At 49.8% G+C, this 45,949-nt stretch carries 37 protein-coding genes, 19 tRNA genes and 1 rRNA gene (1 of these 57 cut by a window edge); 4 read left to right on the forward strand and 53 right to left on the reverse strand.

The genetic code is table 11. The features are described from left to right. The 8 genes from DFQ01_RS22850 to DFQ01_RS22885 all read right to left on the reverse strand — a co-directional run. Positions 1-813, reverse strand: the 5' portion of a protein-coding gene (locus tag DFQ01_RS22850; protein ID WP_110046239.1) for a YEATS-associated helix-containing protein. Its footprint begins 12 nt before the window's first position; the window shows 813 of its 825 coding nt (coding positions 1-813); its start codon is at positions 811-813; its stop codon lies beyond the left edge, outside the window. 157 nt (positions 814-970) lie between these two features. Beyond that, a complete protein-coding gene (locus DFQ01_RS22855; protein ID WP_110046240.1) occupies positions 971-1,921 on the reverse strand; it encodes a CapA family protein in 951 nt (316 codons plus the stop codon). 110 nt (positions 1,922-2,031) lie between these two features. Beyond that, positions 2,032-3,204 (reverse strand): acyltransferase, encoded by a 1,173-nt coding sequence (locus DFQ01_RS22860; protein WP_174812860.1) that lies wholly within the window; start codon positions 3,202-3,204, stop codon positions 2,032-2,034. A gap of 675 nt (positions 3,205-3,879) precedes the next feature. Then, positions 3,880-4,605, reverse strand: coding sequence for an ankyrin repeat domain-containing protein (locus DFQ01_RS22865; protein WP_146216916.1), 726 nt, complete (start codon positions 4,603-4,605; stop codon positions 3,880-3,882). 128 nt (positions 4,606-4,733) lie between these two features. Then, positions 4,734-5,492, reverse strand: a complete 759-nt coding sequence (locus DFQ01_RS22870; protein ID WP_174812861.1) for an MOSC domain-containing protein — start codon at positions 5,490-5,492, stop codon at positions 4,734-4,736. A gap of 128 nt (positions 5,493-5,620) precedes the next feature. Then, a complete protein-coding gene (locus DFQ01_RS22875; RefSeq protein ID WP_110046244.1) occupies positions 5,621-5,860 on the reverse strand; it encodes a hypothetical protein in 240 nt (79 codons plus the stop codon). Between the two features lie 16 nt (positions 5,861-5,876). Beyond that, a complete protein-coding gene (locus DFQ01_RS22880) occupies positions 5,877-6,293 on the reverse strand; it encodes a VOC family protein (protein ID WP_110046272.1) in 417 nt (138 codons plus the stop codon). 85 nt (positions 6,294-6,378) lie between these two features. Continuing rightward, positions 6,379-7,743, reverse strand: a complete 1,365-nt coding sequence (locus DFQ01_RS22885; RefSeq protein ID WP_110046245.1) for an AraC family transcriptional regulator — start codon at positions 7,741-7,743, stop codon at positions 6,379-6,381. 206 nt (positions 7,744-7,949) lie between these two features. Between DFQ01_RS22885 and DFQ01_RS22890 the strand changes: the two genes are divergently transcribed. Then, on the forward strand, positions 7,950-8,756 hold the full coding sequence (locus tag DFQ01_RS22890; protein ID WP_174812862.1) for a CAP domain-containing protein: 807 nt from the start codon (positions 7,950-7,952) through the stop codon (positions 8,754-8,756). 66 nt (positions 8,757-8,822) lie between these two features. Here the strand turns inward: DFQ01_RS22890 and DFQ01_RS22895 are convergent, their stop codons facing one another. Then, positions 8,823-10,922 carry a methyl-accepting chemotaxis protein gene (locus DFQ01_RS22895; RefSeq protein ID WP_110046246.1) on the reverse strand — a complete coding sequence of 700 codons (2,100 nt, stop codon included), beginning with the start codon at positions 10,920-10,922 and terminating at the stop codon, positions 8,823-8,825. 320 nt (positions 10,923-11,242) lie between these two features. Between DFQ01_RS22895 and DFQ01_RS22900 the strand changes: the two genes are divergently transcribed. Further along, complete coding sequence (locus tag DFQ01_RS22900; RefSeq protein ID WP_110046247.1) at positions 11,243-12,202, forward strand: acetylxylan esterase; 960 nt, start codon at positions 11,243-11,245, stop codon at positions 12,200-12,202. Positions 12,203-12,268: 66 nt separating this feature from the next. On the opposite strand, the gene ilvD is transcribed toward DFQ01_RS22900, so the two are convergent. The 10 genes from ilvD to DFQ01_RS22950 all read right to left on the reverse strand — a co-directional run bounded on the left by ilvD (position 12,269) and on the right by DFQ01_RS22950 (position 22,660). Then, a complete protein-coding gene (gene ilvD, locus DFQ01_RS22905; RefSeq protein WP_110046248.1) occupies positions 12,269-13,960 on the reverse strand; it encodes a dihydroxy-acid dehydratase in 1,692 nt (563 codons plus the stop codon). A 19-nt stretch (positions 13,961-13,979) separates the two neighbouring features. Beyond that, positions 13,980-14,645 carry a GntR family transcriptional regulator gene (locus tag DFQ01_RS22910; RefSeq protein WP_110046249.1) on the reverse strand — a complete coding sequence of 222 codons (666 nt, stop codon included), beginning with the start codon at positions 14,643-14,645 and terminating at the stop codon, positions 13,980-13,982. 154 nt (positions 14,646-14,799) lie between these two features. Next, on the reverse strand, positions 14,800-15,921 hold the full coding sequence (locus tag DFQ01_RS22915) for a GNAT family N-acetyltransferase (RefSeq protein WP_110046250.1): 1,122 nt from the start codon (positions 15,919-15,921) through the stop codon (positions 14,800-14,802). Between the two features lie 86 nt (positions 15,922-16,007). Beyond that, positions 16,008-17,231 (reverse strand): MFS transporter, encoded by a 1,224-nt coding sequence (locus DFQ01_RS22920; protein WP_110046251.1) that lies wholly within the window; start codon positions 17,229-17,231, stop codon positions 16,008-16,010. Positions 17,232-17,259: 28 nt separating this feature from the next. After that, a complete protein-coding gene (locus tag DFQ01_RS22925; RefSeq protein ID WP_110046252.1) occupies positions 17,260-17,733 on the reverse strand; it encodes a hypothetical protein in 474 nt (157 codons plus the stop codon). A gap of 18 nt (positions 17,734-17,751) precedes the next feature. After that, on the reverse strand, positions 17,752-18,513 hold the full coding sequence (locus tag DFQ01_RS22930; protein ID WP_146216917.1) for a hypothetical protein: 762 nt from the start codon (positions 18,511-18,513) through the stop codon (positions 17,752-17,754). A gap of 33 nt (positions 18,514-18,546) precedes the next feature. Further along, a complete protein-coding gene (locus tag DFQ01_RS22935) occupies positions 18,547-19,668 on the reverse strand; it encodes a GerAB/ArcD/ProY family transporter (protein ID WP_110046254.1) in 1,122 nt (373 codons plus the stop codon). Positions 19,669-19,684: 16 nt separating this feature from the next. Next, on the reverse strand, positions 19,685-19,915 hold the full coding sequence (locus DFQ01_RS22940) for a hypothetical protein (protein ID WP_245946835.1): 231 nt from the start codon (positions 19,913-19,915) through the stop codon (positions 19,685-19,687). Between the two features lie 13 nt (positions 19,916-19,928). After that, entirely contained in the window at positions 19,929-21,137 is a 1,209-nt protein-coding gene (locus DFQ01_RS22945; RefSeq protein ID WP_110046255.1) for a Ger(x)C family spore germination protein, read from the reverse strand. Beyond that, positions 21,134-22,660, reverse strand: coding sequence for a spore germination protein (locus DFQ01_RS22950; RefSeq protein WP_245946836.1), 1,527 nt, complete (start codon positions 22,658-22,660; stop codon positions 21,134-21,136). The genes DFQ01_RS22945 and DFQ01_RS22950 overlap by 4 nt, the downstream gene beginning before the upstream one ends. Before the next feature lie 206 nt (positions 22,661-22,866). Between DFQ01_RS22950 and DFQ01_RS22955 the strand changes: the two genes are divergently transcribed. Continuing rightward, complete coding sequence (locus DFQ01_RS22955; protein ID WP_146216918.1) at positions 22,867-23,709, forward strand: hypothetical protein; 843 nt, start codon at positions 22,867-22,869, stop codon at positions 23,707-23,709. 64 nt (positions 23,710-23,773) lie between these two features. Here DFQ01_RS22955 and ilvN read toward each other — a convergent pair whose 3' ends face one another. From ilvN to DFQ01_RS22970, 3 genes are all read right to left on the reverse strand, one after another. Then, complete coding sequence (gene ilvN / locus DFQ01_RS22960) at positions 23,774-24,262, reverse strand: acetolactate synthase small subunit (RefSeq protein WP_110046257.1); 489 nt, start codon at positions 24,260-24,262, stop codon at positions 23,774-23,776. Then, positions 24,259-25,959, reverse strand: a complete 1,701-nt coding sequence (gene ilvB / locus DFQ01_RS22965) for a biosynthetic-type acetolactate synthase large subunit (protein WP_110046258.1) — start codon at positions 25,957-25,959, stop codon at positions 24,259-24,261. Before ilvB ends, ilvN begins: the two co-directional genes overlap by 4 nt. 1,083 nt (positions 25,960-27,042) lie before the next feature. Further along, entirely contained in the window at positions 27,043-27,849 is an 807-nt protein-coding gene (locus DFQ01_RS22970; protein WP_110046259.1) for a hypothetical protein, read from the reverse strand. A 315-nt stretch (positions 27,850-28,164) separates the two neighbouring features. Here DFQ01_RS22970 and DFQ01_RS22975 point away from each other — a divergent pair, with 315 nt between their 5' ends. After that, positions 28,165-29,238 carry a Gfo/Idh/MocA family protein gene (locus tag DFQ01_RS22975; RefSeq protein ID WP_174812863.1) on the forward strand — a complete coding sequence of 358 codons (1,074 nt, stop codon included), beginning with the start codon at positions 28,165-28,167 and terminating at the stop codon, positions 29,236-29,238. Here DFQ01_RS22975 and DFQ01_RS22980 read toward each other — a convergent pair. The 31 genes from DFQ01_RS22980 to DFQ01_RS23130 form a co-directional block, all read right to left on the reverse strand. Continuing rightward, on the reverse strand, positions 29,220-29,972 hold the full coding sequence (locus tag DFQ01_RS22980; RefSeq protein ID WP_245946837.1) for an ABC transporter ATP-binding protein: 753 nt from the start codon (positions 29,970-29,972) through the stop codon (positions 29,220-29,222). The genes DFQ01_RS22975 and DFQ01_RS22980 overlap by 19 nt on opposite strands. Positions 29,973-29,992: 20 nt before the next feature. Continuing rightward, positions 29,993-30,742 (reverse strand): ABC transporter permease, encoded by a 750-nt coding sequence (locus DFQ01_RS22985; RefSeq protein WP_110046276.1) that lies wholly within the window; start codon positions 30,740-30,742, stop codon positions 29,993-29,995. Between the two features lie 59 nt (positions 30,743-30,801). Further along, positions 30,802-31,905: an ABC transporter substrate-binding protein gene (locus tag DFQ01_RS22990; RefSeq protein WP_245946838.1), complete on the reverse strand. Its 1,104-nt coding sequence runs from the start codon at positions 31,903-31,905 to the stop codon at positions 30,802-30,804. Next, positions 31,898-32,977, reverse strand: a complete 1,080-nt coding sequence (locus DFQ01_RS22995; protein WP_110046262.1) for a glycoside hydrolase family 53 protein — start codon at positions 32,975-32,977, stop codon at positions 31,898-31,900. Before DFQ01_RS22995 ends, DFQ01_RS22990 begins: the two co-directional genes overlap by 8 nt. 61 nt (positions 32,978-33,038) lie before the next feature. Then, complete coding sequence (locus DFQ01_RS23000; protein ID WP_110046278.1) at positions 33,039-34,331, reverse strand: galactokinase; 1,293 nt, start codon at positions 34,329-34,331, stop codon at positions 33,039-33,041. Between the two features lie 13 nt (positions 34,332-34,344). Next, positions 34,345-36,237 (reverse strand): alpha-galactosidase, encoded by a 1,893-nt coding sequence (locus tag DFQ01_RS23005; RefSeq protein ID WP_110046263.1) that lies wholly within the window; start codon positions 36,235-36,237, stop codon positions 34,345-34,347. 31 nt (positions 36,238-36,268) lie between these two features. Beyond that, positions 36,269-38,065, reverse strand: a complete 1,797-nt coding sequence (locus DFQ01_RS23010; protein ID WP_245946839.1) for an ABC transporter ATP-binding protein — start codon at positions 38,063-38,065, stop codon at positions 36,269-36,271. Then, entirely contained in the window at positions 38,062-39,843 is a 1,782-nt protein-coding gene (locus DFQ01_RS23015; protein WP_110046264.1) for an ABC transporter ATP-binding protein, read from the reverse strand. Before DFQ01_RS23015 ends, DFQ01_RS23010 begins: the two co-directional genes overlap by 4 nt. 531 nt (positions 39,844-40,374) lie before the next feature. Then, positions 40,375-41,223 (reverse strand): carbohydrate ABC transporter permease, encoded by an 849-nt coding sequence (locus DFQ01_RS23020; RefSeq protein ID WP_110046265.1) that lies wholly within the window; start codon positions 41,221-41,223, stop codon positions 40,375-40,377. A gap of 3 nt (positions 41,224-41,226) precedes the next feature. Next, entirely contained in the window at positions 41,227-42,204 is a 978-nt protein-coding gene (locus DFQ01_RS23025; RefSeq protein ID WP_110046266.1) for a carbohydrate ABC transporter permease, read from the reverse strand. A gap of 63 nt (positions 42,205-42,267) precedes the next feature. Beyond that, a complete protein-coding gene (locus tag DFQ01_RS23030; protein ID WP_110046267.1) occupies positions 42,268-43,674 on the reverse strand; it encodes an ABC transporter substrate-binding protein in 1,407 nt (468 codons plus the stop codon). A gap of 338 nt (positions 43,675-44,012) precedes the next feature. After that, positions 44,013-44,086, reverse strand: a tRNA-Pro gene (locus tag DFQ01_RS23035). A gap of 5 nt (positions 44,087-44,091) precedes the next feature. Then, positions 44,092-44,168: transfer RNA gene (locus DFQ01_RS23040), tRNA-Arg, on the reverse strand. A 12-nt stretch (positions 44,169-44,180) separates the two neighbouring features. Then, positions 44,181-44,254, reverse strand: a tRNA-Cys gene (locus tag DFQ01_RS23045). Between the two features lie 4 nt (positions 44,255-44,258). Continuing rightward, positions 44,259-44,333, reverse strand: a tRNA-Gly gene (locus DFQ01_RS23050). A gap of 22 nt (positions 44,334-44,355) precedes the next feature. Next, positions 44,356-44,442, reverse strand: a tRNA-Leu gene (locus DFQ01_RS23055). A gap of 15 nt (positions 44,443-44,457) precedes the next feature. Then, positions 44,458-44,530, reverse strand: a tRNA-Lys gene (locus DFQ01_RS23060). A gap of 10 nt (positions 44,531-44,540) precedes the next feature. Then, positions 44,541-44,615: transfer RNA gene (locus DFQ01_RS23065), tRNA-Gln, on the reverse strand. An 8-nt stretch (positions 44,616-44,623) separates the two neighbouring features. Beyond that, positions 44,624-44,699 (reverse strand) — tRNA-His (locus tag DFQ01_RS23070). A 17-nt stretch (positions 44,700-44,716) separates the two neighbouring features. Further along, a tRNA-Trp gene (locus tag DFQ01_RS23075) sits at positions 44,717-44,790 on the reverse strand. A gap of 6 nt (positions 44,791-44,796) precedes the next feature. After that, positions 44,797-44,881: transfer RNA gene (locus tag DFQ01_RS23080), tRNA-Tyr, on the reverse strand. A gap of 8 nt (positions 44,882-44,889) precedes the next feature. Next, positions 44,890-44,965, reverse strand: a tRNA-Thr gene (locus DFQ01_RS23085). Between the two features lie 17 nt (positions 44,966-44,982). Beyond that, positions 44,983-45,058 (reverse strand) — tRNA-Phe (locus DFQ01_RS23090). A 20-nt stretch (positions 45,059-45,078) separates the two neighbouring features. Next, a tRNA-Asp gene (locus DFQ01_RS23095) sits at positions 45,079-45,155 on the reverse strand. A 13-nt stretch (positions 45,156-45,168) separates the two neighbouring features. Beyond that, positions 45,169-45,244 (reverse strand) — tRNA-Val (locus tag DFQ01_RS23100). 4 nt (positions 45,245-45,248) lie between these two features. Continuing rightward, positions 45,249-45,323 (reverse strand) — tRNA-Glu (locus DFQ01_RS23105). Between the two features lie 9 nt (positions 45,324-45,332). Continuing rightward, positions 45,333-45,423: transfer RNA gene (locus DFQ01_RS23110), tRNA-Ser, on the reverse strand. A 5-nt stretch (positions 45,424-45,428) separates the two neighbouring features. Then, a tRNA-Asn gene (locus DFQ01_RS23115) sits at positions 45,429-45,504 on the reverse strand. A gap of 15 nt (positions 45,505-45,519) precedes the next feature. After that, a tRNA-Ala gene (locus DFQ01_RS23120) sits at positions 45,520-45,595 on the reverse strand. 9 nt (positions 45,596-45,604) lie between these two features. Further along, positions 45,605-45,681 (reverse strand) — tRNA-Ile (locus tag DFQ01_RS23125). A 174-nt stretch (positions 45,682-45,855) separates the two neighbouring features. Then, positions 45,856-45,949, reverse strand: a 23S ribosomal RNA gene (locus tag DFQ01_RS23130); the annotation flags it as partial.

Raw genomic sequence — 45,949 nt, forward strand, 5'->3', positions numbered from 1 at the left:
CTGTGCAAGACGCTCCCTGCCAGACGGCGTAATGTTAAATCGTATGCCCTGCGTGCTGAAGCTCTGCGATGCAAGCTTCTCATCCAGCAGCTGGCGGAGCGTCTCGTTCACAGTCGATTCGGGCAGTCCCGCATCGGTCCGAATGCCATCCATTGACCGGAACATGTAAGCGGACTTGGTCAGCGCCTTCAATACCCGATATCGAGCATGATCGGCAGGACTTAATTGCGGCCCCTTGGTGGTTGAAGCTTGCGGGGACCCGATGATTGTAGGCGTACCTGTGCTCATCGCTTGCAGGGAGTCCGTCGTTGCCGAATCGCTGCCGTTCGTTCCATTTGCTCTGTTTGTTTCCCCCGCATCGCTCTCCGACGCTGAAGCCTTCAACGTTTCATCGGTTGAATCATCAGGCTCTACACTGTCCTCTTCCGTATGCGCATCCTTGATCGTCGCCACATCACCGCTAAGGGCATCAACCTTCGTGTTCAGCTTGTCGAGCGTAGAGTTCGTAATCATCTCGATGAATTTGCGGGATGAAATCGCGACGATAAGGCAATAGCTGCCTAGAATCAATAAGTTGTTGAAATCGAGCTTGTCATCTGCCAGCGTGTTATCGATAAGATTGCTTGAGATCAATTGAAGGAAGAGCGGCACGAGAAAAGAAGCTACGAGTCCAATAAACACCGTTCGGTAGAACACTCTGTCTCGGAATACAGGCGTATGATCATTTTGTGAAGAAGAGAGCAAATAGCTCGCTGCCCCTCCGACGATGCCGGCAAGTGCCATCGTTGCCACAAACACGATGTGATCCCACACCTTAATCACTCCTTCCGCCTATGTACATGCATGCTATAACTTATTGGATTGCCGTCCAATTGATTCTTCTTGTCGGCAAAATTACGCCGTTGCACGCCATGCCAAACAATCCGCCAGAGCCGTCTGCCGGATTGTTGCTGTTTCATGATCACGCCGGTTACATCGGCACAACCCGATACGTGCGGCTGCCGATCTCGCCGTGGCTGTCCACCTTCGTATGGATCTTGGACACGCCGACTAAGCGGGTCCGTCCCTTCTCATCCTTCTCCACCTTCATCTTCAAAATCAGACCTCGCTGCGTATGGACGTTCTTACGCAGGCGTGTCGATATAAAGTTGCCCAGTGAATAGGCGACAACACGCTTCTTCACTACGCCCCTGCCATCCTTCACCCTCGACACCTTCACCGGCTGCAGCACATGCGGATGTGCGCCAAGTATCGCATCCGCGCCATACTTCAATACGGCGCTCACGATGCTCTTCTGACGTGCATTCGGAGAACGATGGAATTCAAGACCGAAGTGAAGGCAGACGATAACGAAATCAGCCCGCCGTTTCATCGCCTTGATGTCGGCCGCGATGCGTCCAAGACGGATTTTGTTGACGAGATAAGCTCGCGGGAACGGAATCGAATTCGTACCGGTCGTGTACGATAGAATGCCGACCTTAATGCCCTTCACGTCCATCACCAAGTAGCGGCGGGCCTCCCGAGAGGAGCGCGCCGTCCCCGTATGCTTCAGCTTATGCCGGTCAAGCACATTCAGCGTTCGCTTGAGACCTGAAGTTCCGCCGTCCATACAATGGTTGTTCGCCGTCGTCAGCACGTCGAAGCTAAGCCGTTTCAACGTACCGGCCAGCTCATCCGGGCAGTTGAATGCCGGATAGCCGGTGCGCGGAGCCCGCGTCTCATATTTACCAGCTTTGCGCGGCTTGCCAGAGAACGTCGTCTCTAGATTGCCGATCAGCAGGTTCGCATTGTGCAGCTCCGACTTTACGCCCTCGAACATCGGGTCAAAATCATATTGCCCATTGCCGTCGAGACGCGCCGATGCAATAATCGGTGCTTTCATCAACAAATCGCCGACAGCAGCAATCGTGATCGTCGTCACTAAGGGGCCTCCTTCGGGTATGATGGTCTGTATACCCTATTCAGCAGGAGCCCCCCTTGCTTGCAAGATGGGCGTATGACCCGAGGTCACACGCCCATCTTCCTTGGCTGTTATAGTGCAGCCGACTTCTCGTTTGCTTGCTGCGTTTTGATCTGCCTTATCCGCTTGAGTGAACGAGCCGCTAGTCGCAATGCATAAGCGATGAGCGCCGCTCCTGCTGCGCTGAAGATGAAGGCGGCAAGCGTCCGCGCCGACGCCGACCCGTCCATGCCGAACAGACTATCTGCGACGCGCTCCATATATTTCAGCACATACGCATGCGCCAAGTAGGCGACGTAGGAGTAGGCGCCGAGCCAGGCCATTATTTTGCGAAGCCAGCCAGGAGCCCCTTGCTCCCATTGCATCGCCACGATATAAATAGTCAGCACCGACAGCGTCAAGAACACCGCCATGCGCGGATTCAGCAGTCCGAGATCATGGTAACGAATGACGACCTGCGGCGTGAGTTGAAAATGCGCCACGACAACGTACAGCAAATAGATCGCCATTCCAGCGAAAGCAGTCAGGATCGCATACCGCAGTCGGATGAGCCACGCCCGCCACTGCTCCACGTAGAACGCTGCCACAGCTCCCATTGCGAAATAGAAGAAATACATGAGTGCGTTGCGATCGAGATATTTGGCAAAATACGGACCGAGCACCGGCACATCCCATGCCACAGCCGTACGATAGATGGCCCCGCCCTGCTCCATCAGAATGAGGTATAGACCAAACAACAGTGCGAGAACGCCCATCGTCGCTGCGAAGGACCGCGGACGCACCCGCTTCACGAGCCGCTGCAGCGGCGGGAAGATGAGATAAAGCTGGAATACCATGACGACATACCATAGATGATAGGATGCCTTGCCGGTGAACAGCATAAGGCCAAGCTTCTGCCACCCCGATGAATCTAGCAGCTGCACATGCTGGAACTCAATCGCGTAAAGCAGCGCCCATGGCAAATACGGCAGCGCAATATCCTTCAGCCGCTTGCGTATGAAATTCAAGTATGGAACTTCGCCATCGTAGCTGTAGAACAGCGACATCCCGGTCATGAACACGAACAGCGGGACCGCGAACTTGCTCGCAATGAGCAGTACTCCTAGCAGAACACCGTCGCCAAGCCCTGTCGCGGGCAGTGGAAAATAGTGTGCAATCGCATGCTGCAGCACAACGGCAAGGAAGGCAGCGCCGCGCAGCGTATCGAGCTCAGAGATGCGTGGCTTGCGTGTTTTATTTTTCAATTTGATAGATTCCTTTCAATGAAAATAACCCACCCCACCAGTGATCCACCCCACCCAAACCCTCCCCTCCTAAGGGGAGGGCCCCAGGGGCGGTGCCCCTTGGACCCCCTGAGGACTGGTCTAGATACGTCGGATGGAATGGGATTGTGCGACTGTGACTAGGTACCTTAGCACATCCGCCTACTGTTCGATGCGCCTGGGTGAATGTGTGCTGGTGCTCGCTTTCGTCCCTGCGGGACACGCTCTACGGTGGCGCTCCTACGGATTGATCCCTGCGGGATCTAAGAACCGCTATTGGAAAAGACGAATATAAAAGACAAAAGTCAAAATAAAAAAGTCGAAAGATGAAAGATGAAAGATGAAAAATTCATTATACCTCAGTCGGTGAGAGATTTGGAGAGAACGAAAGGACATCCAAATGTTGTGCTATAATAATGGCCAGCCGTCCCGCGGGACGAAAGCGAGCCCTCGCACACAGCAACTCAGGCGCACCGAACCGTGTGCCGGACGTGGGGACTCATCTAGACACAACTCAATGTGCCCCGCTCAATCGAACGTACCTAGACCAGTCCTTGATGGAGCCGATGCGGTTGATTTATGGCGGAATCGATCTAATTGCACAAATAAACCGTTCCACGGCTCAGCCGCAGAACGGTTTATTAGTGTTCATCCGAGCTATTCGTACCGCTGAACCAGCAGCATCATCGCTGGCAGCTTGTTCAGCTTGGCGAGGTCGTACGCATTTTGGCCAAAATCATTGTACAGCGCCGGGTTCGCTCCTAGTTCGAGCAAATACGCAGCCGTCTCCTCATGACCATACATGACCGCCTGATGCAGCGGCGTATACGAGCGATCGGCATCGCCGACCGTTCGCGCGTCGCAATGCACGCCGCGTTCGATGATCAGCTTCACGATCGCCAGATGGCCGATTGACGCTGCCAACTGAAGCGCCTGCTCTCCATGCCGATCCAGCTTAAGTCCTGCCTCAATCAGCCACTGGACTTCCTTAGCGCATTCTCCGTATACCGCATGCCAGAGCGCCGAATGTCCCGCTTCATCTACCGCATTCACATCGGCACCCCGCTCGACGACATAAGCCAACTCATCAAGCTTACCACGTCCCGCAGCACAAATAATTGCTGGGTAAGTAGCATCGTTAAGCGCTGCGCCATGCGCGATAAGCCGCTTCACAATATCAAAATCATAGCTGCCGAACTTACCCCATGCCCAGCTCAAATAAGTCCCTTCCATCGAGGGCGGATTAAGATCGATGCCACTGTCCAGCAAGGGATACAGCGCTTCCAAATCCTTATGTTTGATGGCCATTAGCAGGTCCATCCGCAAGCCCACGGTGTACATGTTCGGCAGCTCTCCTCTATTGGTTACCATTCTCAATTTCAATTGACCCCATCCATCATATCCTTTTTATGCCGGTTTGACGATATGAAAAATTATACAATTGCGCATCGATTCTCAATTAAAAAGCAGCTCGCTGGATCCCCAGACTGCTGCTGATGTTCGATGGTCGTTTATATAGAGACCGTCTCTATTTTCTCGATATACAGCTTATCGCCTACCGCGGCTTCGCCTGTACGGATGACCGATGCATAGACGCCGAAGTTCAGGCTCATCACATCTCTCACCGCTAGCAGTACCTCTTTGTTCCGTTCACGCGTATCAGGATCAATCGTCACGAGAATGCATCGCTCGCACGGCTCGACAACCTCTAGCACAGTGCCGTCCTCAAGATGAAGACGCGAACCCACCCATTCATATTCGTCTTCGACAGCATCTTCAGACAGCGCAATCATCATGTTCGCTCGGAAACGGCGCGGATCTACCGGACCACCTAGTCGCTCTTCGATCTTCCGCAGCGAACGATCCGTAATGAGCAGCAGTCCGCCAGCATCGACAGACAGCAGCTCTTTGCTGTCTGGACGATGACGCTTTAATGAAATCGAGCGGTTCGGGAATCCGCCAAGCTCCTCTAACAAGTCATCTGTCCAATGAAGCATGCGTCCATCCGGCGCTGTAATTTGTACCTCTGGAAAAGCCGCCTCCGTTCCGCCGCCGTCTGGCAGTGAAGCGGTATAGCTGAGCATATGCGGATACTGACGTGCTGTAATGAAGCTGTCCCAGCCTTCCTTATCATTATCGATCAACGCGTGGCTCCGATCGCCGTACATGCCATAAGCTGCAATCGGTGCGCGCTGCAGCGTCTCGCCTGCCATCGACTTGACCGGATAACGCGTCAAATGCGTAATTTGTCCGATGTATGTATGCGTCACTTTGCTGCTCCTCTCCATTGGATCAAGTTGAAGCTTACGAACCTCGATGCTCTATGGAATCAGTATGTCTGTTCCCATGAGAGATCATAACCTATTCCAGCTGTACCTGTACAATAAGAAAAGCCGCGCTAATGCGCGGCGGATGAATCCCCATCGATACTGCTTATGCTTTCAACTGTACGACCTTCGTCATCGATCTTGGGGTTCAACGTAATCGCTCGGATGCTTGCCTCTGGACGCTTGCTCCGAACTTGTCTTTCCGCATCGCCAATGCTGCTTGCCAGCACCTCGTCATAATAGGTAATGCCGTACAAATCTTGATATTCCACGGTATAAGCGTTCGTTTGTTGAGAATTCATAGCGATCACCGTTGGCCTTCCATGATTACTCGCGAGTAATCATCAGCTTATTGCCGTCCGGGTCTTTCACTACAAACCAATGATTATGCTCGATCTCGGTAACAAGCTCAACTCCAAGGCTCTTCATATAGGCCAACGAGCCTTCCAGATCGGCTGTCATGAACATAAAGGCCGGCGTCTGAACGGGCGGCGCGCCACCAGGCTGATCGCCTCCCCACATTGGCATCGTATCCAAGATAACACCTGTACCTTCCATCGGCAGCGGACATAGGTGCCCAGCGATAATTTCGCAGTCATCCGAATTCAAGCCAAGCACACGGCAGTACCAAGAACGGGAACGCTCTATATCCGTAACCGGAACGAAAATGCTGCCCACCTTGTTTTTAATCGGGCTCGTTTCTGGCATAACTTGCTGATTCTCACACATTTGAATGCCTCCCATTATCATCTTCAGCGCTCTTGGCGCTGTAAAAGGTTTATAGCCCTCCGGTGAATCATGGTGTTGTGGTATGGAGTTCGTCATGCGTCTATGCCTCCGATTTCGCTTGAGTCGATTGTACAGGTACGTAACATACAGCAATGATGCTTCCATCGCTGGCATAACCGTTTCCGTAGCTGGCGTACCAATCTCGCTCCACGTCCAGCTCATAATTAACCGATGCTCCCAGCCAGCGGTAAATCCGTTCAAGCACGCCTGTCATGAAGCCGTATGCCTCGCATTTCAAGCATGCATACAGCCCGCCGGCCAGCTCCTTTATTTGTGGATCACCCTTCCGTAATGGGAGATTATCCCATACATCTGTCGGTGCGAAGCAGACTTCATAGGCTTCCTCTTCCGCAATCGCCTCACAGCTGCCCGTCATATAAACAAGAAGATTCCGATTCGAATCTGCGCCGCTGCGCCGCAGCCATTCGATTGAAGCCTCGTCAGCCTGTTTGACCCGATCACTGCCGACGGCTCGGAAGGACGCAACACGAATGGGATGCCGCCAGACCACCTCGATATGGTCGGTCTCTTGGCTGCGTCTGACGGGAAGATACAGCTTCATCCGGGCGATGTTCCCATTCAGCTGGACGTATTCTTCCAACATGCCATGCCCTCCAAGCGCAAATGTACTGCGCGGCAGCCATTCCGATAACAGTCGGTTCCATGCTGCAACAATCGTCTGCGCAGATCCATACGGTGTTCGGGTCATCGCGTACAAGCCGCCAGGGAGATTCATTGGAGCCAATTCGAGTCGCTCCCGCTCGGCTTCCTCAACCGCATGCCGAGTACCGCCATCGCTCACCGCGATTAACTGATATCCAAAGCCTTGTTCTTCTGAATCGACGTTCCAGCCGAATATTCGCAATCGGCCTGCTTCGAAGCCAGCCTTCACTAAGCGTATACGGAACGTTTCAAGTGCCGCCTCTTCGATTCCTTCTTCCTGCTCAGCCGAGTACAGGAAACCGATCCCCTGTTCCGCGCTCAATCGAATGACGCTGACATCGGGATACCGTTCCGATACATCTCGCTGCTCCAAGTACGCAACACGTTCATTCAGGCGAATACGTTCGAAGCTATAGATCATCTCCGACTGCCTATACATGCCGGGGGTCAAGCCGGTCGTGCGTTTGAATGCTTTGAGGAAGGTCTGATACGAATCGAACCCGCATTGAAAACCGACATCGATAACCGCCATATCGGTCTGTCGCAATAAGCATCCTGCTTCGTTCGTCCGCCGCTTGCGGATATATTCCTTAATGGGATGTCCCGTCATCGCGTAGAACATCCTATATAAATGCGGCACAGACAATGCAGACGCTTCCGCAATCTGTTCAAGCGTCAGCGGCTCATCAAGCCGCTCTTCAATAAAGTCGATGGCGCGCTGCACAAGCTCAGCTGTCCGCATGGCTCCTCCCTTCTGCCGCCAAGGCTGCAGTCCATGAAGTTCATGAGCAAATCATAACAAATTATTCCTGATTTGAAGTATCATTTTTTATCACATTGGCACAGGTAGCGATGATGTGCTTTAACACCAGAAAACCTACAGCATAGCCCCATCTCGGGCAGGAGACATTAAGCGTACCACAACAGAAATGAGGTGCTTTACTCAAGATGAAAAAGCAAATCGCGAGTGCAATTATTATTTTATCGCTGGCATCTGGCTGTACGACACATAATGGAACTACGACGATTAAATCACGAGATGGAGCAACACCGATCCGTACAGGGATGAATACGAGCTCTGTGACACCTGCACGCCATCTTTCGCAATCATCGTCGATCTCAACGCATGGCACTAGCTCCGGCTACCGCTCGATGTCGACATCGTCGCCGCAGCAGCGCTGGATCGTCATCGGTGGCGGCGGTAATTTAAACAATTGGAACCCGAACTTCCAGTTCCCAACGACAGGTACGGGTAACAACTACGGAACAGGCAACAATTACGGTACAGGTAACAACTACAATTATCCATCTACTCCATCGACTCCAACAACACCGTCCACGCCGACGAAGACGCCAGCTACGCCGTCAGCACCATCCAACACGACGGCTTCAACTCAGGCGCAGCAGGTGCTGTCACTGGTCAACACGCAGCGTAAAAACGCCGGTCTCGGCGCGCTAACAATGGACAGTGCACTCTCGAATGTGGCGCTCGTGAAGGCGAAGGATATGATCAACAACAACTACTTCTCCCATACTTCGCCGACTTATGGTTCGCCGTTTGATATGATGAAGCAGTTCGGTATCTCGTACCGTACGGCAGGCGAGAATATCGCGAAAGGGCAATCCAGTGCAGATCAAGTTATGAATGACTGGATGAATAGCCCTGGTCACCGTGCGAACATTCTGAACAGCAGCTACACGAAGATCGGCATCGGCTACTACAATGGCGCTTGGGTGCAAGAATTTACGGGCTGATTAGGATTAATGCAGCGAATGATTAGCCACAATAAAGGGACGAAGCAGCCGCTTCGTCCCTAATGTTTATACCGTGAATCTCGCCAATGATTGATGCAGGCTCTCCGATACTTGCTCCAACTGCTCTGCCAGATCAACGAGTCCGTTGCTGACGCCGGATTGCTCGACGCTGTGCGAGGCCACTTCTTCGGATGTCGCCGACGATTGCTGGGACACGGAGCTGACTGTGCTCATAAGCTCAGATAATGTAACCTGCGACTGATCCAACTGCTGAATCGACGCCGTGACGCCGCCAAGCCGATTCATGAAAGCAGTCATCTGCTGATGTACCTGTGTGAAAATCATGTCCGCCTCTTTCACTGACGCAATCTGTTCTTGGAAAATCGGCCGTGCCTCGTCCAGTGCATCAACGGTCGAAAGAATGTCTGCTTGAATCGAGTCGGTAATTTCATTCACCATCTCAATGGACCGCTTCGACTGCTCCGCTAACTTGCGGAATTCGCTAGCAACAACCATGAAGCCTTTGCCGCCGTTCGCGCCGGAACGTACCGCCTCAATCGTCGCGTTCAGAGACAGGATGTTCGTCTGCTTCGTCAATTGTTCAAGCGCAACGAGCATGGAACGGATCGAAGACGTGCTTTCCTGTAATTGATTTACTTTATTAATCATTAACGATATACTTTGTTCGGTTTGCTTCGTGTTCGCGCGCAGCGAGTTCATATAGACCGCTCCCTGTTCACTCACTTGGCGAACCTCTTGTGCGAGTTCATACATTGCTTCATTGGATGTAATGACCTCTTGCAGCTGCTGACCGATCTGCACGGTCAGGCCCGTGCCTTGCTCCGCCTGCACAGCAAGCATCGCCGCCCCGCTTGCAATCTCCTCCGTCGCCAGCGAAATTTCTTTCGCCGCGTCAGCTGTTTTGCGCGATGAATCCAGCAGCACTCTCGAGTTGCCGACCACCTGGTTCGCGGATTGATTCGTCTGGACGACGAGAGCCGCGATATTTTCCATCATCTCATTAAAGCTGCTTCCGAGCTCACCAATCTCGTCTGACCTTTTTTGGAACGATGCTCGAACTTGCAAATCGCCCTGCGCTCCCTGCTTCATGAGCTTGCTCATCTTCGCCAACGGCTGTCCAACCATTCGAACCATGCCAAGGCCAATGAAGACGGACAGGATCGCAGCCAGAATCGCAATGCCGCCTGTCAGGTTCAGAATCGTACGCGTATCCTTCACGAGAATGTCGGTCGGATACATATTGATCAGATTCCATCCCGTCGTCGTCGACTCGAAATAAACGACAAGCGATTGCTCGCCGCGTTGGTCCGCGCCCTCGAACGATCCCGTATGCGCCTTCGGCGGCAGTTGAACGACGGAAGCTTGTCCAAGCCACCCAGAGCTGTCACCCGAGCCATCGGCGTACATAATTGTATTTGAAACCGGGTTAATGATGATCACGCTATTGCCATCCTGCACATTGGAGGACAAGTCAGACAGCAGATTCGCCAGCATCTCGTATTTCAGCTCAAGGACGAGCACTCCAATCTCTTCACCCGACGGGCTTGTTACGAATCTAGCAATACCAAACGTCGGCCCCGCTCCGTCGCGCGCGATAACGCCCTTCTGCTCGGTTGCGATCCACTGCGGTTCACCGCGTGCGCTTGATGCTGCCTTGAACCACTCCGTCTCTCTCAAGCTGGCCACTGACTCCGCATTGCTATCTGTACTAATATTCGTGCCATTGGTTAATAACATGCTTAAAGACTTGATCGCTGAATCGGTATAAATCATTTCTTCGAATTTGGTTTGCAGCTTGTTCGTCGCATTCAGTTTTGCAAGCGCTTCCGATTTCGGATTCACGAGTGCCTCCAATGACTCCGTCATCGAGAAATCCGCAACGAACTGCTTCGTCTCAAGCGCATAGTTGCTAAGGACAATGTCCAGCTTGCTCCCCGCTTGCGAGATTGCCGAAACGGAGCTGTCGACCACTTTGTCCTTAATGGTGGATTTCGCCATCTGATAAGAGACGACGCCTACCGCCATAACAAACACTACAATGCCAATAAAGAAGATCAAAAACAGCTTCATACCGATGGACTGCATTGGATTAGACATCCCATTCCCGAATAACCGCTTTCTCGAACTCGCCTGCATTGTGTTCATCGCGATCTCATCATCCCCGGAATATTTATAGTCTATTAGGCGGATAAATTATATCATTCTTCCAAAATATTGTATACTACACAACACAATAATTTAGTCGAATCACAAAATATTACCTGTTTTTTATTAAAAATTACCTTCTTTTTATAGTTGCTAATTAATTGGGTTAAATGTTAAGCACAAAAAGGACCAACATTAGATCTGATCGCTGTTACTAACTAGGCTTTTCTAGAAAAAGCCCGGTACCCAAATGGACGCTCTCAACCTATAATACGAAATAGAGTCAGACCTACCCTAGCAAACCGAGAGGAATGTTGTAAATGCCAACGATCGATATGCCCCTAGAGCAGTTGAAAACGTACGAAGGAAGAAACCCTCGTCCAGCGGATTTCGATGCTTACTGGGACCGGGCATTGGACGAGCTTCGTGCCGTTGACCCGCAAGTCGAGCTCATTCCGAGTTCGTTCCAGACGCCGCAGGCGGATTGCTTCGATCTTTATTTCACGGGCGTCCGAGGCGCTCGTATTCATGCCAAATATGTTCGTCCGAGGAACGTAGAAGGCCGTCATCCGGCTGTCCTTCAATTCCACGGTTACACTGGCAACGCTGGCGATTGGAACGAGAAGCTGGCTTACGCATCTCTCGGATTCTCCGTGCTGGCATTAGATTGCCGCGGCCAAGGCGGCTACTCGGAGGATGTTGGCGGTGTCCGAGGCACTACGCACAACGGCCACATTATCCGCGGTCTGAATGACCATCCCGACAACCTGCTGTTCCGCCATATCTTCCTCGATACGGCACAGCTGGCGCAGATCGCGCTCGCACTGCCAGAGGTGGATCCCGATCGCGTCTATGCGATGGGCGGCTCGCAAGGGGGCGCCTTAACGATTGCCTGTGCGGCGCTTGAGCCTCGTGTGAAGAAGCTTGCACCTGTATTCCCGTTCCTCTGCGACTACAAACGCGTATGGGAAATGGATCTCGACAAGGACGCATACGGAGAGCTGCGCACATTCTTCCGCCATTTCGATCCGCTGCATGAGAAGGAAGATGAGATTTTCGAGAAGCTCGGCTATATCGACCTTCAGTATCTAGCAGAACGCATTCGCGGCGAAGTACTCATGTTCGTCGGCCTGATGGACACGATCTGCCCGCCATCCACGCAGTTCGCTGCGTATAACAAGATGACGGCGCCAAAGCAGTACGTCATCTATCCCGACTTCGGCCACGAGCATCTGCCAGGCTGCGGCGACCGGACGATGCAGTTCTTCTTGGAGAAATAGAAATAAAAGAAACTCGGAGAGAGCATGCCACCATGCTTCTCCGAGTTTTTTTGCCGCTGATACGCATTATTCGATCAAATCCGTTACCGCTCCCTTGGAGGCAGATGCAACCAACCGCGAATACTTGGCGAGCACGCCTGTCTTGAACTTGAGCGGCGGCTGTACCCACGCGCTTGCACGTTCCGTCAGCTCCTCGTCTGTTACGTCGAAGCTGATCTGCTGCGTCTCGCTGTCGATCACGACCGTGTCCCCGGTCTTCAGCAGCGCGATTGGTCCGCCTACCTGCGCTTCTGGCGAGACGTGGCCGACCACGAAGCCATGTGAACCGCCCGAGAAACGGCCATCGGTCATGAGCGCGACTTCGCCGCCTAGCCCTTTGCCCACGATAAGTGCCGTAACCGACAGCATCTCCGGCATGCCCGGTCCGCCCTTTGGTCCGCAGTAGCGGATAACGAGTACGTCCCCTGCTTGAATCTCATCTCGCAGAATGGCCTGCGTCGCATCGTCCTCGCTATCGTAAACTTTCGCTGGTCCGACGAAACGCGTCTTCTTCATGCCGGACATTTTGGCTACAGCCCCATCTGGAGCGAGGTTGCCCCTTAGCACGACAAGCGGACCGTTTGACTTAAGCGGTTGATCCATCGGTCGGATGATCGCTTGCTCCGCTTGCAGCGGCTCGGCATCCGCCAGGTTCTCCGCCAGCGTCTTGCCCGTTACCGTCAGACAATCCCCATGGAGCAGTCCTTCTGCGAGCAGCATCTTCATGACCCCTTGCACGCCGCCGATATCGTTCAAGTCCTGCATCACATATTTGCCGCTTGGCTTCAGATCGGCCAGATGCGGTACGCGAACGCGAATCCGTTCAAAATCGTCCAGCGTCAGATCGACCCCAACCGAATGCGCGATCGCAAGCAGATGCAAGAACGCATTCGTCGAGCCGCCAAGCGCCATGACGACCGTAATGGCGTTCTCGAACGCTTCCTTCGTCATGATGTCCTTCGGATAAATATCCTTCTCCAGCAGCGCCAGCACCTGCTTGCCCGCTTCGGCACATTCAACCGCCTTGTTCGGCGAAATCGCCGGTGTCGAGGAAGAGCCAGGCAGGCTCATTCCCATCGCTTCCGCCGCTGCCGCCATCGTGTTAGCCGTGTACATACCGCCGCAGGAGCCTGGACCCGGGCAGACGCTGCACTCGATTTTATGCAGCTGCTCATCGTTCATTCGGCCATCGTGGTAGCTGCCAACCGCTTCGAATGCCGTAACGATATCCACGTCCTTGCCGTCCAGCTTCCCTGGCTGGATCGTTCCCCCGTACACATAAACAGCCGGAATGTTCATTCGGCCAATCGCCATTAGGCAGGCCGGCGTGTTCTTATCACATCCGCCAATTGCGACCAGCGCATCGAACCGCTCAGCACCCGTTACAATCTCGATCGAATCCGCAATCGCTTCCCGGCTTGGCAGCGAGAAGAACATTCCTTCATGCCCCATCGAGATGCCGTCCGATACGGTGATCGTGTTGAAAATAAGCGGTGCCCCGCCGTTCTCCCGTACCCCGCGTTTGGCTTGAACCGCTAGGTCATGAATGTGCATGTTGCATGGCGTGACCTCACTCCATGTACTCGCAACGCCGATCATCGGCTTCTTGAAATCATCATCGTTGAACCCGACAGCCCGCAGCATGGCGCGGTTCGGCACCCGATTGACACCTTCGCTGATCACTTTACTGCGCGTACGCAAATCTTTGTGCTCTCCCATTGTCCTCGCTCCTATCTCATTAGAGTAATCCGTGAAGCTCCTGCATCGGACGGATAAAATTCTGTTTCATCAGTGCATGCGCCCGCTCACTATCCTTCTGCTCGAAGGCTTCAATAATGGCAGCATGCTCTTCAACGGAAGCGCCGGTTGCCGTCATCGATTGCTGCAGGAACACATACTTGAACCGGCGGATATGAATTTGGAGCGAAGCGCTGAACGATGCAGCGTACGGATTGTCCGATAGCTCCATGATCAGGTTGTGAAACTGCTCATCCGTCTCCATTGCTTGGTACGCCTGCCCGCTCTTGATCGCAGCCGCGAACTCTTCATTGATCGCCTTCAGCTGCTCGATCTGCTCGGGCAAGATTACTTGCGCCGTTGCTTCCGCCGCTAACGCTTGGAGCGCCGCCATCGTCGGGTACATTTTGAAAATATCGTCCTTCTCAATGACCGTTACAATCGTTTCTTTGCCCGGACGGGTAGAGACGAGCCCCTGCACCTCCAGCAGCTGCAGCGCTTCCCGAATCGGTGTGCGGCTGACGCCTAACGAGTCGGCTAGCTCCGCATCGAACAGCTTCTCGCCGGGCTGCAGCGTACCATCAATGATCCAACGCTGAATTTGCGACAAAGCGCGTTCTTTCGCAGACATTCGTAGAGGCGAGACGTAATTGGTTGGGATTGGCATGGTTATCATCCTTCGTTCATTCGTTTGTTATATGCAATATATCGCATATTGCATATCAAATTCAAGTACAAAAAAACAGCGACGGTCAAGAAGCCGAAATTCCGGTCCTGACTGCCGCTGTTGCCACATCGAACGAGACTATTTTATAAACCAATCAGAACTTATCCGTCTTATACCAAAACAGAGGCAGCGGGAACCAGCCAGCAGGTGCGCCGACCTCCATATACCGGCTATGCTGCGTGAGCAGCAGCTTCTGCGCTTGCTGCTTACTGAGCGTTACTGCATCAGGCTTAGCCGTACGTTCCACTGTCACGCCATGCTCATCAACGCGCGCTGTAACGGGTTGACCATCCATGACGGCAGAGAATTCTCCTGCTACAAGTCCCGTAGACCGGTGCTTTAGCGTTAAATAGGCTTCTACTACGTTAGCAAAATCCAAAATGTTATACATATCGGATGTCTCGATGACACACTCTTCCGCAAGTTCACCCAGCTGTGCATTGAGTGCCTTATCGTAATCCGGCGAGTTGACGGTAACCCGCCATACCTCCTGATTAGCCATATAAGCTTTAATTGTCCGTACAATTTGATCCGGATGCTCCAGCGCCAATTCCGAAATCTCGTTCCCTTCTTTATTCACGAGCAAATAACCAATCAATCTGCCCGCTTCCAGCACTCCTAGCGGATTAAGATTAAACGTCTTCATAATTTGAGGCAGTATCTGCGCAGCCCGCTCCACATGGGCCAGCCGCGAAGTATTCAGCCGCTGCGCCAAAGCCACTGCTCCTTCAGCTTCAAACAGCGGACAAAAGGATATGCCTTCCGCATTCGTATCCTTAAGCGCATGACGAATGTTGTCCTGAGTGACCGTATGCTTGACCCTCGCGCCTCCAAGGGTGAAGCCAAAATACTCATAACGCTGACGCTGGCCCGCCAGTACGATCATATCGTACGCTTCTTCGCTCAGTCTCTCCAGCCAGCTGTTCATCAGCACCTTCATATGCCCTTCGCCGCGCGCACGAGGATGCACGGACACGGTGCCCAAGTACCCGGTTTGCAGCTTGTGATCGCATACGTTCAACCGCTCTGGCAGAACCGCCACTAGCGCGCGCATCCTGCCCTGCTCGTCGACAGCAACCATTTGCAGAGATGAGGAATCGATGCCCTTACCATATACTTTGGGAAGAAGCGTTTCGAAGTCCGCACCAAAAGCATAGTTCGCGAGATCAATATACTCGTTTCTTTCTTCAGGCCTTGCGCTTCTGTATTCAGCCATTGTCTTCGTGCTCCTCAATTGTTAAGTCGTCTTACTTAACAATTCGGATTCAGCGGCCAGTCTCCTGCTCCATCGAATAGGAATGATCAAGCCGCCATCTTCGACTTCCGACCTTCTCGTTTCCCTGCCCGAAGCGATAACCCGAAGCAGAGGACAAGGACGATACAAGCAAGCAGGTAAGGGAAATTGATATTCATATCGAACAGCGCTCCCGCCACGATCGGCCCAATGATATTGCCAAGGCTGGTGAATGCGGAGTTAAGGCCTGCCACATAGCCCTGCTGATCCTTCGCCAGCTTCGACATCTGAGTGCTGACTGCAGGACGAAGAATATCCGTCGCCAAAAATACGATGAACGTAACGGCGCAGATCAACCAATACTTATGAACGAACAACGTCAATAGGATGAACAAGCCGGACAAGAGCAGGCAGATCGAGATGACCCGGCGCTCGCCGAAACGGTTTAGAATCCAACTGAACGCCGTCAATTGCACGACCGCGCCAGCGATCGAGCCGAACGTTAGAATAAAGGCAATATCCTTAGGCCCAAATCCGAATTTCTGATTGACGAACATGCTGAATAACGTCTCGAAATTCGCAAGTCCAAACGACATGACAAATACGATAACCAAGCCTAGAAAATAAGGCGCGCGATATGAACGCATCAACTGCACGAACAAATTGCCGCGTTCTTGAGCAGGAGCAGCAGCAGCAGCAGTAGCAGTAGCTGATGCAGCCGATCGTTCCAGCTTGGACTCCCTCAGGAACAGCAGCGTCACGCAGGCTGCGATAAGCCCTGCCACTGCAGCCGCGAAGAATGGCACACGTACACCGAATTCGGCTGCATAGCCGCCAATGCCAGGGCCAATGATGAAACCCGTCGTAATGGATGCTGTAATATAGCCCATACCCGTTGCCCTGTCCTCCTCGGAGGTAACGTCCGCTGCGAACGCCATAACGGCGGGCATTATTAATGCAGCGGCAATGCCGCCGAGCATCCGCGAGACGAATAGCAGCATGGACGATCCCGCAATTCCGAACAACCACTCCGATACGGCGAAGATGATCATACCGATCAAGATCATCTTCTTCCTCCCATTGGAGTCAGCCAATCGTCCCGCCAGTGGCGAGAACAGAAACTGCGTCAGCGAGAAGGCTGCGACGAGCAGGCCGACCGCCGAACCCGTTATGCCAAGCTCCTCCATAAACATCGGTATAATGGGTATGACAAGTCCAACCCCGGTAAATACGAGGAACAGATTTAACATGAGAATAAGGATGGCGCCTTGCTTCTTCAATAAAATGGCCATACGAGAAACCTCCACCTTGCTCTTGTGATCAAGCTTCACGACCATTCAACGTTCCGATGCTGATCGCGGAGAACTGCCTCAGAATCCCGCTCACCTTTCTCGACTCACTCTCTTGGCACCGAACAATTAGAATGACAGACGCTTTTACACTTGAACTCGGTGTCGCTTCATTGTATCGATTGGCGAACAGCTTATTCAGCATATAACCGATGAGAGCACCGATCCCTAAGCCGATAAGCCCCCATAGGACAGGTCCCCATTTGAGATCAAAACCAAAGGATGCGCCTAGGACGGAGCAAATCGTACCGATAACAGCTGCCGCATCGAAGGCACCGTTGCCGCTTCCACGGTATATAGAATGCTGCAGGCTCGGTTTAGCCGCTGTCGATTCCATCGGAACAGCGGCGATTTGATGCTTCTGGATTCCGTCCCGCTCCAACGCTAATATTGCCATCTCCAAATCATCGGACGGTTCGAATGCTGCGATAATGTGCAATGGCAATTCCTCGCTTCCTATCATCTATAGCAGTTGGTAATCAGGAGGCTGTACCTTGGTTCGGAAGTATTGGCATTGCTCCCGCTCGTACATCTCATTCATTTCCACCGCCATGACATACGCTGAGTAAGCAGCAAAGCAATACATCGACGGAAAGAAGCTAAACCATTCTGGATCAATAATGGTTCGGGCCTGTTCCAGTGAGCCGCGAATGATGAGCACAACTGCCTCCACCAGATGAGCGTAGTATGAGATCGCGATGCAGCTAACAGCAATAAATGCTCCACTTGGCAGCCGTTGGAGATAGAGATGGCCTAGTCCGGGGAAGAGCATGGACCAAATCAGCGCGCGTCGCGGCGATCTTTTATCGAGCAGTGTTATAGTGAACCCATTCATAGCGAACAGCTTGATGGGCTCCGGCTCGCTCTGCGCTAATAGATAATGTTTGTTCAGTTCGATCGTTTTGGAATAGCTGTCCCATATCGAATAACAATAAATCGGGATGTACAGAAGAAGCCATCTCGGCTCTAATACATCATCAGCTGCTTCGAATCGACCGACAAAAGAGTACACCATCGCTTCGTTGAGATTAACCTTCGTATTGATGAAGAACTCCCATGCGATCAGTACAAATCCTTTGGTATAGTAGCCAAGCAGCAGATGTCCGAATCCAGGAAAGGCAGCGGACCACCATGCAACGACCCATGGATTACGAGCCCAAATCTGATGGAAATTGAATCCCGTTGTGACACTCGAATATCTTCGGGGGAACTTAGGTGCCGTCATGCGCTGCATTTCATCCGTCACATTCCTCGTCTATTATTTTTGACTGGCGGATACTTTCCCCGCTCCCCTCATTAGCCCGATAACCCATAGTACGACAGGAATGACTATCCCCATCGCGATTATATAAGGGGGAAAAACGATCGAATCCCAGTGCTGCATATAGATGACATTCGGATAAACGATCTGCGAGAAAATGATCATCATGATCGCGCACGGTAACGTAAGCGTTCGATAGTTGTTTAATCGCAGTATTTCCGATAAACTCGTGACCCATGAATAGAAGTAGAAGGTCGTCTTCATATAGGTCGTAATAAACCACAAGCCTGCTAATATCGCTTCAATTCGCTGAATGAAGTTCCCGATGCTTATTTTCTTAACCAAAGCATAGCTCGGAAATATGCTTCTCATCGTAATATCAGGACCCAGAATCCATATACACAGCAGCGTAACGAACACGACGCATAGCCCGCCTGCTAACGCAGCAAGGAAAAGTCCCATGCGAGCCAAATTCATCTGACGATCTTGCACCCTTGGCAGCAATGCGAATAAAAATACCATTGGCATATAAGCGGTGCCAGCAAACGTAATTCCAGCCCAGATAACCGACTTCGTACCTGCTTCATAGATAGGAAGCATATTGTCTATGTTAATTTGCGGCGTGAGGGTTGTGACGAGAACGAAGAATAGAATAAGGAACCAGGGCAGCATCAGCTCCGACGTTCTCGCGATTGACTCCAATCCCATTCGAGTCCCCATGACCACAATGATGGCAAACAATATGCAGGTGAACACAACAGGCGTACGCGGCAAAAAGTGAATTTGAAAAAAATTGGTTACATAGAACAACACGGTCGCTGTTCCGATGAACGAATACAAGGAATAAATCAGCGAGATGATGATCCCCGCCCACCTCCCAAGCACCGCTTCGCAAATACCAACAAACGTTTTGTCCGGATACATCCGCCACAGCATGACATATAAGCCAACGGTCAACATCCCGAGCAGGATGCCGACAAGCCCGCCGATCCACGCATCCTGCTTTGCGATACTGGCTAATCCTGAAGGAATGACGAGGACCGTCGTGCCGACCGAATATAAGAAAACAAGCACCATTAATTGACGACCATTTATTTTTCCGTTATCAAGCAAGGCCATCCCACTCTCCTGATCGTTACTCGAAGGTTCTCTTCATCGATTCCCCTATCGGCTCGAATATAACGGCCGCCCAATCTAACGGATTCGGAAGGGGGACATGTCGTACCGAGACTAGACTGAGCGCAGTAGCCACCAGCATAGCAACGACGAAGGTCCACAGATCCTTCTTGAATTTCATCAGGGAAGGGATTTCAATGATGAAACAAAATCCGACGATTATGATAATCCCTGCAATGAACCACATCATCCATTATCCCTCTTTACCCATCGTGAGTGAACGAATTGTCGATCGTACCGGTTCGCTTAATGTCGACTTTTACCGTAACCGTAACCGATGCCTCAACAAAATGCTCGTCCCAGTCATTCTCCATCTGCTTCCATGCTTTGAGATTGCTGCGATGAAGTGCATTGCCGAAGCCGAAGAAGTCACACTTGAACGTTTTCTGACCCGCTTCTATCGTTTGTTCTACGATGTCTTTCAACGACTGTTCAGCTTCATGCTCTAACGAATCGATGACACCCTCCTGCGTTATATCCATCTTGCACATCACTTCACCCACATTCTCCTCCACTCGCAGGTCGACGGTTAGATGCGGTTTGCCGTTACGAATTTCCGTCCTCATCTTGGACTTCGAGCGAATAATCTCCAGCGCGACATTACCGTCACCACTCGGGCAAGGAACATGCCCTACGGTGCTCTTCACACGATTGATAATGTAGTTATAGCCTTTGCTCTGCTCTTGGCTCATCCAACCGATCAATTTATCCATGCGAAATACGGCAAGTCCATTGTTGCGCAATCGCGCATCGGGCTGAAGCTTCTCCACATTGCTCTTTTGTTTTCCCTTTTCCTCATTGCCTGTAGCTTTAATGCCGCTGAGCACGGGGTTATTTCCTTTGCTCTCATAGTCCCTGATGAACATATCCAGCGTGACAGCAGATACAGGCGCCCATGCCTTCTCCGAAACCTGAATGGAATTAAATATTTTGCTGGCTGGAATTTTATCGAGCGGAGTGAGCAGCTCCAGCAAATCTTCTGCATTCGTATCTTTTGCTATAAGCACATAGAAGTCCATCCTTAGCTCATAATCCCTCGATATCAAATCCAATGCATCTGCAATCCCTTCTCGCGCCAGCTCTTCCCCGATTACGACAACCCGAAGATGAGAGGCATATATTTTTCGGGGACTGATGGTTGTCATCTTACGGATCGCTTCGAAAATCGTAGCGCCGCTCGCTCGATATGTCGTAACCGGCGTCGAATAGCCTGCCGAGCCTTTGGACGCTGCGACCTCTGCTGGCTGTACGACCTGGACCGTTACGCGATAGCGGTCACCAACCTTATCGATTCCGAGTCCAACCGAGATTGCGATCTCATTCAATTCTCTCCGATCCCAGCAGCCCGTCAGCGTTAGAGTCAGAGACAGAGCAAGCACAATGCATAGGAAGCGATTAGCCCAAGTCCTCATGATCGCTTCGACCTTCTAGGATTAGGCTGCCGGAACGGATTCAGCTTGCCGAACATGCTTGGCCTTGTATTCATTTTGCGCTGCGTAACCCGGAGAATGACATCCTTCTGATCGCTGAAATGGAAAGGACCTACCGGCGACATATAAGGGACACCGAAGGAACGTAAGCTGGTCAAATGCAGCAGTATAGCGACAATTCCGATGAAGATACCGAACATGCCGAAGGCTGCGGCAAGACCCATGAAGAAGAACCGACTGATCCGGACTGCAATCGACATATCGAATTCAGGAATCACGTAGCTTGATATGGCTGTAATCGATACGACAATAATCATGCTGGCCGAAATGATCCCTGCTTCAACAGCCGCCTGCCCGATAACGAGCGTTCCGACAATGGAAACAGCTTGTCCAACCGCCCTCGGCATACGTACCCCGGCTTCGCGCAATATCTCATAGGTCGCTTCCATGATGATCGCTTCGACGAATGCGGGGAACGGCACCCCTTCGCGCTGTGCGGCGAGGCTGATCAGCAGCTGTGTCGGAATCATCTCTTGATGATACGTTGTAATAGCGATGTACAAGGCAGGTACAAGCGTAGCGATGAACAACGCGAAATAGCGTAGCCCCCGAATGATTGTACTGATGTCAGCCCGATGATAGTAATCTTCGGCTGCTTGGAAGAACTGGATGAATAGACTCGGTACGAGCAGCACATGCGGCGTTCCGTCGATTAAGATGGCAACTCTGCCCTCAAGCAGGGAGGCAGCAATCGTATCGGGCCTCTCCGTGTTAATAATGGTCGGGAAAATCGTATACGTCTCGTCCTGTATGAATTCCTCGATATAACCGCTTTCCAGAATCGCATCGATTTCGATCGATTGAAGCCGTCTAACAACTTCATCAATGACTTCTTTCGGCGCAAGACCTTCCATGTACATCGTGGACACGTTCGTCTGTGTCACTGTTCCGATCGTATGATTTTTGAGCACAAGATTCGGGGATTTAACGATCCTGCGGATCAAAGCAATATTGACATGGATGTTTTCCGTGAAGGCTTCCTTCGGCCCCCGAATAACGGTCTGATTCGTCGGTTCCGTGACGGCCCGCTGCTCCCATCCCGCCATAGGAATTTGAAACCCTTCGATGCAGCCATCTACAACAACGACAACATAGCCTTTCATCAGCGATTGCACCGCCGAATCCAGGCTGTTGAATTTACTTATTTGTCCAACCGCCAGAATGGAGTCCATTAGCAGATCAAGCAGCTCGGAACCTTGATGCCCTTCCGTCGTGACTCGTTCCTGCATCAGCGGCTCTAATATAAATTGATAAATTTGTCTCTCGTCTGATAATCCATCGAAATATAAGAGCGCAATCTGGATCGAATGTCCTTCTGCTCCAACCCGTACTTTGCGGATGATGAGGTCATCACTGTAATGGGTTTGCTTTCTAATTTCCTCAATGTTACTTTCCAGATTAGTTTCCAGGCAGGCCTGCGTTTTCAAGGTCGTATTCATCGGCATCGCGCATCCCTCCTGTCGTCTTCGTTGTTAACGACCATTATTAACGGAGGTTATTTTTTCTAAACGCCGACCATATCATGCACCAAATTCAAGCAAGAATAAGATTGTACCTATCGGGTAATGATGACATCAGGAAATTTGAGGATGTTGAGGGATATCGTGTAGAAGCATTCATACCACTGTCGAGCAAGGGGAATTCAATCGTCATGCCTAATGCTGTGCCATACTTGATTTTGATTTTCCTATCTGTCGTGACGCTGATCTATGCCTTTTATTATGCTAGAACCTATATAACGCTCGTATGGTTCCTCGCCCTCGCCGGTCTAATCTATGTGTTCGAGTTTGTCATTCTAGTGCTGTTCAACTCTTACGTCTATTATCCGAAATTGATTGATAATGCGTACTTGGATAGTATGTTCGGCGCGTTTGTATCCAACTTCTGTGCCGTTCCTGTTGCAGGAATCACGATCATCACCTTTCGTCTTCGTTTTGTATGGTTCATCGTATCCGCACTATTTTTCATCGGCGTTGAATGGCTGTTCCTACGACTCGGCATCTATGAACACCATTGGTGGAGACTGTCGTATACCTTCGTATTAATTATCGTTTTCTTCTGGCTTTCGCGCTACTGGGCTAGCCAGACCGTGCTTGGCTCGAAGCTGTTCCGCTATTTATCTATGGTGCTGTTCTCTGTAAGTCTATGCGACTCACTAGGCTTTGCCATGTCCCTTGCTGGAACTTGCGCTTTTCATATTGGATTGTTCGCTAATCCGACGAGAGATGACATATTTGTGAGATTTTTATTCATTATGGCAACGAGCCTTATTCTTGCATCCACAATCTTCATTACAACTTCTCTCCGCTGGATTACTGCCGCCCTAGCTGTCGTGACTGCTATTCAGATTACGCTTTACGCAGCAGGGATTATGCGAATCTACATTTCACTTTGGCTGTTCTATCCGATCTTCATGATCTGCCACCTGATGATTACTTGGCTGCTTGTGAAGTCCAAGCATGCCTTTCACGAGCTGAACAGCGTGGAGCGTTAAAAGCTAAGGCTGCCCTGAGTATGCAGCAGGACAGCCTCAGCTTGTTGAATATCGGACAAACCGATCACTGCTGATGGTTACCGCGCACCATCGCTGTCATTCCCGTCCGCGTCAACTCGATTATTCCGTATGGACGCATGAGCTCGATCATCGCATCGATTTTGCCCCGTTCCCCGACTACTTGAATAATTAAGCTATGCGTCCCGATATCGATAACCGATGCACGGAACGTTTCTACGACACCAAGAATCTCGGGGCGCATGGATGCCTCGGCCATCACTTTGATAAAAGCCAGCTCTCTTGCCACCATTGGACTTGCACTGATGCAAGTCACTTCGATGACGTCGATCAGCTTGTTCAGCTGCCGCTCGACCTGCTCGATTACTCGTTCATCCCCCGAGGTTACGATCGTCATCCGCGACATTCCGATTTCTTCACTTGCCCCCACCGTGATGCTGTCGATATTAAAGCCCCGGCGACCGAACAGACCGGATACTCGCTGTAGGACACCAGGTTGATCATTCACTAACACCGCTATCGTATATGTCCTCATTGTTCATCATCCCCCAATATCATTTGATCCAAATTCCTACCGCCGACAACAAACGGATACACGTTCTCGTCTCTCGCTACTACGAACTCCACGAGTACGGGACCGCTCGTCTCCAGCGCTCCCTGCCATATCTGCTCAGCATCAGCCTTCGTGCTTGCCCGCAGCCCCTTAACCCCATAGGCTTCAGCCAGCCTAACAAAATCAGGACTTCCCGCCAAATCAATATGGCTGAGCCGATTGCCGTGAATGATCTCCTGCTGCTGTCTCACCATGCCGAGCACCTGATTGTTGATAACGACGATCTTAACCGGGATCTGATCGATGGCGCATATCGCCAGCTCCTGCGCGCACATCTGCATGCCGCCATCGCCGTTGATCGAGACGACGAGACGGTCAGGATTGCCAACCTGTGCTCCAATCGCTGATGGGAATCCAAAGCCCATCGTGCCAAGGCCGCCTGAACTAATAATGGAGCGAGGACGTTTGAATTTGTAAAATTGCGCGGCCCACATTTGGTGCTGGCCAACGTCAGTCGTAATGATCGCTTCCCCATTCGTCGTCTCGCTGATCATCTCAATAATGAATTGCGGCTTCAGCTCCGTCTCTGAATCCGCGTAACGCAGCGGTCTCGCCGCTTGATCCGCCTCGATCGCCGCCCGCCAGCTGCCGATCTGGTATGGCCGCGCCTTCGTGTTGGCATATCGGAGAACGTCCTTAATATCGCCAACACAGCCGATATCGGTCTTAATGTTCTTGCCAATCTCCGCAGGGTCCACATCAATGTGAGCGATCGTCTTCGCATTCGGTGCGAATCCCGCTGTGTTCATCGTAACGCGGTCATCGAATCGGGAACCGATCGAGATCAGCAGGTCTGCATTCTGAACTGCCATATTGGCGGCATAAGCACCATGCATGCCAAGCATCCCGAGCGACAGATCGTGACCGCTTGGGAACCCGCCAAGTCCGAGTAAAGTCGAAGCAACCGGAATCTGCGTCCGATTTACGAATTCCAGCAGCTCATTCGACGCATCGGAGTAGACAACCCCGCCTCCCGCAATAATAACGGGCTTCTCGGATTGGGCGATCGCTTCGAGCAGTTGATCGATCGCCGCATGATCAGGTTTCGGCGTCGCAGTGTAACCACGCAATTCGATGGTTTCGTTCCGGGCCGGATCATACAGCATCTTGTGATTCGAGATGTCCTTCGGGATATCGATGAGGACAGGTCCCTTCCTTCCCGTGTTCGCGATATGGAATGCCTCATGCACGATGCGGGGGATGTCCTTTACATCCCGTACCAGGTAGCTGTGCTTCGTGATTGGCATCGTAATGCTGACAATGTCGGCTTCCTGGAAGGCATCGCTGCCCATCACCGTCGTTGGTACATTGCCTGTGATGACAACGAGCGGAACCGAATCCATATAGGCGGTCGCGATTCCCGTTACCAGGTTAGTCGCACCAGGACCGGACGTCGCGATGCATACGCCAACCTTGCCTGTCGATCTTGCGTAGCCGTCCGCCGCGTGGATGGCCCCCTGTTCGTGCCGCGTCAGAATGTGCTTGAATTCAGCGTTGTCGACCATCGCATCGTAGATGTAGAGTACATTTCCTCCTGGATAACCAAATACGCATTCCGTTCCTTCCTTAAGCAAAGCGTGCAGCAGCACCTCAGATCCTGTTATCAACTTCTGTTCCATCGTAATTCCTCCTATAATCAAAATCCCCCTTCATCCGCACGACAGACAGCACTAGGCTGATCTATCATAGGGACGAAAGGGGAATTTTCGTGGTACCACCCTGATTCACCGATAACCTTGCGGTACCGGCCTCAAGAAGTGAGGCCGCGCCTCACCTGCAGCACGATAACGTGTGCCACTCCGTTTGAGCCTACTCATCGAATCCATCCGCGGCGTGAATTCGGCGTTCGGTCAACAAGCTCCAAGACGACATCTGACAAGGATTAAGGCAAAGGTCTCAGCATTCCCTCTGCTCTCTGTACATAAGAGCCCTGTCATTTAATCTTTTCATCGCTTATTAAATATGGATAAGGGGATAACAAAAACCCCTTCCGTCTCTGCAGCGCGACAGTACATGACTGTCATGCCACAGGGACGAAAGGGGACATTTCGTGATACCACCCTGATTCACCGATAGCCTCGCGGCTTCGGTCTCATGAGGTAAGGGCACGCCTTACCTGCAGCACGATAACGTGTGCTATTCCGTTTGAGCCTACTGATTGAATCCACGCGCGGCGCGGTGAACCATTCGTTCGGTCAACAAGCTCCGAGACGACATCTGACACAGGATTAAGGCCGAGGTTTCAGCATACCCTCTGCTCTCTGTACATAAGAGCCCTGTCATTTAATCTCTTCATTGCTTAGGAAATATATAATAATCAAAAACCCCTTCCATCTCTGTCGCATGACCGTACTGGACGTGTCATACCACAGGGACGAAAGGGGAACATTTCGCGATACCACCCTGATTCACCAACAGCCTCGCGGCTTTGGTCTCATGAGGTAAGGACGTACCTTACCTGCCGCACGCTAACGTGTGCCACTCCGTTTGAGCCTACTGATCGAACCCTTTCATGGATCGCGACGTTCAGTCAAATCGCTCCGAGACGACATCTGACATCGGATTAAGGCAAAGGTTTCAGCATTTCCTCTGCTCTCTGAACTTAAGAGCCCTGTCATTTTTTCTCATCAACGCAATTTATATTGGACCAATATTAGCACAAGTGAGGAGTGGGATTCAAGCGTTTGTTTTTATTCATTTGACTATTCCGTCGTTTCAGTAGTCGAAGCGCTGTCCGCCGCACTTGCGTCACCCTTCGCCTTCATTCCACCGCGATGGCCGCCATCGCCTTTGAACGAGAACTCGCCATTGACGATGTTTTGGGCCTGCTCAGCTGTTTTCTCCTTCTGCGTTGCCGCTTCTTCCGCCGTCAGCTTACCGTCCGTGACCGCTTGATCGATTTGAGCGTTAATCGCTGTTTCGAGCGCGCTGATCACGGTATCTTCGCTAATTCCCTGTTCTTCGGCAATAGCTGCAATCGTTTTGCCGGCTTGCAGCTCTGTTTGCAGCTCATCTTCGGTCAAATTCAGTGCTGTCGCAACCGTGTCCAGGTTGTGCTCGAATCCAAACCCAAGCCCTTTTCCTTGGCCGTGTTCACGACCTTGATCAAGCTGGTCCGAGTTGATCAGGTTGTCCAAATTTGCTGTGAATTGCTCTTCGTCAGCCGAACGGCGCTCCTGGAAAGCTGCCGCTAATGCTGCTTTCAGCTCGTCAGTCGATACACCTTGCGCCTCAGCGATCTCAGCAAGCGTGCTGCCTGCAGCAAGCTTCTCATTGAGCGCTTCCCTATCCAGGCCCAGCAGCGTCAGAACGGAATCCGAAATGAATTGCCCGCCCCGACCACCACGCTCATGCATGCCGTTTCCTTGCTTCGCGCTGCTGTCGGCTTGAACTTGCGAAGTTGGTGTCGTACTCGTTGTCGAGTCCGTGTTTGTTGCTGCGAATGCGCTAAGTGGAACCATAAGTGCCAGTGCTGCCGTCATACCGATTACTTTTACGTATTTTTTCATATTCATTTCCTCCTAGGAATTCTTATGTTTTATTTTTTATTTCGTCCTGCTTACAAGGTTTATTATGGATTCCGTTCCTTAAATGAGACTTAAATAAAGTGATTATCAAACTGAGTGTTTCCTGAATACGGTAACAGCTCCTATTGTTCAGCAGCATTGTTGTACAAATGAAAAGGGAAGCAGCCCTGTTAGTGGATGCTTCCCTCTTCTTGTTCAAATTATCGTGTTCGAATTCATCGATTCCGTTGCATTCTGTTCCAAAGCTTGTTTCAATTGAAGTATCTTATTTTGCTTCCGGAAGAGAGAGTGATTCGCATGAATATGAATTCAACGATTCGAATTGGCCTTATCGGAGGCGGATGGCGCGCTTCTTATTACCTTCGCATTGCAAGCATGCTTCCGCATCTGTTTCATATCACCGGAGTCGTCCTGCGCAGCCCGGATAAATACAGCGATTTTCTCGCCAAATGGAAGGTACCCGTCTATCGCTCAGCCGAGGAATTGGCAGAAGTCAGTGACTTTCTCGTACTGGCCGTATCCAAAACATCCGCTCCCGCTTCAATTACCGAACTTGCCGCTGCCGATATTCCGGTATTGGCGGAAACGCCGCCCGCGACCAATTTATCTGAATATGAACAGTTGTCGGCGATTGCAGCGAGCAATCCTCGCATTCAGGTCGCCGAGCAATATCCGCTGCTGCCGCATAACCAAGCTCGCACAGCCTACATTAACACCGGTAAGTTAGGAGACGTGATGCACGTTCAAGTATCCGCCGGCCACGGTTATCATGGCATCAGCCTCATACGCAAATGGTTGTCCATCGGTACAACGTTCGAATGCGATATCATCGGACGCCGCTTCTCCCTGCCGATTGCAGATACTCCTCATCGGGGACAGGCCTCGTCGAACGAAGTCGGAATCGAGCAGCAAGAGATCGCGATCTTCAGCTTTGCTGATGGCAAGAGTGCTGTTCTCGACTTCGCCCGCTCCCAGTACTTCTCCACCATAAGGAGCAATCGGATCTTAATTCGCGGATCACATGGCGAGATTCAGGACAATACGATTACGCGCAAAATAGGGCCAGACCATTTCGAGACTGTTACGATTCAGCGCTCCCAGCATGGACAGGAAGACAGCTTGTACAACCTGTCTCTTGCCCATCTGCAAGCAGGCGTCGATGTGCTGTATCGCAATCCATTCTCTTCGTATCCACTCTCGGATGAAGAAATCGGCATCGCCGAAGCGCTGCTTCGCATGCGCACCTTCCTTGAAGAAGGAACCTCCTTCTACTCCTTATCCGACGCGTTAACGGATGTCCGGCTAGGTTTGAGTATGGAAGAGGCGATCGCAAACAAAGGAGCCGTCACTGTTCATATCGATTTACTATAAAACATGTCTGCAATTTCCTCTCGCATTGTCAAGAACTCGCTGCTCGTTCGAGTTCTCGGCCTAGGCATAGAGACCGGAATTATAGCTTGGATAGCCCCAGGGCTTGGCGTCATAACAATAATCCGATCAGACAAATATATCGCTTCTTCTATATCATGCGTTACCATGACATATGTGATCTTCTCGCCCTTCAGTATTTCCAACAACTCATCCTGTAACTTGTGGCGATTCATCATATCAAGCGCGGAAAACGGCTCGTCTAATAGCAGCAAATCCGGCTTAAGGCAAAAGGATCTCGCGATTGCCGTGCGCTGCTTCATCCCCCCTGACAGTTGGCGAGGATACAACTGCTCGGCGCCTTTAAGTCCGAATTTCTCCAAGTACTCTTCGATGAGTACTTTTTTTTGATGCTTGGGGATATTCTTATTCCTTAACCCAAAGCCGATATTTTGTCTGACGGTTAGCCACGGAAATAATGAATAATCTTGATAGATATATCCTCTTTCCATCGCTATTCCCGTAATCGGCTGCCCTCTGAAATAAGCTTGACCAGCGTCAGGCTTTTCAATGCCTGCTATGATTTTGAGCAGTGTACTCTTTCCGCAGCCTGATTGACCTAGCACCGTTACGATTTCATTCTCGCTGATGGATAGCGATAGGTTCGAGATTGCGTTTCGCGACTTGTGCTTACCGACACAATAATTCTTTCCAATACGAACCAAATCAATGTACACCGCTTGTCCCTCCGGTTCAACTACAGCCATCGGATTGCTATTTTTTCTGTAAAACGCACACACCGCGTGAAAACAAACCCTAACAAGCCTATCGAAAACATACCAATCATGGATTGAGAATAGTCCAGAAGCTGATACGCTTGCCAAGTCGAATATCCGATCCCCGTCTGACCCGACATCATTTCGCCAGTAATGACCCCCATCCAAGAAGCGCCGGTACCCACTGAGAGTCCAGTAAATATATCCGGCCCGATTGCCGGAAGATAGACGCGCAGAATAAGCTTGTGGGGTTTGCAGCCCAGATTATACGCCGTTTGAACGAGTTGGACTGGGACTCGTTTCGTAGCCTGAACCACATTAATTAATATCGGAAAAAAAGCCCCGGTAAATGTAATGAAGACAATGCTCGCCTCAATTGTTTTAAATAGAAGCATGGCTACCGGTAAATAAGCAATTAACGGTATCGGACGAAATATCTCCAAGTTGGTAAAGACAATATCAGACGTTTTTGCCGATAATCCGATAATAAGTCCCAGCGGAACCGCCGTGACAAGCCCTATCATAATACCGGCTAATACTCGAATTGAGCTGACGGTGATGTTGTCGTAATACGATAGATCTCCCAGCAGCTTAAACCATACCCTGAACACCGTATCCGGTCCCGGCAGATTGCCGAATTGGAATGGCCACATGACATTCAAAGTAACGAGCGTATACCATAATCCGATCAGACTCATTACGGCTATCATTTTGTTCAACGTAGATTTCATATTGCCCCTAGTGAACGTATGTTTTCCCTGCCTCTGGACCGTTAGTGTTCCAAGGGTCGTCACAATCGCTTTGCTTCTACCCAATCCCCATTCAACTCCTTATCCGTCAAATAAGGCTGATTCAATGTTGTCATCGCTTCCCTAAGATAGCTATCATCAATGAAAGCATCTAGATCCAATGGCTTCTTCAACTTCCCGATTTGCTCTAAGAAAAGCATGCTTTTCTGCAGCGTATCGACATCCTTCTCATAAATCGCGGCATCGAACCGTATCGCCTCGACCATCTTCTGGCATACGCTGAGTGGGAATTTACTCTCTTTCTCGAAAATGTCGGCCGCTTCGTCCGGGTTGCTCATGACGAATTGATGCGCTTCGTGAAGTGCCATAAGAAAAGCAATGACGTAGGTCCGATGTTGTTCAGCCCAATCACGATTAGCAACGACTGCAGTCAAATAATCTGCTTGGTCCGTCTCATCCGTATGAAGCTTGACGCCAACCTTTCGATATTCCATCAGACTGGGATACGGTTCCCATGTCGTATGGGCATCGATTTTGTTCTGCTCAATGCTTTGCATGCCTACCGTGACAGATTGATCGACAATGGTCACTTTATCGAGCATATGATGCGCTTCCAATGCTTCTAATAACATACGGTGTGCGCTGCTTCCGATCGGTGTTGATACGGTTTTATTCGCCAAATCCTCCATTTTGCTGATCTTGCTATCTGTTGGAACAATGATGGCTTGGTTAGCTCCCGATTTGCCCTTACCGTCCAGTGCGATCAAGACTGACTTATAATTGGGCTGCGTAATTCCTTGAACGCCGTTGAGAAGCGATGGCATATCACCAAGAAACGAGAGTTGTATTTTACCGCCGATCATATTGTTGTTAAGAACAGATCCGGCAGCAGCATCGAACCAATCCACCTGAACATTAGCCGACATTCCCGGCTCAAGCTTCTCCAAGTTTTTTTCAAACAGCTTCTGATGCTTAATGATTAAAGCTCCCCAAGTTTGTGCAGTTGGAGACTGATAGCCGATTGTGAGCTTCTCACTCTTGGCCATCCCATTGTTGTCATGCACATTGCCGCTGCAAGCCGAGAGCATGACTAGCCATATCGGCAGCAGCACACCGATCATGAAGGAATGGATGCGACTACTCAACTGGAGCGGCCTCCATCTTGGTCAGTTGACTTAACTCACGAATGACAGCCAGTGCCGGCAGACTTCTTCCCTCGTAATCAAACAAGGTTAGATTTGACCAATTGTTCAAATGGCCAACGGACCATTGCTCTTTGAAGGGGATCCAGCATGGCTCCCAATAATGGAATCCAATGCATCTATTATTGGGCGTTCTCTGAATGAGCTCAATGAAGTTCCGAATATAGGCTGCTTGGCCCTCTTGTGTTGCCGGATAACCCGTATGCAGCTGTTCTTCTTTCTGTACAATAATGATATCGTTGAGCGGATTTTCGATATTCCAAGGATAGGCGACTTCGATAATAGCAATATCTTTCTCGTACCGTAGAGCCAGATCAGATAGATTAGCTTCTAAGTCTTGCAGCGTTCCATGCCACCACGGATAGAACGAAAGACCAATCGAATCATATTGGACATTATGTTTTTCGAATTGATCCAGCACGAATCGGCATACGTCGTTTTTCCCACCTTGATCGACGTGGACCATGACATTAATTTCCGAATCCACGGATTTCACCGCTTGAGCACCCGTGCGGACGAAATCGGTAAATTTGCTCCATTGCTCATCAGAATGACGGAGCTCTCCAGTAACACAGCCATCCTCCCACAAAATCCCCATCGTAATTTCATTGCCGATCTGTACCATATCCGGTTTCGTTCCTTGCGATACAAGTGCCGAAACGACGCTTCTCGTGTAGTCGAACAATGCGTGCTTCAATGCATCCGTATCGAGATCGATCCAATCCTTTGGTTTCTTCTGATGCTTCGGATCGGCCCACTCATCCGAGTAATGAAAGCAAAGAAGCAGATGCATCCCTTTTTCTTTAATACGTTTTGCCATCGCTAACGTATGATCTAAGTTGCAGAATTCGCCTTCTGGATTATTCCACAGACGAAGCCTAATAGAATTCACGCCATTGTTCTTTAATATTTCAAGACAATCATCTGCCGTGTCACCTTCATAAAACATCCCGCCAGCTTGTTCGATCTCTTCTAGAAAAGAAATATCTGCTCCATAATAAAAGGGTTTGTTCAAGGGCTCAGCCTCCAATTTGGCAAATTACGCAAGCATGTCCTTTCCTCAATGAATACACTCGTTATTGCATCACTTCGTTAAGACAGATCGCACCATATTCCCGAATATGAATCTGGTAAGTAGCGTTTCCAGTTGTGCGCTCGATGAAGCTTACATACTGGCTCACGGATTCATTAGGCAGAATAGCTGCAATAACACCCGCGAAGCCTCCACCATGTACGCGGCAGGCACCTGCTCCAAGCTGCTTGAGGAACATTTCGGTAATAGCCAATGTGACTGTAATGTCTTGATGACCAACATCTACATTGCGATAGCAGTTCTGGAGCCACTTCCAGGACGATTCCCCTGATTCCTTAACGAGTCTCAAGAACCGATCCATGTCCCCATTTACTAAGCTTTCAACTTGAGCATCGACCCTATTATTCTCTTCCAAGTAATGCAGCGCGCGAAGCACCGCCCTGTCACCGCATTGTTGTCTAATCGGCTGCAGTTGATCATATATATCGTTTGGCGTCAGGCCTCTGCATACCTCGGCTCCAAGCGCTTTCGCAACTGCTCGCATTTCATAAGGGACTGCACCGTAATCTTCTGTTAAATCCGCGTGATTGCCCCCCGTATTGACGATTACAAGCGAGTAGCCGTTCTTCTGAAAATCAAAGCTAATTGGCGAAATAATAGGCGTCAGAGGATTGGCAAAATCAATCGCAATCAGCCCGCCATGCGCGCACGCCATTTGATCGAGCAACCCGGAAGGTTTATTCCAATAATGATTCTCGGCGTACTGTCCAATCTTGGACATCGCAATGGAATCCAATGCCCCAGCGTTATAAAATGTGCTTAGAATGCTGCAGAACAACATTTCGAAGGACGCTGAAGAACTTAAGCCGGAAGCGGATAAGACATTAGTCGATACGTAGGCATTAAATCCGCCTATGCTATAGCCGAATTCAAGAAACCCTGCTGCAATCCCGCGAACGATGGACATTGTAGCCGATTCGCCCGGGATGGGCGCTAAATTCGTAAGGTCAACCTTAAATTCGCCTGGGTATCCTTCAGATATAAACGTAATAACAGGTTCTTCTACTCTAGCTGCCGCCGCGATCGTATCCAAATCGATGCTGCCAGCAAGAACTTTGCCATGATTATGATCGGTATGGTTTCCCCCAATCTCAGACCTTCCAGGAGAAGAGAACAATGCGAGTGGCCCGTCGGCGTAATTCTGCTTGTACGATGAAACGAGAGATTGATAGCGATTAAGCTGGTACGACAGCTGTTCCTCTCCATATAAAGTGTTAATTTGTGATTTAAATCTATCGGTTTGTATCCACTCTATCGTTTGGTCAATTGTATTCATCATAACGGTCCTCCTACTGGTCTACTGCAATTTGAAGCATGCCGCCCGGCAGTATCGAGGTCGTTATATATTCGCCCGCATGCTGGCATGACTCTTCCTCTACCACCGTTCCGTAACAATCCGTCATCTTTTTGTGTAATGAAACTGAATGGGCAGCAGCCATTCTCACTGTAATTTGTTCATTATAGGTGCCATTCAGCACAAGCGTATCTCGTTTAAGCTCTATGATTCCGCCACTATTGACTGCAAAGACGATATCAACGTCATCACCTGCGATTGTGATTACATTGGCATCCGCATCTTGAGGTATACGATTGTTATGAAAATAATTCAGACGCTCCAGATACCATCGGTTCAAGTGTCGAATAACTTCGAGCTGGTTCGGAGACAGCTTGGTGAAATTAACGCTGTATGCTGGAATTCCCGCCGCTATCATTTTGATGACTGCGACTGCAGTATCTTCCGGCGTTTCGGAGCCTGTTATGATTTGATAATCATTAAGTGCATATGGGGTATAGCCCTGGATGAATAACGTCCTAAGAAAATTGCTCTCGGGATCAAAAGGACCATCCCCTGCCCGCATCATCGTCCCGTAGCGAGAAAAGAACGGAGTACCGTAATTTTGTTTAAGCTCGACGATATAGGCTGGTTTACGTTCCCGCGTGCGCTCTTCAATCAGAGCGAGTGTCTTCTCTAAGCCTTCCAGCATCGTCGTCACATCGTGTTGATGATCGGGATTGCAGCACGGGACATTCGGTACCCAGTTGAACAAGTCGTATTTGGCTCCATCGAAATCCCACTTGTCGATAAATTTAATACAAATATCCGCCATAGCATTTCTGGCTTCTTCATTCATGAAGCATAACGAGTAGAACTGCGTTGGATTTAGGATCGGATTACCGGATTCATCTGCAATCAGAAGCCTCTTACGCTCTGGATAACATTCGGCAGCGGCAGCCACGGCATGCGGTGCGCACCAAATAATCGGCTTAGCTCCATAGTTTTTGATGGACTTGACCAATTCAACCATATCCGGGATTTTGTCCGGGTCAGGCTCCCAATCTCCAATATTAAGAGGAACGCTGTAGTCGTTATCCAGCCCCGGTCCAAACCACCCATCGTCGATGATATAGTTCGTTATCCCGAGCTCGACGCCTGCTCTAACATTGTCCAGAATTACATCACTCGTAATATCGTTGCTATGCCAATCCGCCCAAGTACACCAAATCGGATGCAGCGATTCATTGACTACAGGATCTTGAAGCGAGTACAAACTTCGCTGGAAATTAGTAAATTCTCGGATGGTCATCATCCATGGCTGTTTCTCGCTTTCGCTGGTGGACATTCGTCTGTAATAGATATACTCCGTAATTGATCCATCATCATGCTGCTGGGATATGCGGTCCGGGATGGGATACTTATCCGTCCCTCTCTTGAATTGATATACGATATATCCGGTATGAACATTCAAGGCGCGATTCGATTCAGGCTCGATCAGCTTATAGGCTGTTTCGTAATTCTCGCCGATTACACCTACGGCCAGAGCCGTGTAACGATCTTTGCCTGTGAATAGAAGGAGTGAAAGCTTGGTATCGTCTACTCCTGTCTGCAGCTCTCGGAAATTCCGCCAAAACGAAACCACTCTGGAGCTATTGAAAAACCATCGACCGCTATCAGGGACGATAACGGAATGATAATTGCGAATATCGGTGTAAAATGTAAATTCGATACTTCTCACACGATCACTGTCCAGCGGCTGCGCGCAAATGGAGAATGGAAGCTTGTCCCCTACCGTCAACTTGACTCCGTTTTCCTCGTACTGGTTAGCTTGACCAAATTGGATTGCATGAAATTCCACTGATTTACCAGAGTGCATCCGTACAGCGACCTTCAAATAATCTTTCACTTTTCAACCCTCCATTTATTGTGTTGCATATTTATTCTCCTACCGCTAAATACCTTTGCATTTCAATGAATTGTCGGTAGGAGCCTACATGATGCACGAGTTGCTGATGAGTTCCTTGCTCTATCAATTTTCCATGATCAAGAACAAAAATCTGATCAGCATCTCTGATTGTAGAAAGGCGATGAGCGACAACTACGGTCGTTCGATCAAGTTGCAGTGCTTTGAGCGCTTGTTGAATGTTTCTCTCGGTTTCTGTATCAATATTGGCAGTGGCCTCATCAAGAATTAGAATACGCGGATTCGCGATAATGGCTCTTGCAAACGAAATTAGCTGCTTCTGACCTGTCGACAGCATACCGCCCTGTTCCTGTAACGGCGTGTCGTATCCCTGTGGCAAACGCATGATGAAGTCATGCGCATGCACAGCCGTCGCCGCAAGCTTTACTTCTTCGTCTGTCGCATCGAGTTTGCCATAACGAATATTGTCACGTATCGTGCCTGAGAAAATGAATGGCTCTTGCGGTACGAGGCATATTTGCGAGCGTAAATTATCGTTAGCGATATTCCGGATATCCGTTCCATCGATGAGCACGCGACCTTGATCAGGATCATAAAATCGACATAGGAGATTGATCAATGTGCTCTTTCCTGCACCGGTGCTTCCAACAAAAGCTGCCATTTGTCCAGCCTTGATTGTCAAATCAATCTCCTGCAATGCCATTTTGTTATTATCGTATTGAAAGCTTACCTGTTCGAAAGCAATTTCACCCTTAATTGAAATGTTCTCTTTTGCTTCAACCTCGGGATCAGCGGACTCTTGTCGGATAATTCCGAATATTTTGTCCGAAGAAGCCATTCCGATTAATAATTGAGAGTACAACTGGCCAATCCGTTGAACAGGCTCCCAAAAATTAAAAATATAGTTGGTATAGCCTACGAATAATCCGACGGTCATTACTCCCGTTTGTATCAAGTAAGAACCGTAAACAAACAAAATAATAAGTCCTAGAACGATCGTTAGTTGAATAACCGGAATAAGCAATTGATTTAGTGCAGACGCCTTATCCCATGCCCGTATGTTATCCTTGTTAATGCTTTCGAAATATCGAATGTTCTCTTCTTCCTGCTCATAGGCCTGCGTTACCTTCATACCTTGGATCGAATCGTTCAGATGAGCATTAATGCATGCCTGCTTCGCTCTCAATTCCTGAAACGAGACACGTATTCTTTTTCTTAGAAACCGTGAAACAGCAAATACCAACGGTACGGTTAACATGATCAATGCACCCAGTTTGTAGTTCCAGATCAGCAATATCGTAATCACACCGACCAACTGAAGAATGTCCATGAGCAGCGTGATGGTACCGTTCATGATAATATCTTCCAATACGGCTATGTCGCCGGTAATATGCTGATGGATCGAACCAGTAGGCTTTGAGTTGAAATACCGAATGGGCAATGATTGAATACGACTGAACAACGTGGATCTCAAATCGCTTATCATCTGTTGTCCGATCCGACTCATTCGTCTAATACGATATCGACCGACTGCCATTTGAAGCACACATAGGACAATCATGAGTGATGCATACATCAGAAGAAGCCGTATGCTCGCTTCACCATCACGTGGCTGGATTGCCTTATCAATCGCAATCGCGATTATGGCAGGTGCCAATACTTGTGTTACCGAGCCCAGCAATGCTAATGCTGTCACCCCTATAAGCTGCTTTCGATACGGCATCATAAAACGAAGAAAATGAAAAATACTTGCCCAATTGAAATTGTGATTGAATGGCCCATCATTGGGATAAACGAAACGCTGCTTCACCCCCGATCCCCTCCTACAACCGATACTGCCTCTTCCCGCGGGTATTCTTCATACTGGGACATATATAAGTTTCGATAAGCGCCTTCTGCAACAATCAGCTCGTTGTGGCTGCCGCGCTGAACAATACTTCCCTTATCTAGCACAATGATCACATCCGCGTCCTTTATGGAGGAGATTTTATTCGACATCATGATACAAGTGAATTGTTTTCTTTCGCTCTTCAAAGCCTTTTGCAGCTTCACTTCTGTTTCCATATCTAAGGCGCTCGTAGCATTATCAAGGATCAAGATTTTCGGTTTTCGAATTAATGCTCGTGCAATTGAAATACGTTGTTTCTGTCCTCCGGATAAACCTGTTCCTCGTTCCCCGATTACCGTGTCGTATCCCATTGGCAGAGTGGATATGAATTCATGAGCTTGAGCCTTCGTCGCAGCTTCTACAATCTCTTCTTCCGTAGGGTTGTCTACACCATAAGCGATATTATCTCGAATCGTAGCGGCAAATAGGTAAGTTTCTTGAAATACCGGCGCAATTCTGCCCCTCCGCTCACTAGATATCCAATCCTCGAACGGGGTCCCGTCAATCATAATCTGACCTTCCCTTACGCCATACGCACCAATCAACAACTTTAGGATCGTCGATTTACCCGATCCCGTTGGACCGATTATGCCGACTACGGAACCTGGGGAGATGTTTATTGTAAGATTTGACAGCGAAGCACTCGTCGATTGCTCATTGTAATAAAAAGTAACGTCTTTGAAACTTATTTCACCTGCAATAGGGAGATTTGTTGTTTCCGATGGATACGATTTATGCGATTTACGACCGTGCTCTTGCTCCAGCAGCTCCAATATCCGCTCACCAGACGCTTTCGCTTGACTAAACTTATTGATATGAAACGCGATCCACCACATAGGTGAAATGATAAGCCAGGTTAGGCCGAATAGTGCCGCAAGCTCCCCTACCGTCAAAGAACCATGAATGACTTGCACCCCTCCACCAATGAGCAGAAGTATGGGACACAGGTTCGCCATCCATTCGATTAACGGATAATGATTAGAGACAATTCGCGAAGCCTCGTATTGCTTCTCTTGATACCGATTGTTATGCTGTGAGAATTGTTCGATTTCATAACGTTCTCGGTTGAACGATTTCACCGTCTGCATCGCAACGATATTCTGCTGAGCGATAGAGGATATTCGACTCATTGCTGCACGCGTTTCCCGATAAGCAGGCTGAGCTTGTCGATCCAATCTGAACGTTAAAGCGATTAAGATTGGTGTTGTCATAAGTGTTAATAAGGCTAACTTCCAACTCATTGACAGCATCATAACCGCTCCGAAACCAATCATTAGCCCCATATTGACGAATTGAGCAAAGTCAAAACCGATAAAATTACGCACAGCGTCTAAGTCCACGGTCATACGGGCAATTAGGTCACCGGTTTTTGCCGTATCGTAATAGGAGTACGATTGATATTGCAGCTTGCTATAACACGCATTACGCAAGCGCATCACCATTCGATTGCCTACTCTAGCGCCAAGAAATCCATAGATGTATTGCATCGCGCTCTTTACCATGATCACTGCCGCAGTAGCTGTTGTTAGCAGCCACAGCAGGTCGTACTTTGACTGAACGATCACTTCATCGATAAATATCTGTAACAACTTCGTGTATGTAAGACTCAGAACAGTGGTGCCTATTAGAGCTATTATCGAGATCAACATGAGCATTCGCTCGTTCCAATAGAACGGTTTCAATTTCCTGAAAATACTCAAAATAATTAACCTCCATCAATATTTAATTAAAAATACGATTTACTCCTCCTCGTTCTTACGGCTTGTTATGGACAGCTTATCTCAACCCCACTCATTACCAACTATTTAATAACTGCAGCATTCCTTAAACTAACGTATAATAATAACTAAGTTTTTTATTTATTTATAAAGTTTACCTCTATTTTGCGATATTAGTGAACAAAAACAACTACAAACACTTACCTTGCCACAAGTTTTACTCAAATTTACCTTATACCCTATTGTATACAATCAATAAGCAGATATCATAGGATATAAATCAAATATATTGGAAGTTTTTACAACACAATGAAAAATAAAGAACCCTGTATCATGTTACTAACGGAGCATCATCAGAACCTTTTTCCATTCGTTCTAACCACGATCTCGTTCTGGCACAAGTCCCTTCCACTAACGCAAAACACCCCTTATCGTTTTCATCGGTTCACACTCAAGAGTGCTTTTCCAATGTCCACAATAAGGGGTGCATACATGCTATTTAGTTATACCCTACTATTCTTTAACGCCGCCAAGCGCTACGCCTGCAATAATATAACGGGACAGCAGGAAGTAGATCACGAACAACGGTAATGCTGTCAGTGCCAGACCCATGTAGATCGAGCCGAACTCCGTTTTGTAGATATCGCCGCGAAGCAAGCTGACCATGATCGGCAGCGTATACTTCGATTTATCTGTCAGCAAGATAAGCGGCATGAACAGGTTGTTCCAGCTTGCGACGAAAGCGAAGATCGCCTGAGTCGCGAGTGCCGGTGTCATGAGCGGCAGGATGATCCGGTTGAATGTAGCGAACTCACCCGAGCCGTCAATACGCGATGCCTCGACGATTTCCAGCGACAACGTCGACAGCAAGTATTGGCGCATGAAGAACACCATGGCCGGTGCTGCGATCGCTGGCAGAATGAGCGGCAGGAAGCTGTTGTTCAGATGCAGCTGATACATGAACTTATAGAAACCAATGGCGCTTGCTTGTGTCGGAATCAACATGACGCACAGAATGAAAGTAAAGAACGCTTGACGCCACTTCCAGTTGTATACCACGAGCGCGTATGCGGTCAACGACGAGAAATAAACGGACAACGCGGTCGATGAAACCGAGATGATGAAGGAGTTCAAGAACCCTTTCAGCGGATCAAAGCTTTTGCTCGTCAGTACGTCCCAGTTCGTCTTCAAGTGCGTGGACGGCAGCAGGGAAAGACCACTCTGAATCTCAGCTGTGGAACGCGTCGCATTGACGAACATGATCCAGAACGGAAGAATGCTAAGCAGCGCAAGGCCGATGCAGACGATATAGATGATGGTCTTGTTGATGCGTAATCCCGCTGTTCTCTCTAATTTCGCCATGGATTACAGCCCCCTTGCTGCTGCTTTTGCAGCTTTCTTTTGCAGACGCAGTTTCTTCTTGAGCTGTGCTTCACTGCGATCACGCATCAGATAGAACATCAGCGCCGCCAGTACAGCCGCAATTACGAACATGATCATACTTGCTGCAGCAGCTTTGTTATACATATAGGCACCTTTGAATGCTTGCCCATAGATGAATACCGATGTCGTTAATGTCGCATTATCCGGACCGCCCGCAGGGGTAATGAACAACTGCGGAATATCGAACATTTGCAAACCGCCGACCATCGACGTAATGAGCGTGAACAACAGGATGGTGCGAAGACTAGGCAGCGTAACGCGGAAGAATGTTTGAATCCCGCTTGCGCCATCAATTGCCGCAGCCTCGAAGAGCGCCGGGTTAATGCCCATAACACCAGCGATCAGAATGATCATTGTGTTACCGTACCACATCCAGAACTGGATGAACGAAACAATGCCTCTTGCGGTGTTCTTTTGCTGGAGGAATTGAATCGGTGCATCGGACCAACCCAGTGCGTCGAACAAGCTATTTACAGGACCCATCGGAAAAGCGAAAAGGGTACTGAAAAGCACAGCGATCGTACTCGCCGTGATAATATTCGGCATATAGAGCAAAACTTTGAACATGCCCTGCCCCTTCACATTAAGGCGACGGTTCGTGAACCAAGCCGTAAGCAAGAGCGCAAGTGCAATCTGAGGGATAAAGTTCGTAATCCATAGGATAAACGTGTTAGAAAGTGATGTTCGGAATGACTTGTTATCAAAAATAAGCTCTTTGAAGTTTTGGAACGGATTATCTAAGATATGAACCGGTTTCGGAATGACACCTTTCATATCGGTGAAGCCAATTACTGCCGTGTAGAGCGTTGGATACAAAGCGAAAACGAGAAACACGAGTATGAATGGCAGGCTGAAAATATAACCGTACTTCGAGTAATTAATTGTTCCTTTGCGGCGCATGTACTCACCTCATTAATTGATATAAAGGGGCGGGATAACCCGCCCCGCCCCTTCGGCGCCTCTTTATTCGCTTTCGATTCCGAGTTGGTCTTTAACCGTTTGCTTGAAGTCTTTGAGTGCATCTTCGCGGCTCTTGCCGCCAGTTGCGTATGCACGTACTTGGTCGCGCCAGATCAGGTTGATCGACTCGTCGTATTGCGTCAGGTTTTTACCCGAAGCGTTTGCGTTCGCTGGAACGAATGCGTCGAACATATTTTGTCCGCCGAGCAGTGGAACTTCGCCGTTGGATTTCGACATTACAACAGACGATGCTACGCTGTCCTTCGTGCCTTGCTCGCCCTCTTTCATCGTGCCGTTAGCCCAGTAGTATTGGAGGCCCGTTTCGGAAGTGTCGAGCGTAACCCATTTGATGAAGTCAGCAACTGCTTGTTTCTTCGCTTCGTCTTTAGTTGCTTCTTTGTTCGCCAGAAGCCAAGTACCGCCCCAGAAGAAGCCTGTTGGTGGTTCCGTAACAGCCCAGTCGCCGTTCGTGTCTTTCACTTGACCGTTCATAACGTAGTTAATGAGCCATGCTGGGCCGAAGAAACCGAATACTGGTTTCGCGCCTGCGCCGGACATATCAGCATACCAAGCTTCTTGCCAGTCTTGCGTACCATTGCTGTAACCGTTGTCCGTCAGCTTCTTAGAGAAATCAAGGAACTGTTCGCGCTTAGGATCGATGTGAAGTTTGCCGTCAACGACCCAGCCCGTGTCGGAGCTGTTCTCGATTGGATGCCAGATGTCGCCGTCGCCGGAAACGATTGCGTAGCCTTTTGCTTTCAGCTTGTCAGCTGCTTCGAAGTACTTGTCCCAGCCTGGGCCAACTTCGTTCTTGATTGCTGCAGGATCGTCTGTTCCGAATACGTCCTTCGCGATCGAACGACGATAGATGAAGCCGCCGCCTGTTGCTTGATAGCCAAGCGCTTTCAGTTGGCCTTCTTTGCTGCCGATATCTACCGAGTATTGAGCGATGCCTGCATCCGTAACCATTTGGTCTGTGAGGCCCAGGTCTGCGTAGTTAGCAGCGTAGTCAGAAGCATCACCTTGCGAATACTTGAGCACGAACGCCGATTCAGCTGCGTAGATGTCTGGAGCGTCTTTACCACCGCCAGCCAGAGCTTGGTCAAGCGCAGGCTGATAAGCGCCGTCTGTCGTTGCGATAACCGTCGTCTTGAACTCTACGTTCGCATCCGGGTGCGTTTCGATATACTTTTTCGTCATATTTGGAATTTCGTCAGTGAAGCTCCAAAGATTGATCGTTACTTTTTCATTGCTTTTTGTTGCTGTAGTGTCTGTTGTAGTCGTTGAAGTTGTTCCAGTGCTAGTGTCCGAAGTTGATTTCGTATCCGAGCTGCCACCACAAGCTGTGAGAGCCGTTGTCATTACAAGCAGTGTCGAGACTCCTACTAAAGCATGTTTGAAACGTTTCATACTTTGCCTCCCTTTTTTACAACCCTTGTATAATGTAACCGCATTCATATTGTAGGTCGAAAGGTCGAATTTCGTAAGGATTCCCCGATTGGGTAAAGTACCACTTTTATTAGTTTGTTGCGTATCCCCATGAAAAAAGCGAGAACCTGCCGTCACTGGTCATGTTCTCGCTTATTGCTCAATCTTCGCTAGTTCCTCTCATGTCGCTTGTCCTTTGGCTCGAATCGACAGCGATCGTGGCATAACTTCAGATGCGAATGACTGTCTGAAGGACTATAGACGATACCATAACAACAAAAAAACCGTTATCCATAATTGGATAACGGTTTTTTTCTTAATCGGGATGACACGATTTGAACATGCGACCCCCTGGTCCCAAACCAGGTGCTCTACCAAGCTGAGCTACATCCCGACAAATGGCGTGCCCTAAGAGATTCGAACTCCTGACCTTTTGATTCGTAGTCAAACGCTCTATCCAGCTGAGCTAAGGGCACTTAATAAGAAAATGGAGGCGCCACCCAGATTCGAACTGGGGGTAAAGCTTTTGCAGAGCTTTGCCTTACCGCTTGGCTATGGCGCCATAATGGAGCGGAAGACGGGAATCGAACCCGCGACCCTCGCCTTGGCAAGGCGATGCTCTACCGCTGAGCCACTTCCGCAACGTCACTTTGTGGGAATTTATGGTGCGGTCAAGAGGACTCGAACCTCCACGGTTGTTACACCACTGGCACCTGAAGCCAGCGCGTCTGCCAATTCCGCCATGACCGCATATGAGATGAAAAGTGAGCCATGTAGGACTCGAACCTACGACACCCTGATTAAAAGTCAGGTGCTCTACCAACTGAGCTAATGGCTCTTAATAAAAATGGCTGGGGATCAAGGATTCGAACCTTGGCATGACGGAGTCAAAGTCCGTTGCCTTACCGCTTGGCTAATCCCCAACAATTAATGGGGCGATCGAGGGGAATTGAACCCCCGAATGTCGGAATCACAATCCGATGCGTTAACCACTTCGCCACGACCGCCATAACAAAAAAAAAAGTGGCAGGGGCAGCAGGAATTGAACCCACACCAAAGGTTTTGGAGACCTTTGTTCTACCTTTAAACTATGCCCCTATAATATGGTGGAGGATGATGGATTCGAACCACCGAACTCAGAGAGAGCAGATTTACAGTCTGCCGTGTTTAGCCACTTCACTAATCCTCCATGAAACATGGTGCCGGCGATAGGAGTCGAACCCACGACCTACTGATTACAAGTCAGTTGCTCTACCAACTGAGCTACACCGGCATATAAAGTTTTTAAAATGGTGGCTCGGGACGGAATCGAACCGCCGACACGAGGATTTTCAGTCCTCTGCTCTACCAACTGAGCTACCGAGCCTAACTTGCTGTTGTTTAAAATGGCGGAGCCGACGGGATTCGAACCCGCGGTCTCCTGCGTGACAGGCAGGCATGTTAGGCCTCTACACCACGGCTCCGCATTTGTATAGATGGTGGAGGCTGACGGGATCGAACCGCCGACCCTCTGCTTGTAAGGCAGATGCTCTCCCAGCTGAGCTAAGCCTCCATAATGGTGACCCGTAGGGGATTCGAACCCCTGTTACCTCCGTGAAAGGGAGGTGTCTTAACCCCTTGACCAACGGGCCGTACTAATATGGCAGAGAGGAAGGGATTCGAACCCTCGAGACCCGGTTAGAGCCTACACGATTTCCAATCGTGCTCCTTCGACCACTCGGACACCTCTCTGTATATGGCTCCCCGAACAGGACTCGAACCTGTGACAACTCGATTAACAGTCGAGTGCTCTACCAACTGAGCTATCAGGGAATATGAAGCATGTGATGGTGGAGCCAAGCGGGATCGAACCGCTGACCTCCTGCTTGCAAGGCAGGCGCTCTCCCAGCTGAGCTATGGCCCCATGCGTATATGGTTGGCCTTAGTGGACTCGAACCACCGACCTCACCCTTATCAGGGGTGCGCTCTAACCAGCTGAGCTAAAGGCCAATAAAAAAACCACATCACTGTGGTGGTGACTTCATGCACAAAATCACACCTTGAAAACTGGATATGAATAAGGTAGCAGAACATTTTAGCTTTAGCGTATGCTTTACCTTCGCTTGCGCAAAGGTTTTTAGCTTATGCTTCCGAAGTTGCGATTTTGGCATTCGCCAAAACGCTTAGGATAAGCCCTCGACCTATTAGTACTCGTCAGCTGCACGCATTGCTGCGCTTCCACCCCGAGCCTATCAACCTGGTCGTCTTCCAGGGGTCT

It is taken from the genome of Paenibacillus cellulosilyticus, from assembly GCF_003182255.1.
In the GTDB taxonomy this organism is placed as follows: Bacteria; Bacillota; Bacilli; order Paenibacillales; family Paenibacillaceae; genus Paenibacillus_T; species Paenibacillus_T cellulosilyticus.

Excerpts from the sequence above, each read along its gene's own strand:
- DFQ01_RS22880 (WP_110046272.1), bottom strand. The coding sequence starts at position 6,293 with ATGGGAGGCATTCAAATGTGTGAGAATCAGCAAGTTATGCCAGAAACG.
- DFQ01_RS22885 (WP_110046245.1), bottom strand. The coding sequence starts at position 7,743 with ATGCGGACAGCTGAGCTTGTGCAGCGCGCCATCGACTTTATTGAAGAG.
- DFQ01_RS22890 (WP_174812862.1), top strand. The coding sequence starts at position 7,950 with ATGAAAAAGCAAATCGCGAGTGCAATTATTATTTTATCGCTGGCATCT.
- DFQ01_RS22895 (WP_110046246.1), bottom strand. The coding sequence starts at position 10,922 with ATGAACACAATGCAGGCGAGTTCGAGAAAGCGGTTATTCGGGAATGGG.
- DFQ01_RS22900 (WP_110046247.1), top strand. The coding sequence starts at position 11,243 with ATGCCAACGATCGATATGCCCCTAGAGCAGTTGAAAACGTACGAAGGA.
- ilvD (WP_110046248.1), bottom strand. The coding sequence starts at position 13,960 with ATGGGAGAGCACAAAGATTTGCGTACGCGCAGTAAAGTGATCAGCGAA.
- DFQ01_RS22910 (WP_110046249.1), bottom strand. The coding sequence starts at position 14,645 with ATGCCAATCCCAACCAATTACGTCTCGCCTCTACGAATGTCTGCGAAA.
- DFQ01_RS22915 (WP_110046250.1), bottom strand. The coding sequence starts at position 15,921 with ATGGCTGAATACAGAAGCGCAAGGCCTGAAGAAAGAAACGAGTATATT.
- DFQ01_RS22920 (WP_110046251.1), bottom strand. The coding sequence starts at position 17,231 with ATGGCCATTTTATTGAAGAAGCAAGGCGCCATCCTTATTCTCATGTTA.
- DFQ01_RS22930 (WP_146216917.1), bottom strand. The coding sequence starts at position 18,513 with ATGACGGCACCTAAGTTCCCCCGAAGATATTCGAGTGTCACAACGGGA.
- DFQ01_RS22935 (WP_110046254.1), bottom strand. The coding sequence starts at position 19,668 with ATGGCCTTGCTTGATAACGGAAAAATAAATGGTCGTCAATTAATGGTG.
- DFQ01_RS22940 (WP_245946835.1), bottom strand. The coding sequence starts at position 19,915 with ATGATGTGGTTCATTGCAGGGATTATCATAATCGTCGGATTTTGTTTC.
- DFQ01_RS22945 (WP_110046255.1), bottom strand. The coding sequence starts at position 21,137 with ATGAGGACTTGGGCTAATCGCTTCCTATGCATTGTGCTTGCTCTGTCT.
- DFQ01_RS22950 (WP_245946836.1), bottom strand. The coding sequence starts at position 22,660 with ATGCCGATGAATACGACCTTGAAAACGCAGGCCTGCCTGGAAACTAAT.
- DFQ01_RS22955 (WP_146216918.1), top strand. The coding sequence starts at position 22,867 with ATGCCTAATGCTGTGCCATACTTGATTTTGATTTTCCTATCTGTCGTG.
- ilvN (WP_110046257.1), bottom strand. The coding sequence starts at position 24,262 with ATGAGGACATATACGATAGCGGTGTTAGTGAATGATCAACCTGGTGTC.
- ilvB (WP_110046258.1), bottom strand. The coding sequence starts at position 25,959 with ATGGAACAGAAGTTGATAACAGGATCTGAGGTGCTGCTGCACGCTTTG.
- DFQ01_RS22970 (WP_110046259.1), bottom strand. The coding sequence starts at position 27,849 with ATGAAAAAATACGTAAAAGTAATCGGTATGACGGCAGCACTGGCACTT.
- DFQ01_RS22975 (WP_174812863.1), top strand. The coding sequence starts at position 28,165 with ATGAATATGAATTCAACGATTCGAATTGGCCTTATCGGAGGCGGATGG.
- DFQ01_RS22985 (WP_110046276.1), bottom strand. The coding sequence starts at position 30,742 with ATGAAATCTACGTTGAACAAAATGATAGCCGTAATGAGTCTGATCGGA.
- DFQ01_RS23000 (WP_110046278.1), bottom strand. The coding sequence starts at position 34,331 with ATGAATACAATTGACCAAACGATAGAGTGGATACAAACCGATAGATTT.
- DFQ01_RS23020 (WP_110046265.1), bottom strand. The coding sequence starts at position 41,223 with ATGGCGAAATTAGAGAGAACAGCGGGATTACGCATCAACAAGACCATC.
- DFQ01_RS23025 (WP_110046266.1), bottom strand. The coding sequence starts at position 42,204 with ATGCGCCGCAAAGGAACAATTAATTACTCGAAGTACGGTTATATTTTC.
- DFQ01_RS23030 (WP_110046267.1), bottom strand. The coding sequence starts at position 43,674 with ATGAAACGTTTCAAACATGCTTTAGTAGGAGTCTCGACACTGCTTGTA.